At 73.0% G+C, this 52,570-nt stretch carries 46 protein-coding genes and 1 tRNA gene (1 of these 47 cut by a window edge); 9 read left to right on the top strand and 38 right to left on the bottom strand.

Annotated elements, in window-relative coordinates; genetic code table 11:
• Window positions 1–171: 171 nt before the first annotated feature.
• The gene (locus ACIBBF_RS21375) at window positions 172–1,824 is read right to left on the bottom strand and encodes an ABC transporter substrate-binding protein (RefSeq protein ID WP_397417328.1); all 1,653 of its coding nucleotides are present in this window, start codon (window positions 1,822–1,824) and stop codon (window positions 172–174) included.
• 217 nt (window positions 1,825–2,041) lie between these two features.
• On the opposite strand from ACIBBF_RS21375, the gene ACIBBF_RS21370 reads away from it, so the two are divergent.
• A complete protein-coding gene (locus ACIBBF_RS21370) occupies window positions 2,042–2,845 on the top strand; it encodes a class I SAM-dependent methyltransferase (RefSeq protein ID WP_397417326.1) in 804 nt (267 codons plus the stop codon).
• Window positions 2,846–2,923: 78 nt separating this feature from the next.
• On the opposite strand, the gene polA is transcribed toward ACIBBF_RS21370, so the two are convergent.
• The gene (gene polA, locus ACIBBF_RS21365; RefSeq protein ID WP_397417324.1) at window positions 2,924–5,662 is read right to left on the bottom strand and encodes a DNA polymerase I; all 2,739 of its coding nucleotides are present in this window, start codon (window positions 5,660–5,662) and stop codon (window positions 2,924–2,926) included.
• 67 nt (window positions 5,663–5,729) lie between these two features.
• Between polA and ACIBBF_RS21360 the strand changes: the two genes are divergently transcribed.
• Complete coding sequence (locus ACIBBF_RS21360) at window positions 5,730–6,110, top strand: PaaI family thioesterase (RefSeq protein ID WP_397417336.1); 381 nt, start codon at window positions 5,730–5,732, stop codon at window positions 6,108–6,110.
• Window positions 6,111–6,144: 34 nt separating this feature from the next.
• On the opposite strand, the gene ACIBBF_RS21355 is transcribed toward ACIBBF_RS21360, so the two are convergent.
• Window positions 6,145–6,795 carry a GNAT family N-acetyltransferase gene (locus tag ACIBBF_RS21355; RefSeq protein WP_397417322.1) on the bottom strand — a complete coding sequence of 217 codons (651 nt, stop codon included), beginning with the start codon at window positions 6,793–6,795 and terminating at the stop codon, window positions 6,145–6,147.
• Between the two features lie 147 nt (window positions 6,796–6,942).
• Complete coding sequence (locus ACIBBF_RS21350; RefSeq protein ID WP_253838962.1) at window positions 6,943–7,596, bottom strand: ANTAR domain-containing response regulator; 654 nt, start codon at window positions 7,594–7,596, stop codon at window positions 6,943–6,945.
• 68 nt (window positions 7,597–7,664) lie between these two features.
• On the opposite strand from ACIBBF_RS21350, the gene ACIBBF_RS21345 reads away from it, so the two are divergent.
• Window positions 7,665–7,748 (top strand) — tRNA-Leu (locus ACIBBF_RS21345).
• Between the two features lie 70 nt (window positions 7,749–7,818).
• Here the strand turns inward: ACIBBF_RS21345 and ACIBBF_RS21340 are convergent.
• From ACIBBF_RS21340 to ACIBBF_RS21215, 26 genes are all read right to left on the bottom strand, one after another.
• Complete coding sequence (locus ACIBBF_RS21340; RefSeq protein ID WP_397417319.1) at window positions 7,819–9,495, bottom strand: RyR domain-containing protein; 1,677 nt, start codon at window positions 9,493–9,495, stop codon at window positions 7,819–7,821.
• A 113-nt stretch (window positions 9,496–9,608) separates the two neighbouring features.
• Complete coding sequence (gene pyk / locus ACIBBF_RS21335) at window positions 9,609–11,045, bottom strand: pyruvate kinase (RefSeq protein ID WP_397417317.1); 1,437 nt, start codon at window positions 11,043–11,045, stop codon at window positions 9,609–9,611.
• A 71-nt stretch (window positions 11,046–11,116) separates the two neighbouring features.
• Window positions 11,117–12,595, bottom strand: coding sequence for a glutamate synthase subunit beta (locus ACIBBF_RS21330; protein ID WP_397417315.1), 1,479 nt, complete (start codon window positions 12,593–12,595; stop codon window positions 11,117–11,119).
• Entirely contained in the window at window positions 12,588–17,171 is a 4,584-nt protein-coding gene (gltB, locus tag ACIBBF_RS21325; RefSeq protein WP_397417313.1) for a glutamate synthase large subunit, read from the bottom strand. Before gltB ends, ACIBBF_RS21330 begins: the two co-directional genes overlap by 8 nt.
• Before the next feature lie 111 nt (window positions 17,172–17,282).
• On the bottom strand, window positions 17,283–18,368 hold the full coding sequence (lgt, locus tag ACIBBF_RS21320) for a prolipoprotein diacylglyceryl transferase (protein WP_397417311.1): 1,086 nt from the start codon (window positions 18,366–18,368) through the stop codon (window positions 17,283–17,285).
• On the bottom strand, window positions 18,365–19,273 hold the full coding sequence (gene trpA / locus ACIBBF_RS21315) for a tryptophan synthase subunit alpha (RefSeq protein WP_397417309.1): 909 nt from the start codon (window positions 19,271–19,273) through the stop codon (window positions 18,365–18,367). The genes lgt and trpA overlap by 4 nt, the downstream gene beginning before the upstream one ends.
• Window positions 19,270–20,544 carry a tryptophan synthase subunit beta gene (trpB, locus tag ACIBBF_RS21310; RefSeq protein ID WP_397417307.1) on the bottom strand — a complete coding sequence of 425 codons (1,275 nt, stop codon included), beginning with the start codon at window positions 20,542–20,544 and terminating at the stop codon, window positions 19,270–19,272. The genes trpA and trpB overlap by 4 nt, the downstream gene beginning before the upstream one ends.
• Before the next feature lie 23 nt (window positions 20,545–20,567).
• The gene (trpC, locus tag ACIBBF_RS21305) at window positions 20,568–21,383 is read right to left on the bottom strand and encodes an indole-3-glycerol phosphate synthase TrpC (protein ID WP_397417305.1); all 816 of its coding nucleotides are present in this window, start codon (window positions 21,381–21,383) and stop codon (window positions 20,568–20,570) included.
• A 251-nt stretch (window positions 21,384–21,634) separates the two neighbouring features.
• Window positions 21,635–22,108, bottom strand: coding sequence for a DUF2752 domain-containing protein (locus ACIBBF_RS21300; RefSeq protein ID WP_397417303.1), 474 nt, complete (start codon window positions 22,106–22,108; stop codon window positions 21,635–21,637).
• Window positions 22,092–22,382, bottom strand: coding sequence for a DUF4190 domain-containing protein (locus ACIBBF_RS21295; protein WP_397417301.1), 291 nt, complete (start codon window positions 22,380–22,382; stop codon window positions 22,092–22,094). Before ACIBBF_RS21295 ends, ACIBBF_RS21300 begins: the two co-directional genes overlap by 17 nt.
• Window positions 22,383–22,389: 7 nt before the next feature.
• Window positions 22,390–22,650, bottom strand: coding sequence for an HGxxPAAW family protein (locus ACIBBF_RS21290; RefSeq protein WP_397417299.1), 261 nt, complete (start codon window positions 22,648–22,650; stop codon window positions 22,390–22,392).
• 75 nt (window positions 22,651–22,725) lie between these two features.
• On the bottom strand, window positions 22,726–23,379 hold the full coding sequence (locus ACIBBF_RS21285; RefSeq protein ID WP_397417297.1) for a Trp biosynthesis-associated membrane protein: 654 nt from the start codon (window positions 23,377–23,379) through the stop codon (window positions 22,726–22,728).
• On the bottom strand, window positions 23,376–24,977 hold the full coding sequence (locus tag ACIBBF_RS21280; protein WP_397417295.1) for an anthranilate synthase component I: 1,602 nt from the start codon (window positions 24,975–24,977) through the stop codon (window positions 23,376–23,378). The genes ACIBBF_RS21285 and ACIBBF_RS21280 overlap by 4 nt, the downstream gene beginning before the upstream one ends.
• Window positions 24,974–25,360: a phosphoribosyl-AMP cyclohydrolase gene (hisI, locus tag ACIBBF_RS21275; RefSeq protein WP_397417293.1), complete on the bottom strand. Its 387-nt coding sequence runs from the start codon at window positions 25,358–25,360 to the stop codon at window positions 24,974–24,976. Before hisI ends, ACIBBF_RS21280 begins: the two co-directional genes overlap by 4 nt.
• A 53-nt stretch (window positions 25,361–25,413) precedes the next feature.
• On the bottom strand, window positions 25,414–27,264 hold the full coding sequence (locus ACIBBF_RS21270) for an ABC transporter ATP-binding protein (protein WP_397417291.1): 1,851 nt from the start codon (window positions 27,262–27,264) through the stop codon (window positions 25,414–25,416).
• Window positions 27,261–29,189, bottom strand: coding sequence for an ABC transporter ATP-binding protein (locus ACIBBF_RS21265; protein ID WP_397417334.1), 1,929 nt, complete (start codon window positions 29,187–29,189; stop codon window positions 27,261–27,263). The genes ACIBBF_RS21270 and ACIBBF_RS21265 overlap by 4 nt, the downstream gene beginning before the upstream one ends.
• A gap of 175 nt (window positions 29,190–29,364) precedes the next feature.
• Window positions 29,365–30,135: an imidazole glycerol phosphate synthase subunit HisF gene (hisF, locus tag ACIBBF_RS21260; RefSeq protein WP_397417289.1), complete on the bottom strand. Its 771-nt coding sequence runs from the start codon at window positions 30,133–30,135 to the stop codon at window positions 29,365–29,367.
• Window positions 30,135–31,094 (bottom strand): FKBP-type peptidyl-prolyl cis-trans isomerase, encoded by a 960-nt coding sequence (locus tag ACIBBF_RS21255; RefSeq protein ID WP_397417287.1) that lies wholly within the window; start codon window positions 31,092–31,094, stop codon window positions 30,135–30,137. The genes hisF and ACIBBF_RS21255 overlap by 1 nt, the downstream gene beginning before the upstream one ends.
• Window positions 31,095–31,167: 73 nt before the next feature.
• Window positions 31,168–32,529 carry a Pup--protein ligase gene (pafA, locus tag ACIBBF_RS21250; RefSeq protein WP_397417285.1) on the bottom strand — a complete coding sequence of 454 codons (1,362 nt, stop codon included), beginning with the start codon at window positions 32,527–32,529 and terminating at the stop codon, window positions 31,168–31,170.
• 32 nt (window positions 32,530–32,561) lie between these two features.
• Window positions 32,562–33,497, bottom strand: a complete 936-nt coding sequence (gene prcA, locus ACIBBF_RS21245; RefSeq protein ID WP_397417283.1) for a proteasome subunit alpha — start codon at window positions 33,495–33,497, stop codon at window positions 32,562–32,564.
• Complete coding sequence (prcB, locus tag ACIBBF_RS21240) at window positions 33,494–34,333, bottom strand: proteasome subunit beta (RefSeq protein WP_397417281.1); 840 nt, start codon at window positions 34,331–34,333, stop codon at window positions 33,494–33,496. Before prcB ends, prcA begins: the two co-directional genes overlap by 4 nt.
• Window positions 34,330–34,527, bottom strand: a complete 198-nt coding sequence (locus ACIBBF_RS21235; protein WP_397417279.1) for a ubiquitin-like protein Pup — start codon at window positions 34,525–34,527, stop codon at window positions 34,330–34,332. Before ACIBBF_RS21235 ends, prcB begins: the two co-directional genes overlap by 4 nt.
• 109 nt (window positions 34,528–34,636) lie before the next feature.
• Window positions 34,637–36,298, bottom strand: coding sequence for a depupylase/deamidase Dop (gene dop, locus ACIBBF_RS21230; RefSeq protein ID WP_397417332.1), 1,662 nt, complete (start codon window positions 36,296–36,298; stop codon window positions 34,637–34,639).
• Between the two features lie 106 nt (window positions 36,299–36,404).
• A complete protein-coding gene (arc, locus tag ACIBBF_RS21225; protein WP_397417277.1) occupies window positions 36,405–38,066 on the bottom strand; it encodes a proteasome ATPase in 1,662 nt (553 codons plus the stop codon).
• 141 nt (window positions 38,067–38,207) lie between these two features.
• Complete coding sequence (locus ACIBBF_RS21220) at window positions 38,208–39,221, bottom strand: tRNA (adenine-N1)-methyltransferase (protein WP_397417275.1); 1,014 nt, start codon at window positions 39,219–39,221, stop codon at window positions 38,208–38,210.
• Window positions 39,222–39,312: 91 nt separating this feature from the next.
• Window positions 39,313–40,482: a site-2 protease family protein gene (locus ACIBBF_RS21215; protein WP_397417273.1), complete on the bottom strand. Its 1,170-nt coding sequence runs from the start codon at window positions 40,480–40,482 to the stop codon at window positions 39,313–39,315.
• Window positions 40,483–40,574: 92 nt separating this feature from the next.
• Here ACIBBF_RS21215 and ACIBBF_RS21210 point away from each other — a divergent pair, with 92 nt between their 5' ends.
• Entirely contained in the window at window positions 40,575–41,483 is a 909-nt protein-coding gene (locus ACIBBF_RS21210) for a RecB family exonuclease (protein WP_397417271.1), read from the top strand.
• A 41-nt stretch (window positions 41,484–41,524) separates the two neighbouring features.
• Here ACIBBF_RS21210 and ACIBBF_RS21205 read toward each other — a convergent pair whose 3' ends face one another.
• The 3 genes from ACIBBF_RS21205 to ACIBBF_RS21195 form a co-directional block, all read right to left on the bottom strand.
• Window positions 41,525–42,208, bottom strand: a complete 684-nt coding sequence (locus ACIBBF_RS21205; RefSeq protein WP_397417269.1) for an HAD family hydrolase — start codon at window positions 42,206–42,208, stop codon at window positions 41,525–41,527.
• A 162-nt stretch (window positions 42,209–42,370) separates the two neighbouring features.
• Complete coding sequence (locus tag ACIBBF_RS21200; RefSeq protein WP_397417267.1) at window positions 42,371–42,913, bottom strand: hypothetical protein; 543 nt, start codon at window positions 42,911–42,913, stop codon at window positions 42,371–42,373.
• Window positions 42,914–42,987: 74 nt separating this feature from the next.
• Complete coding sequence (locus tag ACIBBF_RS21195) at window positions 42,988–45,246, bottom strand: hypothetical protein (RefSeq protein WP_397417265.1); 2,259 nt, start codon at window positions 45,244–45,246, stop codon at window positions 42,988–42,990.
• A gap of 228 nt (window positions 45,247–45,474) precedes the next feature.
• Here ACIBBF_RS21195 and ACIBBF_RS21190 point away from each other — a divergent pair, with 228 nt between their 5' ends.
• Complete coding sequence (locus ACIBBF_RS21190) at window positions 45,475–45,879, top strand: hypothetical protein (protein WP_397417263.1); 405 nt, start codon at window positions 45,475–45,477, stop codon at window positions 45,877–45,879.
• Between the two features lie 43 nt (window positions 45,880–45,922).
• The gene (locus ACIBBF_RS21185; protein WP_397417261.1) at window positions 45,923–46,543 is read left to right on the top strand and encodes an HD domain-containing protein; all 621 of its coding nucleotides are present in this window, start codon (window positions 45,923–45,925) and stop codon (window positions 46,541–46,543) included.
• Between the two features lie 39 nt (window positions 46,544–46,582).
• Here ACIBBF_RS21185 and ACIBBF_RS21180 read toward each other — a convergent pair whose 3' ends face one another.
• Both ACIBBF_RS21180 and ACIBBF_RS21175 read right to left on the bottom strand, forming a co-directional pair.
• On the bottom strand, window positions 46,583–47,056 hold the full coding sequence (locus ACIBBF_RS21180; RefSeq protein ID WP_397417259.1) for an NUDIX domain-containing protein: 474 nt from the start codon (window positions 47,054–47,056) through the stop codon (window positions 46,583–46,585).
• Complete coding sequence (locus ACIBBF_RS21175) at window positions 47,056–47,817, bottom strand: helix-turn-helix domain-containing protein (RefSeq protein ID WP_397417257.1); 762 nt, start codon at window positions 47,815–47,817, stop codon at window positions 47,056–47,058. The genes ACIBBF_RS21180 and ACIBBF_RS21175 overlap by 1 nt, the downstream gene beginning before the upstream one ends.
• A gap of 139 nt (window positions 47,818–47,956) precedes the next feature.
• On the opposite strand from ACIBBF_RS21175, the gene ACIBBF_RS21170 reads away from it, so the two are divergent.
• Together ACIBBF_RS21170 and ACIBBF_RS21165 are read left to right on the top strand one after the other, a co-directional pair.
• Window positions 47,957–48,244 carry a hypothetical protein gene (locus ACIBBF_RS21170; RefSeq protein ID WP_397417255.1) on the top strand — a complete coding sequence of 96 codons (288 nt, stop codon included), beginning with the start codon at window positions 47,957–47,959 and terminating at the stop codon, window positions 48,242–48,244.
• Window positions 48,245–48,473: 229 nt separating this feature from the next.
• A complete protein-coding gene (locus ACIBBF_RS21165; RefSeq protein ID WP_397417253.1) occupies window positions 48,474–49,364 on the top strand; it encodes a PAC2 family protein in 891 nt (296 codons plus the stop codon).
• Window positions 49,365–49,430: 66 nt separating this feature from the next.
• Here ACIBBF_RS21165 and ACIBBF_RS21160 read toward each other — a convergent pair whose 3' ends face one another.
• The 3 genes from ACIBBF_RS21160 to ACIBBF_RS21150 all read right to left on the bottom strand — a co-directional run bounded on the left by ACIBBF_RS21160 (window position 49,431) and on the right by ACIBBF_RS21150 (window position 52,061).
• A complete protein-coding gene (locus ACIBBF_RS21160) occupies window positions 49,431–49,646 on the bottom strand; it encodes a hypothetical protein (RefSeq protein ID WP_119144627.1) in 216 nt (71 codons plus the stop codon).
• A 111-nt stretch (window positions 49,647–49,757) separates the two neighbouring features.
• Complete coding sequence (mshC, locus tag ACIBBF_RS21155) at window positions 49,758–51,077, bottom strand: cysteine--1-D-myo-inosityl 2-amino-2-deoxy-alpha-D-glucopyranoside ligase (RefSeq protein ID WP_397417251.1); 1,320 nt, start codon at window positions 51,075–51,077, stop codon at window positions 49,758–49,760.
• Window positions 51,078–51,140: 63 nt separating this feature from the next.
• The gene (locus tag ACIBBF_RS21150; RefSeq protein WP_397417249.1) at window positions 51,141–52,061 is read right to left on the bottom strand and encodes an undecaprenyl-diphosphate phosphatase; all 921 of its coding nucleotides are present in this window, start codon (window positions 52,059–52,061) and stop codon (window positions 51,141–51,143) included.
• Window positions 52,062–52,129: 68 nt separating this feature from the next.
• Here ACIBBF_RS21150 and ACIBBF_RS21145 point away from each other — a divergent pair, with 68 nt between their 5' ends.
• Window positions 52,130–52,570, top strand: the start of a protein-coding gene (locus ACIBBF_RS21145) for an aldo/keto reductase (protein WP_397417247.1). 531 nt of this gene lie beyond the right edge of the window; the window shows 441 of its 972 coding nt (coding positions 1–441); its start codon is at window positions 52,130–52,132; the stop codon falls past the right edge of the window.

The raw sequence follows: 52,570 nt of genomic DNA, 5'->3' as shown, positions 1-52,570 counted from the left end.
ACGGCTGTGGCGGCGGACGCCCGGCGGGGGCTCGGCCCCGCCCGCCGGCCGACGCCGGCCGGGGGTCGGGGCGCGGCACCAGCCGCGCCCCGACCTGAGGTGTTTCACCCTAAGGCGTGGGCGCCCCAGGTAGTTCGGGAGGGAACCTTACCCCCGCCGACCTGTCACCCCTTACTCGCCACCGCCGAGGCTGATGACGTTGTAGACCTCGTCCTGCACCGGGGAGATCGGGTAGCCCTCGACCCCGGGGGCCACGACGAGCGACGGCACCGGGCTGGCCAGCGGGACACCGGGCAGGGCGTCCATGATCACCTCGTTGGCGTTCTTGTAGGCGTCCTCCTGCTCCTCGAGCGGAGCGTTGCGGGCGTCCTTGATCGCGTCGAAGACGTCCTGGTCGTCGAAGCCCCACTCCAGCGACTTCGCCCCGAAGAACGTGCCGATGAAGTTGTAGGTGTCGTTGTAGTCACCCGTCCAGCCCAGCAGGTGCAGACCGTGGTTCTCGCCACCCTGGATGGTGTCGATGTACGTCGGGCTCCACGGCTCCGGCGTGGCCGTCACCGTGATGCCGACCTCCTCGAGGTCCGCGGAGACGGCCTCGTAGATCGCGGCGGGGTCCGGCATGTACGGACGCGAGACCTCGGTCGGGTAGTTGAACTCGAGCTCGAGGTTCTCCTGGCCGGCCTCGGCGAGCAGCTCCTTGGCCTTCTCCGGGTCGTAGTCGTAGGTCGTGACGTCGTCGCTGTAGCCCGTCACGATCTCCGGCACGAACTGCGTGGCGGGCGTGGTGCCCTCCGGCAGCGCGGCCTGGACCAGGGCGTCCTTGTCGATCGCGTGGGCGATCGCCTGACGCACGCGGATGTCGTCCAGCGGCTTGGCGGCCTGGTTCATGCCCAGGTACAGGATGTTGAACGCGTCGCGGTCGAGGATGGTGTAGCCGGCCTCCTTGAGCGCGTCGACGTCGGCGGGCGCGACCAGGTCGTAGCCGTCGATGTCACCGGCCTCGAGGGCCTGGCGCCGGGCGGTGCCGTCGGAGATCACCGTGAAGACGATGGTCTTGACGTCGCCGACCTCGCCCCAGTAGTTCTCGTTGGCGGCCAGCGTGACGCTCTCGCCGCTCTTCCACTCCTGGAACGTGTACGGGCCAGTGCCGGTCGGGTGCTCCCGGCCGTACTCGGTGAGCTGCGGCGCGTCGGCCGTGCCCTGGACGTCGTCGGCCCCGAACTCCTCCAGCGCCGTGGGCGACTGCATGGAGAACGACGGCAGCGACAGCGCCGGGATCAGCTCGGGGATCGGCGTGTTCAGCGTGACGACGGCGGTCGCGGCGTCGGACGCCTCGCACGAGTCGTACAGGCTGTCCTCGCCCGTGCCGCCGAAGACGGCCTTGTAGTAGTACGAGAGGTTCTCGTGGGCGGCCAGGCCGGTCCAGTCGTGCCAGCGGTCGAAGTTGGCGCACACGGCCTCGGCGTCGAAGTCCGTGTCGTCGTGGAACGTCACGCCCTCCTTGAGGTGGAACGTGTACGTCAGGCCGTCCTCGCTGATGTCCCAGCTCTCGGCGAGCAGCGGGGCGGGGTCGGCGGTACCCGGCTCGACGCCGACCAGACCCTCGAAGATCTGACGGGCGACCCGGAACGTCTCGCCGTCGCTGGCGAACGCGGGGTCGAGCGAGCTCGGCTCCGCCGATCCGGCGAAGACGAACGTGCCGTCACTGCCCCCGCCCTCGCCGCCGTCGGCGTCCCGCTCGCTCGCGACACAACCGCTCAGAGCCACTGCGAGCGCAGTCACCAGGGTGACGCCGCCCGCAAGGCGCGTAGCGCGTCGACGCATGGCACTCTCCTTCCTCGAGCGCACCGGCCGGACCCGGGTTCGGGCACGACGGCGCGCAGACGTTTGCGCCTGACCTTAGGAGCCCTTTCGTTGCTTCCGTATTTCTCCCCAGGACTCGCAATCCAATCGTGACCCTTTTGTTACCGCGGTGTATGTGCTAGTTGGCCGCCGGTTCAGGAAGGCGTGCGCGGCCGTCGCGGCCGGGGATGATGGTGCCGTGAGCGACGACGAACCCGTGTCCTTCGGCTACCGCGACGTGCCCGACGACGGCGGCGCGGCCCGGAGCTGGTGGGACGCCAACGCCGGCGAGTACCTGGACGAGCACCGCGACTTCCTCGGCGACGCCGGGTTCCGCTGGGGGCCGGAGGGCCTGACGGAGGCGGAGGCCGGCCTGCTCGGCGACGTGGCCGGGCGGGACGTGCTGGAGGTCGGGGCGGGTGCGGCGCACTGCTCGCGCTGGCTGGTCTCGCGGGGCGCCCGGGCGGTCGCCACCGACTACTCGGCAGGCATGCTGGCCGGTGCCGCGGCGCTGGACACCGCCACCGGCGTCACCGTCCCGCGGCTCCAGGCGGACGCGCGGGCGCTGCCGTTCGCGGACGGGTCGTTCGACGTGGTGTTCACGTCGTTCGGCGCCCTGCCCTTCGTGCCCGACGCGGAGCGCGTGCACCGCGAGGCCGCGCGCGTGCTCCGTCCGGGCGGCCGGTGGGTGTTCTCCGTGACCCACCCGCTGCGGTGGGCGTTCCCCGACGACCCGACTCGGCGCGGCCTCACGGCGACCCGCTCCTACTTCGACCGCCGCCCCTACGTCGAGACCGACGCCGCGGACCGCGTCGTGTACGCGGAGTACCACCGCACGATCGGTGACCACGTGCGCGACGTGGCCGCCGCGGGCCTGGTCCTGACCGGCCTGGTCGAGCCGGAGTGGCCCGACTGGAACACCCAGGTGTGGGGCGGCTGGGGCCCTGAACGCGGCCGCTACCTCCCGGGCACGGCGATCTTCAGCACCCGCACCCCGGCGTAGAACGCCGGCGACGTAGAACCCTGGCGAGATGGAACCGCTGTGGTTCCGTCTCGCCAGGGTTCTACGTCGCGGGTGCGGTCAGTGGCCGGCCTCGTGCCAGGTGGCGCCCGTGCCCACCGAGACGTCCAGGGGCACGGTGAGCTCGCACGCCGCGCCCATCTCGGTGCGCAGCAGGTCCTCGGCCGCGGCCCGCTCCCCCGGCGCCACCTCGAGCACGAGCTCGTCGTGCACCTGGAGCAGCAGCCGCGACGTCAGCCCGCGGGCGTCCAGCTCACGCTGCACGCGCAGCATGGCGAGCTTGATGATGTCGGCCGCGCTGCCCTGGATGGGGGCGTTCAGCGCCATGCGCTCGGCCATCTGGCGGCGCTGCCGGTTGTCGCTCGTCAGGTCGGGCAGGTACCGGCGCCGGCCCAGGATGGTGGCCGTGTACCCGGTGGCCCGCGCCTCCTCGACGACGCCCGCCAGGTAGTCGCGCACACCGCCGAACCGCTCGAAGTAGTCGTCCATCAAGGTCTGCGCCTCGCTCGTGGCGATGTTCAGCTGCTGCGACAGGCCGAACGCGCTCAGACCGTAGGCCAGGCCGTAGGACATGGCCTTGATCTTGGAGCGCATGTCCGCCGTGACGTCCGCGGGCGCCACCTCGAACACCCGCGAACCCACGTAGCGGTGCAGGTCCTCACCCGAGTTGAACGCCGCGATCAGGCCCTCGTCGCCCGACAGGTGCGCCATGATCCGCATCTCGATCTGGCTGTAGTCGGCGGTGAGCAGCGACTCGTACCCCTCGCCCACGCGGAACGCCCGCCGGATCTGCCGGCCCGCCTCCGTGCGGATGGGGATGTTCTGCAGGTTGGGGTCGGTCGAGCTCAGCCGGCCGGTCGCGGCGATGGTCTGCTGGAACGTGGTGTGGATGCGGCCGTCGGACGCCACCGACTTCAGCAGCCCCTCCACCGTGACCCGCAGGCGCGACACGTCACGGTGCGCGAGCAGGTGCGCCAGGAACGGGTGCTCGGTCTTGACGAACAGGTCCTGCAGGCTCGCGGCATCCGTGGTGTAGCCGGTCTTGATCTTCTTCGTCTTCGGCATGCCGAGCTGGTCGAACAGGACCTCCTGGAGCTGCTTGGGGCTGCCCAGGTTCACCTCCCGCCCGATCACGTCGTACGCCTGCGCCGCCGCGTCCGCCACACCCTGGGCGAACTGCTTCTCCAGGCCGGTCAGGTAGTCGGTGTCGGCGGCGATGCCGATGCGTTCCATCCGCGCCAGCACGCCCGACAGCGGCAGCTCCACGTCGGTCAGCAGGCCGGTCGCGTCCCGGTCGGCCAGCTCGCCCGACAGTGCCTCCGCCAGCTCGGCCACGCCGTGGGCGCGCACCGCCTCGGCCTGCCCCTCCGTGTCGCCCTCGAGCGAGAGGTCCAGCGCACCCTGCGCGCCCTCGGGCTCCGCGACCTTCAGCTCGCGCCCGATGTGCCGCACCGCGAGGTCGCCCAGGTCGTAGCCGCGCTGGTCCGGGTAGCAGAGGTATGCCGCGAGCTCGGTGTCGAACGTGACGCCCGCGAGCTCCATGCCCCGGGCCGCGAGCATGTGGGAGGCCGCCTTGGCCCCGTGCAGGATCTTGGCCGCCCCCGGGTCGGCGAACCAGGCCGCGAGCGCCTTCTCGTCCTCGGGTCCCACCTGGGTGAGGTCGACGTAGACCGCCTCGCCACCGGGCTCCGCGACGGCCACGGCCCAGGCGTCCCCGCCGCCGGGGACGGCCTTGCCCGCCACCTCCACGCCCACGGCGCCGCCGCGGGCGGCGAGCCAGTCGCCGAGCGCCCCGGGTGCGACGTCGGCCAGGTCGATCTCGACGGCGACGCCCGCGGGCGTCTCCTCGGCGGTGCCGCCCGCCGGGTCCACGGCGAGCAGCCGGTCGCGGAGCTGCCCGAACTGGAGCGTGTCCGACACGAGGTGCACGGCCTCGCGGTCGAAGCCCGCAAGGGCGAGGTCGCCGACGCCGAGCGGCAGCTCGACATCGGTCAGCAGCGCGTTCAGCTCACGGTTCACCCGCACCTGGTCCAGGTGCGCGCGCAGGCTCTCCCCTGCCTTGCCCTTGACCTCGTCGGCCGCGTCGAGCAGGGCGGCGAGACCGCCGTGCGCGGTGATCCACTTGGCCGCGGTCTTGGGCCCGACGCCGGGCACCCCCGGCAGGTTGTCGCTGGTCTCGCCGACGAGCGCGGCGAGGTCCGGGTAGCGCTCGGGCGGCACGCCGTACTTGGCCTCGACCGCCTCGGGGTCCATGCGGGCCAGCTCGGACACGCCCTTCTTCGGGTACAGGACCGTGACGTGGCCGTTGACGAGCTGCAGGGCGTCGCGGTCGCCCGAGCAGATCAGCACCTCCATGTCCGCCGCGCGGGCCTGGGTGGCCAGGGTCGCCAGGATGTCGTCCGCCTCGATGCCCTCGAGCTGCACGAAGGGGACGCGCAGCGCGTCGAGCACCTCCTTGATGAGCGGCACCTGGCCCTTGAACGCGTCCGGCGTGGCGTCGCGCGTGCCCTTGTACTCGGGGAACCGTTCCGTACGGAACGTCACGCGGCCCGCGTCGAACGCGACGGCCAGGTGCGTCGGCTGCTCGTCGCGCAGCAGGTTCGTCAGCATCGACGTGAACCCGTAGACGGCGTTGGTGATCTGTCCCGAGCTCGTCGCGAGCGTGTCCGGCAGTGCGTAGAACGCCCGGTAGGCCATGGAATGGCCGTCGATCAGCAGGAGGCGAGGGCGGCCCGGCGCGGGCGTTCCAGGAGTGCGGCTTGGCGCTGTGGAGGTCACGCCTGACAACATAGCCCGCATGACTGACACGAGCGCTTCCGCGACGCCGTCCGAGCCCGGCACCGGCACCGAGATCGACTGGAAGGCGATGTACGCCACCGGCACCGCGGGCACGCTGTTCGAGCGCATGGAGATGGAGCTGCTGGAGCTCGCGCCGGACCGGGCGGTGGGGCGCATCCCGGTGAAGGGCAACACGCAGCCCGCGGGCCTGCTGCACGGCGGCGCGTCGGTGGTGCTCGCGGAGACCCTCGGCTCGCTGGCGGCGCAGGCGCACGCGGGGCCGGGCCGGAACGCGGTGGGCATCGAGGTCAGCGCCACCCACCACCGGGGGGCGCGGGACGGCTACGTCACGGGTACGGCGACGGCGCTCCACCTGGGCCGCACGACGGCGTCCTACGAGATCGTGATCACCGACGACGCGGGCAAGCGGATCTGCACCTCGCGCCTGACGTGCATGATCCTCGGCTGAGCCGGGCCCGAGGGCTCAGCACGCGGCAGGGGCCTCAGCCCGCGCGCGCGGGACGGCGGCCCGACGGCGCACCGCCCCCGACCCGGCGCATGTCGATGGGGCCGGACTCCGTCACGGACCGGGTGCGGCGCCGGCGGGCGATGAGGTCCTCGATACCCCCGCGACCGAACCGCCGGGCGGCGTGCGCGGCGTCCCGGGGCGTGGCGTCGGCCGCGAGGCGGCGCTGCAGGGCGGCGACGGACGCGACGCGGTGGCCTGCCGCGGGGGCGAACCCGAGCCGGGCCAGGAAGCGCTGCACCGCCCGGTTGCCGGGGACGGGTGCCGAGTAGACGTCGACGCACTCGTGCTCGGCCGCGACGTCGGCGGCCGCCCGCAGGAGCGCGTGCCCGACGCCGTGCCGCCGCGCCCGCGGCGCGACGAACAGCATGTCGAGGTAGAGGCTCGGGCGACGCGCGAACAGGTAGGCACCCACGACCCGGCCGAGCACGACGCCGACGACCCGGCCGTCGAGGTCCGCCACCAGCACGTGCCCGCCCGCCGCGAGCAGCACGCTGAGGTGCTCCAGCAGGCGGTCGGTGTCCTGGGCCCCGAGCTGGGCGCCCTCGGGCGAGTCGTCCCGGGCGTCGGCGGCCAGCGCGGCGACGGCGCGCAGGTCGTCCTCGCGCGCGGAACGGATCTCGAGCACGTCTCTCTCCTCCCGGCGGTCTGCGGGGCCGGGCCTCACGGCCGGCCCCGCGCAGACACTAGTCCTCGGTCGGGTGGCGGAAAACATGCGAACCCCGATTTCACCCGCTCTAGGCGTCCGGGCCGACGGCGCACCCGCACGGACGACTCAGGCCCCGACCTGCTCGATGACGGCGTCGGCGACCTCGCGCATGGTGAGGCGGCGGTCCATCGAGGTCTTCTGGATCCAGCGGAACGACTCCGGCTCCGACAGGCCCATCTTGGTCATGAGCAGCCCCTTGGCCCGGTCCACGCGCTTGCGGGTCTCGAAACGCTCGGTCAGGTCCGCGACCTCGGCCTCGAGCGCACCGATCTGCGAGTAGCGCGAGATCGCGATCTCGACGGCGGGCAGCAGGTCGGCCGGGGTGAACGGCTTGACCACGTACGCCATGGCGCCGGCGTCACGGGCGCGCTCCACGAGCTCGGTCTGCGAGAACGCCGTGAGGAGCACCACAGGGGCGGCGTGGGCCTTGCCGATGCGCTCGGCGGCGGAGATGCCGTCCAGCTCGGGCATCTTGACGTCCATCACCACGACGTCGGGCTTGAGCTCGATGGCGAGGTTCACGGCGGTCTCGCCGTCGCCGGCCTCTCCCACCACGTCGAACCCGGCCTCGCGCAGGGTCTCCACCACGTCCATGCGGATGAGCGCCTCGTCCTCCGCCACGACGGCACGGCGCGAGGGGGTGGCAGGAGCAGCCTCCGGCTCGGCGTCGATCATCGGGGGCAGATCCAGGGGAAGCTTCTCGGTGTTCTCGTCGGTCACGGGGAACATCCTACTTCCCGCACCTGGGCTTGGGGCCCGGTCCTGGGGTGTGGTTCGATAAGCGCCGAGCCGGGTTGGCGGAACAGGCAGACGCGGCGCTCTCAAAAAGCGCTGCCCGCGAGGGCGTGTGGGTTCGAGTCCCACACCCGGCACTCCCGCAGTCACGGCGCCCGAGGCCGCCGGCGGCGGCCTCGGCCCCGGTGGCGGCACCGCCCGGACCGCTCAGACCTCCACCGCGAGCTCCGGCACCGGATTCCGCTCGTAGCGCACCACCTCCAGGCCGAACTCCGCGAGGATCTCCGGGAGCAGGCGCACCACGTCGCGGTCCTTCTCCTGGTTCTCCGGGGGCAGCTGCGACCACGGCACGCCGATCATCGGGTGCACCTTGGCGGCGTCGTCCCGCACGGGCCCGGTGCGCCAGCCCTGGGCGACCCGGACCGACTCCCACAGCTCGTGCTCGGCCTCGGCCAGGCGGTCCAGCTCCTCCCCCTCGAACACGACCTCGGGGGCCCCGTCGCGCGGGGCGATGGTCGCGCCCATCCGCGCCAGGCGCGCCGGCAGACCGACCACCCACCCCCGGTTGGAGGCCCGCAGGTCCTCCGGCAGGTCCTCCCAGCGCACCATGGCGGGCACCTCGCCCCAGCCGACGCCGCGCTCGCGCTGGTTGCGCAGGTACACGTGGTGCACGGACCGCGCGATCCGCTCGTACATGTCCGCGTGGGCGCGGGCCTCCTCGCGCTCGACGTCGGCGAGCAGGTCGCGCATCGTCACGGTGCGCAGCCGGCCGTCCAGGTCGTCGAGGACGCGCGAGGCCTCCGTGCCGAAGGCGCGCGTGAGGCCCGCGAGGCCGTCCAGCAGGAGCACGAGGGAGCCGGGTCCGCCGTGCCACAGGTTCGTCACGGTGAGGGCGACACGCAGCGACGTGCCCTCGTCGGCGTCGCACACGTAGACCAGGTCGGGCCGCCCGTGGCTGCCGCGGCCGAGCGCGGGCGCGGCGCGCAGCTCGATCTTCTCGGCCACGGGCGACCAGCGGGCCCGCAGCGACTCGACCACCGCCACGGCGTCGTCGGCCATGAGGTCGACCGCCAGGCGCACGCCGTCGCCCGCCAGCTCCCACTCGCGGGCCAGGCCCACGACCAGCGCCTTGGCGAACTCGCCCGAGCCGACCACCGCGACCCGGGTCAGCGGGCCGGGCCCGCCGGGCGCGTCCAGGAGGTGCCGTACCTCGCGCGCGGCGAGCGCCTGCGCCGCGATGACGTCGAGCGTGAAGAAGTCCACGCCCGGCTCGGCGCAGCTCAGGTGCCGCGCCTGGAGCGCGACGCCGAGATCCGGGTCGCTGACGTGGGCGTACAGCCGGGTGGGGCCGCTGCCGGCCCGGCGGACGGCCTCCTCCGCCTCGGCCACGGTGAGCACGTTGGCGGTCGCGTCGGTGCTGTCGTCACCGCACGCGTACAGGACGGTCGCGCCCGGCAGCCCGGCGTCGAGCAGGCCCGTCGCGTCGGCGGCGCGCAGCACGCGGTGCCCGGCCGCCTCGAGCGCGGCGGTCACGGTGTCCGCGGCATCGGTCTGCCCGACGACGACGGCATGTCCCCGCGCGCGCCGGTCCCGCATCCGGCGCAGCTCCCCGGTGAACAGGACGCGGGCCGCCTCGAACAGGGCGTACACCGCGGTGCCGGGGGCGAGGAAGCGGGCGACCTGGAGCTGCCAGGAGAGCTCGCCGCCACCGCTGGCGGGGTCGGCGCCCATGACGAAGAGCTGCAGACCCTGGTAGACGACGTCGTACCACGTGCGGCCGGGCTGGTGGTCGGTGTCGAGCGCGAGGCCCCACGAACCGAGTCCGAGGGAGACGAGCACCAGGGCGGCGAAGCCGACGCGGGTCCAGGGAAAGGTGCGCTTCACGTTCGGAACAATAGCGACATCTCACACCCGGTCGCCGAGGTGGGGCCGTGGCGAGACAGAACGGTGGCCGGACGCAGATGAGCGTCCGGCCACCGTTCGGCGGGTGGTGGCGGTCAGACCAGGGTGCGGCCTTCCGTGTGCGAGCCGATGCGGTGCACCAGGATCGAGTTGGTCGTGCCCGGGACGCCGACCGGAGCGCCCGAGACCACCACGACCGTGTCGCCCTTCTCGGCCAGGCCCTGCTCCTGCAGGGTCAGGTCCACCTGGGCCACCATGGCGTCCACCGTGTCGACCTTGGGCACCAGGTACTCGCTGGTGCCCCACGTCAGCGCGAGCGTGTTGGCCACGTGCTGCTCGGGCGTGAAGGCGAGCAGCGGGATGGACGAGCGCAGGCGGGACATGCGCCGGGCGGAGTCACCGGACTGCGTGAACGTCACGAGGTACTTCACCCCGAGCGTCTCGCCGATCTCGGCGGCGGCCCGCGTGATGGCGCCACCGCGGGTGTGCGGCGTCGAGCCGAGCGGCGCGATGCGCTCCCGGCCGGCCTCCTCCGTGGCCTCGATGATGCGGGCCATGGTCTGCACGGTGACGATCGGGTAGTCGCCGACCGACGTCTCGCCGGACAGCATGACCGCGTCGGCGCCGTCGAGCACCGCGTTGGCGCAGTCCGAGGCCTCGGCGCGGGTCGGCGTCGGCGACGTGGTCATCGACTCCAGCACCTGCGTGGCCACGATGACCGGCTTGGCGTTGCGGCGCGCCATCTCGACGATCCGCTTCTGCACCAGCGGCACCTGCTCCAGCGGCATCTCGACCGCCAGGTCACCGCGCGCCACCATGACGCCGTCGAACGCGGCGATGACCTCGGCGAGGTTCTCCACGGCCTGCGGCTTCTCGATCTTGGCGATGACGGGGACCGTGCGGCCCTCCTCCTCCATCACGCGGCGGACGTCCTCGTAGTCCTTGGCGGACCGCACGAACGACAGCGCGATGAAGTCGGCACCGAGCTGCAGGGCCCAGCGCAGGTCGGACTCGTCCTTGTCGGACAGGGCCGGCACCGACACCGCGACGCCGGGCAGGTTGATGCCCTTGTTGTTCGAGACGGGCCCGGGGACCTCGACCTCGGTGATGACGCGCGGGCCCTCGACGGCGGTGACGCGCACGCGCACCTTGCCGTCGTCGATCAGCAGCGGGTCGCCCACCTGGGCGTCCTGGGCCAGGCCCTTGTGGGTGGTCGAGACGATCTCACGGTTGCCGAGGATGTCCTCGGTCGTGATGGTGAACGTGTCGCCCTTGTTCAAGAAATGCTTTTCGTCTCCCGCGAACCGGCCGAGCCGGATCTTGGGTCCCTGCAGGTCGACCAGGACGGCGACCGACTTCCCTGCGGCCTTCGCGGCCTCTCGCACGTGTCGGTAGACCGCCGCGTGCGCCTCCTGCTCGCCGTGGCTGCGGTTGATCCGCGCCACGTTCATGCCGGCGTCTACGAGTTCCCGGAGCTTCTCCGGGCTCTCCGTGGCGGGTCCGATGGTGCACACGATCTTGGCTCTGCGCATGTCTCCAGCCTAGGCATGGTGGGCGCCGCAGCGCCCTGTGGTGGTGTACAACTCCCGGAACGGTTCTCGGGTCACGACCGCAGAGCGAGCGTGCGCGGGCGCACCGGGGCGGGCAGCTCGGTGCTGCCCTGCAGGTAGGTGTCGACGGCTGCGGCCGCGGCGCGGCCCTCCGCGATCGCCCACACGATGAGGGACTGTCCCCGGCCCGCGTCACCGGCCACGAACACACCCGGCAGGCTAGCGGCGTAGTCGTCGCCGCGCGCCACGAGGCCGCGATCCGTGATCTCCGCGCCGGTCTGCTCCTCCAGGACGCCGGTCTCGGGGCCGGTGAAGCCCATGGCCACGAGCACCAGGTCCGCCGGGATCTCGTGCTCCGTGCCGGGCGCCGGAACGCGGCGCCCGTCGGGGAGGTACTGCGTCTCGGCGACCTTGAGGGCGCGGACGTTGCCGTCGGCGTCCGGCAGGAACTCGACCGTCGAGGCCAGGTAGGTGCGCTCGCCGCCCTCCTCGTGCGAGGTCGAGACCTCGAACAGGATCGGGTCGGTCGGCCAGGGCTGGTGCGCGGGGCGCTCCAGCGGCGGCTTCTTGCCGATGGCCAGGGTGGTGACGCTCGCGGCGCCCTGACGGAGCGCGGTACCGAGGCAGTCGGAGCCGGTGTCGCCGCCGCCGATGATCACGACGTGCTTGCCGGCCGCCGACGGCGCGCCCTCGGGCAGCTCGTCGGGCGTCCCGGCGGCGACCGCGTGGTTCGCGGGCGTCAGGTAGTCCATGGCGAAGTGGATGCCGGCCAGGTCCCGCCCCGGCAGGGGCAGGTCGCGGGGCACGGTGGCACCCGTGGCGACCACGACGGCGTCGAACCGGCGGCGCAGCGCGTCCCAGCTGATGTCCTCGCCGATGGTGACGCCCGGGCGGAAGCGGGTGCCCTCGGCCTCCATCTGGGCGAGGCGACGGTCGATGTGCGACTTCTCCAGCTTGAAGTCCGGGATGCCGTAGCGCAGCAGGCCCCCGATGGCGGGGTCGCGCTCGTAGACGACCACGGTGTGGCCGGCGCGCGTGAGCTGCTGCGCCGCGGCCAGCCCGGCCGGGCCGGAGCCGACGACGGCGACCGTGGAGCCCGTGAGACGCTCCGGCACGTGCGGGGTGACCAGGCCGCGGGCGAACGCCTCGTCGATGATCGAGACCTCGACGTTCTTGATCGTCACCGCGGGCTGGTTGATGCTCAGCACGCAGGACGACTCGCACGGCGCCGGGCACACGCGGCCCGTGAACTCCGGGAAGTTGTTGGTCGCGTGCAGCCGGTCGATCGCGTCGGCCCACTGCCCGCGCCAGACCAGGTCGTTCCAGTCCGGGATGAGGTTGCCCAGCGGGCAGCCCTGGTGACAGAACGGCACGCCGCAGTCCATGCAACGGCCCGCCTGCTCCTTGAGGAAGGGCTGGCCCTCCGCCCGGTGGGCGTGCGTGTCCTTCCAGTCCCGCAGGCGCACCTCGACGGGCCGGTTCGGCGGGAGCTCCCGCTCCCGGACCTTCAGAAATCCTCGGGGGTCAGCCACGTGCCACCTCCATGATCTGGTTCCACACGGACGGGTCCCACTGGGACGTGCCCGAGATGTCGGTGCCGGCGGCCTCCGCCTCGGCGAGGGCGAGGCGCACGCGCGCCCAGCCCGGGGGCAGCAGGCGGCTGAACCGCCCGCGGGCCGTCTCGGGGTCAGCCAGGAGCTCGGCCGCGACGGCCGAGCCCGTCTCGGCGTGGTGCCGCTCCAGCAGGCCGCGCACGGTCTCCCAGTCGGCGTCGTCCAGGACGGCGACGGCGAGCTCGCCCGCCTCCAGCGCCGCCTGGTTGACCCGGGAGACCCGCAGGTCCAGGAAGTACGCGGTGCCGCCCGACATGCCGGCGCCGACGTTGCGGCCCGTGGGGCCGAGCACCAGCACGGTGCCGCCCGTCATGTACTCGCAGGCGTGGTCGCCCACACCCTCCGCGACCAGGGTGGCGCCGGAGTTGCGCACACCGAACCGCTCCCCCACGCGCCCGCGCAGGTAGACCTCGCCGGACGTGGCGCCGTAGCCGATCACGTTGCCCGCGATGACGTCGGCGCCACCGAGGACGGCCGCCTTGTCCGGGCGCACCGCGATGCGGCCGCCCGACAGGCCCTTGCCGACGTAGTCGTTGGCGTCACCGAACAGGCGCAGGGTGATGCCCCGGGGCAGGAACGCGCCCAGCGACTGGCCGGCCGACCCGGTCAGGACCACCTCGATCGTGTCGTCGGGCAGACCCTCGCCGCGGTACCGCTTGGTCACCTCGTGGCCGAGCATGGTGCCGACCGTCCGGTTCACGTTGCGCACGGGCAGGTCGATCCGCACGCGCTCCCCACGCTCCAGGGCCGGGGCCGCTGCCGCGACGAGCTGGTTGTCCAGCGCCCGCGCCAGGCCGTGGTCCTGCGCCGTGGTGTGGCGCAGGGACGAGCCCTCCTTGAGCTGCGGCCGCGCGAGCACGGGCGCCAGGTCCAGGCCCTGGGCCTTCCAGTGGTCCACGGCCTTGCGGGTGTCGAGCACCTGCACCTGGCCCACGGCCTCCTGGAGGCTGCGGAAGCCCAGCGCCGCCAGGTGCTCGCGCACCTCCTGGGCGATGAACTCGAAGAAGTTCACGACGAACTCCGGCTTGCCGGTGAACCGGCTGCGCAGCTCGGGGTTCTGCGTGGCCACGCCCACGGGACAGGTGTCCAGGTGACAGACGCGCATCATGACGCAGCCCGAGACCACCATGGGCGCGGTCGCGAAACCGAACTCCTCGGCGCCGAGCAGCGCCGCGACGATCACGTCGCGACCCGTCTTCATCTGGCCGTCGACCTGCACCACGATGCGGTCGCGCAGGTCGTTGAGCACCAGCGTCTGCTGGGTCTCGGCCAGCCCGATCTCCCAGGGCGTGCCGGCGTGCTTGAGCGACGTGAGCGGCGAGGCGCCCGTACCGCCGTCGTGCCCCGAGATGAGCACGACGTCGGCGTGCGCCTTGGACACGCCCGTGGCCACGGTGCCCACGCCGAACTCGCTGACCAGCTTCACGTGCACGCGCGCGTCCGGGTTCGCGTTCTTCGCATCGTGGATGAGCTGGGCCAGGTCCTCGATCGAGTAGATGTCGTGGTGCGGCGGCGGCGAGATGAGGCCGACGCCCGGCGTCGAGTGGCGGGTCCTGGCCACCCACGGGTACACCTTGGGCCCGGGCAGCTGACCGCCCTCGCCGGGCTTGGCGCCCTGGGCGAGCTTGATCTGGATGTCCGTGGCCTGGGTCAGGTACTCCGCGGTCACCCCGAACCGGCCCGACGCGATCTGCTTGACGCGCGAGCGGCGCTCGTCGTCGTACAGGCGCTCCGGGTCCTCGCCGCCCTCGCCCGTGTTGGACCGGCCGCCCAGGCGGTTCATCGCGATGGCGAGCGTCTCGTGCGCCTCGGCCGAGATGGAGCCGTAGGACATGGCGCCCGTGTTGAACAGCTTGACGATCTCGCTGACCGGCTGCACCTCGTCGATCGGCACGGGCTCGCGGTCCGGGCTGAAGCGCAGCAGGCCGCGCAGCGTCATCAGGCGGTTCGACTGCTCGTCCACGCGCCGCGTGTACTGCCGGAAGATGTCCATCCGGCCCGAGCGCGTCGCGTGCTGCAGGCGGAACACCGTCTCCGGGTCGAACAGGTGGTCCTCGCCGTCGCGCCGCCACTGGTACTCGCCGCCCGTGGTCAGGCGCTCGCCCGGCTTCTTGTTGCCGGACGGCGGGTACGCCTCGGCGTGCCGCGCCGCGACCTCGGCCGCGATGACGTCCAGGCCGATGCCGCCCAGGCGCGAGGTGGTGCCGGTGAAGTAGTCGTCGACCAGGTCCTGCGAGAGGCCGATCGCCTCGAAGATCTGCGCGCCCCGGTAGGACATGATCGTGGAGATGCCCATCTTGGACATCACCTTGAGCACGCCCTTGCCGAGCGCCTTGATGAGGTTGGCCACGGCCTTCTCGGGCGTGACGTCCAGGTAGCCGCGGCGGGCCAGGTCCTCGACGGTCTCCATCGCGAGGTACGGGTTGACGGCGGCCGCCCCGTAGCCGATGAGCAGCGCGACGTGGTGCACCTCGCGCACGTCACCGGCCTCCACCACCAGCGAGACCCGGTTACGGGTGTGCTTGCGCACCAGGTGGTGGTGCACGGCGCTGGTCAGGAGCAGCGACGGGATCGGCGCCAGCTCGGAGGTGGCGTCACGGTCCGAGAGCACGAGGAAGCTCGCGCCCTCCTCCACGTACCGGTCGACGTCGGCGAAGATCTGCTCCAGCCGGGACAGCAGCGCGGCGCCGCCGCCCGACACGTCGTACAGGCCCGGGATGGTCTCGGCGTGGAACAGGCCCTCCAGCTCCCGGTCGCGCTCGACGTGCACCACCTTGGCGAGCTGGTCGTTGTCCAGCACCGGGAAGCCGAGCACGAGCTTGCGGGCGTGCTCCGGCAGGTCGGCCAGCAGGTTCGGCTCCGGGCCGATGGCGCTGCCGATGGCCGTGACCAGCTCCTCGCGGATCGCGTCCAGCGGCGGGTTGGTCACCTGCGCGAACATCTGCGTGAAGTAGTCGAACAGCAGGCGCGGGCGCTGCGACAGCACCGCGACCGGGGTGTCGGAGCCCATGGCACCGAGCGGTTCGCCGCCGGTGGTCGCCATCGGCGACAGGATGACCTTCAGCTCCTCCTCGGTGTACCCGAAGGCCCGCTGACGGCGGCGCACCGACGCCGGGCTGTGCGCCACGTGCTCACGCTCGGGCAGCTCGTCGAGATGGACGGAGTGCTCGCGGATCCAGTCCCCGTAGGGGTGGCGGGCGGCGAGGCCGGACTTGACCTCCTCGTCCTCGACGATGCGGCCGGAGCCGGTGTCGACGAGGAACATCTTGCCGGGCTCCAGGCGGCCCTTGCGGACCACCGTGGCGGGGTCGATGTCGAGCACGCCGGCCTCGGAGGCCAGCACGACCAGACCGTCCTCGGTGACCCACCAGCGCCCGGGGCGCAGGCCGTTGCGGTCCAGCACGGCGCCGATCAGGGTGCCGTCGGTGAACGTGAGGGAGGCGGGGCCGTCCCACGGTTCGATGAGGTTCGCGTTGTACTGGTAGAAGGCCCGCAGCGCGGGGTCCATCCCCGTGTTGTTCTCCCAGGCCTCCGGCACCATCATCAGCACCGAGTGCGGCAGGGAGCGGCCCGACAGGTGCAGCAGCTCCAGCACCTCGTCGAAGCTGGCGGAGTCGCTCGCACCCGGCGAGCACACCGGCTGCAGCGGCTTCAGGTCGCCCAGCAGGTCGGACTCCATGGTGCCCTCGCGCGCCGCGACCCAGTTGCGGTTGCCGCGCACGGTGTTGATCTCGCCGTTGTGGGCCAGCAGCCGGAACGGCTGGGCCAGCGGCCACGACGGGAACGTGTTGGTGGAGAACCGCGAGTGGACCAGCGCGAGCTCGGTGGCGTACCGCGGGTCCGACAGGTCGGGGAAGAACGGCTCGAGCTGCGCCGTCGTCAGCATGCCCTTGTACGTCAGGGTGCGGGCGCTGAGGGACGCGAAGTACAGGCCCACCTCGTTCTCGGCGCGCTTGCGCAGGCGGTAGCAGCGGCGGTCCAGGTCGATGCCGGACAGGCTCCGCGAGGGGTCGGCGACCACGATCTGGCGGAACACGGGCATGGACGCGCGCGCCGTCGGGCCGACGATCCCGGCGTCCACCGGCACGTCGCGCCAGGCCAGCACGTCGAGCTTCTCCTCGGCGGCCAGCGCCTCCACGCGGCGCACCACGGTGTCACGCTCGGCGTCGTCGGTCGGCAGGAACGCCGTGCCGATGGCGTACATGCCGGCGGGCGGCAGGTCGACGCCCACCACGTCACGGACGAACGCGTCCGGGATCTGGGTCAGGATCCCGGCGCCGTCGCCGCTGTCCTCCTCGGCGCCCACCGCACCGCGGTGGTCGAGGTTCAGCAGGGCGGTCAGCCCGGCGTCGACGATGTCACGCCCGGGCGTGCCACGCAGGGTCGCCACGAAGGCGACGCCGCACGCGTCGTGCTCGGCCGCCGGGTCGTACAGGCCGCCGTCCGTCCTCTGCGCGGGCAGCCCAACCTTCTGTGCAAGCAACGGCTTGGTCATGGGTCCTCACAGGCGCCCGGCACGCCGGGCGCAGTCTTGCGGTGGTCCGGGACGACGGCGGCCCGGTCGGTCAGGGGGCTCGTCGTCCGGTGGTCCCGGCGGCCGCGCCCCTCAGGTGCGCGCGGAGGCGTCCGCGTCGGACTCCTCCACTGCTGCTGTCTTGCCTTCCTCCGGCTCGGCCTCGGCCTCACCGGTCCCTGCAACTGCTGGGTCAGGTGCCGGCTCGGCACGCGGGCCGAGCGGCGGTTCGTCGTCCTGCGGCCGCAGCCGTACCGACTCTTCCCTGGTGGGGAACCTCCGAGCCAGCACGATCGAGACCACCAGGGCTGCCAGGCCCAGCAGGATCGAGGTCCAGACGTTGAGGCGGAGCCCCAGCACCACCTCCGCATCGTCGATGCGGAGCATCTCGATCCAGACCCGTCCGAGAGTGTAGAGCAGGACGTACGCCCAGAATACCCGCCCATGACCCAACTTGAACCGACGGTCGAGAAACAGCAGGGCTCCGGCCATCACGAGATTCCACAGGAGCTCGTACAGGAACGTCGGGTGGAACAGGGTGCCCTCCGGGTACGGCACGCCCGTGGCCGGGTTGGTCACGAGGTACCCGGTGTCGATGTGCAGACCCCAGGGCAGCTCGGTGGGCCGCCCGTACAGCTCCTGGTTGAACCAGTTGCCGAGCCGGCCGACGGCCTGCGCCACGAGCAGGCCGGGCGCCACGGCGTCGGCGAACGACGAGAACCGCACCCCCTGCCTGCGGCAGCCGAGCCACGCGCCGACGGCGCCGAGCGCGACGGCGCCCCAGATGCCCAGGCCGCCCTCCCAGACGTAGAGCGCCGCGACGGGGTCGCCCCCGCCGGAGAAGTTCTCGCCGAAGTACCGGTCGGGCGAGGAGAGCACGTGGTAGAGACGCCCGCCGACGATGCCGAACGGCACCGCCCAGAACGCGATCTCCAGCACGTCCTCGGGGTTGCCGCCGCGGGCCCTCCACCGCCGGGCCGTCAGCCACACCGCGAGCACGATGCCGGCGAGGATCGCCAGCGCGTAGGCCCGCAGCGGGAAGATGCCCAGGTACCACGTGTGCTCGGCGGGACTGGGAATCCCGGCGGCCACCTGCTCGGTCGCTGCGGGCAGCACTGCGGACGCCTCGGCGGCCAGGTCGGCCACCAGGGCGGCCGGCAGTGCGGTCAGCAGCGTCACGGTACCTCTCCGGGGACGGCGGTCGCGCCGGCGGGTGCGGTGGCGCGAGCCGACCGTACCCCGGCGGCGAGGTCCTCCGTCACCTCGGCCAGATTCGTGAGACGGGCCGCCCATGCGGCGTCGTCCAGCGGGCCCTCGGCCAGCAGCGGCCGCACCAGGGCCGAGCCGACGATGACGCCGTCCGCGAAGCGGCCCACCTCGGCGGCCTGCGCCCCGTTGGAGACGCCCAGGCCGACGCAGACGTTCGCCGCGCCCGCGGCCCGCGTGTCCGCGACGAGCTGCTCCGCACGCGAGCCCACCTGGGCACGCTCGCCGGTCACCCCCATGAGCGAGGCGGCGTAGACGAAGCCGCGCGACGCGTCGACCGTCAGCCGCAGCCGCTCCGCCGTGGTGCTCGGGGCCACCAGGAACACGCGGTCGAGCCCGTGCGCCGCGCTGGCCGCCAGCCAGTCGGCGCCCTCGTCCGGGATCAGGTCGGGCGTGATCAGCCCGGCGCCACCCGCGGCCGCGAGATCGCGCGCGAACGCGTCCGCCCCGTACTTGAGCACCGGGTTCCAGTAGGTCATGACGAGCACGGGGACGTGCGGCGCGTAGTCGGTCAGCGCCCGCACCACCCGGAAGACGTCGCGGACCCGCGCACCGGCGTCGAGCGCGCCCTGCGCCGCGGCCTGGATCACCGGGCCGTCCAGGACGGGGTCGGTGTACGGGATGCCGAGCTCGATGACGTCCACGCCGTGGTCGATGATCGTCCTGAGGGCCTCGATCGACCGGTCCACGGTCGGGTAGCCCACGGGGAGGTAGCCCACCAGCGCGGGCCGGTCCTCCTGCGTGCGCAGGCGGTCGATCAGCTCGGCCGTCGGCGACGTCGTGCGCGGCGTACCCGCCGCCTCGGTCACGGTGCTCATCCCCGGCCCTCCTGTCGTTCCAGCTCCTCGGCCGCCGCGCCGCCCTCCAGCAGCCCGAACCACCTGGCCGCCGTGGCCACGTCCTTGTCGCCGCGCCCGGAGAGGTTCACCAGGACCAGCAGCGGCTCGCCGTCCGGCCCCGTGCGCCCCTCGTCCGCCGCGGCCCGGCCCACCCGCAGGGCGCCCGCCAGGGCGTGCGCCGACTCGATGGCCGGGATGATGCCCTCGGTGCGGCACAGCAGGCGGAACGCCTCCATGGCCTCGTCGTCGGTCACGGGCTCGTACGTGGCGCGACCCAGGTCGTGCAGCCAGGCGTGCGCCGGGCCGACGCTCGGGTAGTCCAGGCCGGCGGACACCGAGTGGCTGGGCAGGGTCTGCCCGTCGTCGTCCTGGAGCAGGTAGGAGCGGGCGCCGTGCAGCACGCCCGGCGCGCCGCCGCTGAACCGGGCGGCGTGCAGGCCGGAGCCGATGCCCTCGCCGCCGGCCTCGAACCCGTACAGGTCCACGCCCTCGTCGTCGAGGAACGCGTTGAAGATGCCCAGCGCGTTGGACCCGCCGCCCACGCACGCCGCCACCACGTCGGGCAGGCGCCCGGCGCGCTCGAGGATCTGCTCGCGCGCCTCCTCGCCGATGATCCGGTGGAACTGGCGCACCATCTCCGGGAACGGGTGCGGGCCCGTGACGGTGCCCAGCAGGTAGTGCGTCGTCTCGACGTTGGCGACCCAGTCGCGCAGGGCCTCGTTGATCGCGTCCTTGAGCGTGCGCGACCCGATCTTGACCGGCACCACCTCGGCGCCCAGCAGGCGCATGCGGGCCACGTTCAGGGCCTGGCGGCGCGTGTCCTCCTCGCCCATGTAGACCACGCACTCGAGGTCCATCAGGGCGGCCGCCGTGGCGGTGGCGACGCCGTGCTGGCCCGCCCCCGTCTCCGCGATGAGCCGCTTCTTGCCCATCCGCTTGACCAGCAGGGCCTGGCCCAGCACGTTGTTGATCTTGTGCGAGCCGGTGTGGTTGAGGTCCTCCCGCTTGAGGAACACCCGCGCGTTGCCCGCGTGCGCGGCGAACCGCGGCACCTCGGTCAGCGGGCTCGGCCGGCCCGTGTACTCACGGTGCAGGCGCTGCAGCTCGGCCGCGAACGCCGGGTCGTCGGCCGCCTTGCGGAACTCGGTGTCCAGCTCGTCGAGCGCGGCGATGAGCGCCTCGGGCACGAACCGTCCGCCGTACCGCCCGAAGTACGGGCCGGAGACGTCAGCAAGCTTCACGTCGGTCACCTGGGTTCCTTTCGCAGCGGGGATCAGGACGGGCGGACGGACTTCAGCGACGGGTGCGAGCCCGCCGCGACCAGGTCGGCCACCGAGGCACGCGGGGCGCCGTCGGTCACGAGCGCCTCGCCCACCAGGACGGCGTCCGCCCCGGCACGCGCCATGTCCATCACGTCGTGCGGGCCGCGGATGCCGGACTCCGCGATCTTGACCACGTCGTCCGGGATGTACTCGGCGAGGCTGCTGAACAGGCCCCGGTCGAGCTCGAGGGTCTTGAGGTTGCGGTGGTTGACGCCGATCACGCGGGCCCCGGCGTCGACCGCCCGGCGGACCTCCTCGAGGCTGTGCGTCTCCACCAGGGCGGTCATGCCGAGGGAGTGCACACGCTCGACGAGCGACTCCAGGACGGTCTGCTCCAGCGCCGCCACGATGAGCAGCACGAGGTCGGCGCCGTGCGCGCGCGCCTCCCACACCTGGTAGGGCGTGACCACGAAGTCCTTGCGCAGCACCGGGATGTCCACCCGGCCGCGCACCGCGTCCAGGTCGGCCAGCGAACCGTTGAACCGGCGCTGCTCCGTGAGCACCGAGATGACGGACGCGCCGCCGGTCTCGTACTCGACGGCGAGTGCCGCCGGGTCGGCGATCGGCGCCAGCGAGCCCTTGCTGGGGCTCGACCGCTTCACCTCGGCGATGACCGAGACGGCGTCCGCCTGCTTGAGCCGGCCGACGCACTCGAGGGCTCCGGGCACCGCGGCGGCGCGCTCCTTGAGCGCGTCGAGAGACACCCTCGCCTCACGCTCCGCGAGGTCCTCACGAACCCCCGCGACGATGTCCTCCAGGACCGACATGTGATGAGCCTCCCCGTGGCCTTGCTCTGTTCTCGTCATACGCCTCGAACGCTTGACTGATCTGCTTGCTCGGCTGCTCGCCGCCCGGCACGCCGGTGTGCGTGCCCGCCGCGGACGTCCGCCCCCACCGCCATCGTAGGCGGAGCCGGGGTGTGGTCCTGACCACTCCCGGACCGTGAGACGACGCCTCGTCAGATCCCGGTCGGATCCCGCTCGGATCCCGCTCTGGTCCCGCTCTGGTCCCGCCGGGATCAGAGCCAGGGGGTCAGGTACGGCTGCAGCACGGGGAGGTTGCGGGCCACGAAGAACGCGAGCGCGACGCCCAGGGTGACCCAGCCCGCGGTGCTCGACAGCCCCCGGACGGGCCGCCCGCGGGCCGCGGACACCAGCCAGGCCACCCAGAGGGCCACCACCACGGGGGCGGCGACGGTCCACAGGGCGTTGGCCGACCACGCGCCCGCGAGGTCGAGGTGCGCCAGGTCGTGGGTCGCCCGCAGGCCGCCGCACAGCGGGCAGGCCAGGCCGGTCAGCTCCAGCAGCGGGCAGAACCCGTAGGAACCGCGCACGTGCGGGTCGCGGACGGCCAGCAGGAGCGTGGCCGCCGCGACGGAGGCACCGGTCAGCAGCGGCGCCCGGAGCGCCCGCGGGAGGCCGCCGTTCCCGGCAGCCGCCGGGGCGGCGGGCTTCCCGGCCTGCTTCCCGGCCTGCTCAAGAATGGGTCCCACCCGCCAGGAAGCGGGCGACCACCAGCACGATGACGCCCGCCAGGATGGCCAGCGAGATCCAGCCGAGCACGACGCCGGTCAGCGCCATGCCCTCGTTGTCGGCCTCGCCGGCCCGCACCGCGCGCCGACCCTGGTTGCCGAGGATGATGGCGGGCACGCCCGTGAGGGCGCCGAGCGCCAGCACGACCGACGCGAGGCCCAGCACCAGCGACCACACCCCCAGGCTGTTGCGGGGGTGGGAGCGGGGCGCTGCGGCCATCGCGAGCTCGGTCATGGCGAACCTACCGCTGGACCTTCTTCTGACCGAGCCCCAGGTTGCGCAGCACCAGGCCGGCGATCAGCGAGACACCGATCACGACGAAGCCGAGCACGAACACGACGCCCCAGGAGGACGAGGTCTGCGCCACGATGACACCCCACGAGGAGATCAGCACGCCCAGCGTGATACCGACCATCGTCACCCACGCAGCGACCGTGTGGCCGTGGTTGTGCGGCGGGACCGCCGGCGGCAGGTAGGCGATCTCGGGCTTGTTCTCGGTCATCGCAGGTGGGTGCCTTTCGTGTCGTGCGGTACGCGCTCAGCCTAACCGCTCACCGGCAGGTGAGCGGCCCGGGGGTCAGCGCCCGGTCGGGTCGTCGCCGCGGGACAGGGCGTCCCAGGCGTCGTGGGGGTCGATCTCGCCGTCGGGCTCGTCGTCGGGCCCGGGGTGGGGCCCGGCGTCGGGCTCCGTCGTGCCGGCGCCGGCGGCGGGCTGGGTGCCCGGGGCGGCCTGGCCGCCCGCAGCGGGCGCGCCCGCGCGCTCGTGCCGCCCGGACGTCGCCGCCCAGCCGCGGGCCGCCACGGTGCCCCAGACGGCGACGACGACGGCCAGCACACCGGTGGCCACGGCAGCCCATGGCCACGCCGTCAGCACGACGGGCGACGTGAGATCCGTGACACCGCTGGAGGCGGACGCGGCAGCGGTGGCCGCCGGGGTCGGGTCGGCGACGACGGCGAGCGTGCTGACCACCACCAGGACGCCGGCCGCGGCCGCGACGACGAGGGCCACGTACCGGGCCACCCGCCCCGTGAGGGCGCACGCGATCCCGGCGGCGAGCAGCACGAGCGCCCCGGCGCCGACGCCGGGGGCCGCCGAGGTCCCTGCGGCGGCGACGGCCACCTCGGGCTCCAGCGCCGTGGCGACGGTGGTGGTCACCCAGGTGGGCGACCCCGTGCCGAAGGTGAGCGCGCCCAGGACGAGCAGCGCCAGGACGGTGCGGGTCCGGGTCACTCGGCGCCTCCGGAGGTCCGCAGCGGCGCCAGCCGGGAGGCGAGCTGCACGGCGCGCACCGCCGCGGCGGCCTTGTTCCGCGACTCGGCGTACTCCAGGGCGGGCACCGAGTCGGCCACGATGCCACCGCCCGCCTGGACGCTGGCGCGGCCGCCGGAGATGTACGCGGTGCGGATGGCGATGGCCATGTCCATGTTGCCGCCGAAGTCGAAGTAACCGCACACGCCGCCGTAGATGCCGCGGGAGGCGGGCTCCAGCTCGTCGATCAGGGCGATGGCCCGGGGCTTGGGCGCACCCGACAGGGTGCCGGCCGGGAACGTCGCCCGCAGCGCGTCCAGGGCGCTGCGGCCGGCGCGGAGCCGGCCCACGACGGTGGAGCAGATGTGCATGATGTGGCTGAACCGCCGCACCTTCATGAACTCGACCACCTCGACGCTGGTCGGCTCGCAGACCTTGACCAGGTCGTTGCGGGACAGGTCGACGAGCATGATGTGCTCGGCCCGCTCCTTGGGGTCGGCCAGGAGCTCCTCGCCGAGCTCGGCGTCCTCCTCCGGGTGCGCGCCGCGCGGCCGGGAACCGGCGATCGGGTAGGTGGTGACGTGGCCGTCGTCGACCTTGACCAGCGTCTCGGGGCTCGAGCCCACGACGGAGAACTCGGTGCCGTCCGGCTTCGCCAGGTGGAAGTAGTACATGTACGGGCTGGGGTTGATGGTCCGCAGCGCGCGGTACACGTCCAGCGGGTCGGCCGGGCAGGCCAGGTCGAGGCGCTGGGAGAGCACCACCTGGAACACCTCGCCGTCGCGGATCGCCTCCTTGCCGGCCAGCACCGCGTCCTCGAACTCCTGGCGGGTCGAGCGGAACTCCAGCTCCGGCTCCGGGACCTCGGCCACGACCGACGTGACGCGCGGTCCGGCGGCGGCGAGCCGGGCCTCCATGGCGTCCAGCCGCGCCACCGCGTCCGCGTGCGCCTCGTCGACACGGTCGTCGGTGGCGTCGGCGTTGATCGCGTTGGCGACGAGCCAGACCGTGCCCTCGCGGTGGTCGACCACGGCCAGGTCGGTCGCGAGGCACAGGGCGAGCTCCGGCGCGCCCACCTCGTCCGGCGCGGTGGCCGGCAGCGTGGGCTCCCAGTGCCGCACCACGTCCCAGCCGAGCACGCCCGCCAGACCGCCGGTGAGCGGCGGCAGGTTGGCCACGCCGGGCGTGCGCAGCGCGTCGAGGGCGGCCTCCAGCACGTCGACGACGTCGCCCTGCGTCGGGATGCCGACCGGCACGTCACCGGTCCAGACGGCCTGTCCCCGGTCGCTGGTCAGCGTCGCGCGAGATGCGACGCCGACGAACGACCACCGCGCCCACACCCCGGACTCGGCGGACTCCAGGATGAAGCTGCCGGGCCGGCTCCCCGCGAGCGTGCGGTAGAGGCCGACGGGCGTCGCGTCGTCGGCCAGCAGCGGGCGGACCACCGGGATCACCCGGCGGTCGGCGGCCATCGCACGGAACTCCGGCAGGCTCGGCCAGGTGCGACCCCACGGCAGGTCGGCCGGCGCGGTCGCCGGGCTCGCCTCGTGGGTGGCTGGCTGGCTGTCGAGCTGGGTCACCGGGTCTCCTCGTCCTGCTGGTCGCGTTCGCCCACCACCGCGCCCAGGTCACCGCCGGCGTCGAAGCACGTGCGGGTGCCCGTGTGGCAGGCGGCTCCTACCTGGTCCACGCGGACCAGCAGGGCGTCGCCGTCGCAGTCGATGCTCGCGGCCTTGACGTACTGGGCGTGCCCGGACGTGTCCCCCTTGCGCCAGTACTCCTGGCGGCTGCGCGACCAGAACGTCACCCGGCCCTCGGTGAGGGTGCGGCGCAACGCCTCGTCGTCCATCCAGCCGACCATGAGCACCTCGCCCGTGTCGTGCTGCTGGACGACGGCGGCCACCAGGCCGGCGTCGTCCCGCTTGAGCCGGGCTGCGATCGTGGGATCTAGAACTTCGGGCACCAGAGAATCCTGCCACGTCCGCGACCCCCGCCCCCACCGGGCCCGAGATCTGGTCAGCGGGTCTGGGAGACCCAGCTCGCGTGCATGCGGGCGTAGATGCCGTCCGCCGCCGCCAGCTCCTCGTGCGGGCCCACCTCGGCGACGTGCCCCTGGTCCACCACGACCACGAGGTCCGACGCCTCGGCGGTCGAGAGCCGGTGCGCGATCGTGATGGTGGAACGGCCCGCCGTCAGCGAGTCCAGGGCCCGCGCGATCCGCACCTCGGTCGCCGGGTCCACCGCGGAGGTCGCCTCGTCGAGCACGAGCAGGTCCGGCTGCGCGAGATAGGCGCGCGCGATCGCGACGAGCTGCCGCTCCCCCGCCGAGAGCGCCTCGCCGCGCTGGCCCACCGCGGTGTCCAGCCCGTCGGGCAGGTCGGCCACCCAGTCGAGGAGCCCGAGCTCGGCGAAGGCCCGCTCCACGGCGGCCCGCGGGTCGGCGTCCGGCGCGCGCAGCCCGTAGGCCGCGTTGTCGAGCACGGTGCCGTCGAACAGGAAGCCCTCCTGCGGCACCAGCACCACGCGCTCACGCAGGGAGGCGAACGAGAGGTCGCGCAGGTCGGTGCCGTCGAGCTCCACGGCACCCGAGGTCGGGTCCATGAGCCGCGTGACGAGCTTGGCGATGGTGGTCTTGCCGGAACCGGTCTGGCCCACCACGGCGACCTTGGTGCGCGGCGGCAGGTCCAGCGTCACGCCGTGCAGCACCTCGGGTCCGCCCGGGTAGGCGAACCGCACGTCCCGCAGCGTCACGTGGGCGGGCCCCCGCTCCTGCGCGACGGCGCCCGGCTTCTCGGCCACCTGCACCGGCGTCTCGATCACCGCGATCACGCGCCGCCAGCCGGCCACGGCGTTCTGCAGCTCGTTGAGGATCTCCGTGGCCATCTGCACCGGTCCCGTGAACAGCTGCACGAGGAACAGGAACGCGACGAGCTGGCCCGCCGTCAGCCCGCCGCCGACGCCGAGCAGCGTGCCCACGACCACCACGATCGCCAGCACCAGGTTGGAGATCAGCACACCCGAGGAGAACGTGGCCGCGACCAGCACCTGCGACCGTGCCTGGGCGCTGCGGGTGGCCTCGACGGCGTCGCCGATGCGGCGGCCCGTGCGCTCGGCGGCGCCGTAGGCGCGCACCGTCTCGGCCCCCACCACCGACTCCGAGACGGCGCCGAGCATCGCGCCGACGCGCTCGCGCACCAGCGTGTAGGCACGGTTGACGTACTTCTGCCCGTACCGGATCACGAGGAACATCGGCACGAAGGCGACCCACACCACCGCGGTCAGGATCGGCGAGTAGACCAGCATCAGGGCGGTCGCCACGATCACCTGCAGCACGTTGACGAGCAGCATGATGCCGCCCCACTGCACGAACAGCGACACCGTGTCCACGTCGTTGGTCACGCGCGAGACCAGCGCGCCGCGGCGCTCGGTGTTCTGCGTGAGGGTCGACAGGTCGTGCACGTGCCGGAACGCCGTGGTGCGCAGCGTCGCGAGCCCGGCCTCGGCCGAGCGGAACAGGCGCACGTTCACGAGCGCCGCGCACAGCCCGGCCAGCACGAGCGCACCCGTGGCGAGCAGCGCCAGGAGCGCCACCCGCCCCGCGTCGGGCCCGCCGTCGGCCAGGATGCCGACGTCGATGGTCTGCTGCACCGCGAGCGGCACCACCACGCGGCCGGCCGCCGCCAGAGCCGCCAGGCCGAGGGTGAGCCACAGCCCGCGGGTGATCTCGGGGCTGAGCTCGATGCCCCGCCGCAGCGTCGCCAGCACGCCGAGGCGGCTGGCGGACTCGATGCGGGCGCCGTCGGCGTCGAGCAGGTCCTCGGGGACGTCCGTGCCGTCCGCCTCGGGTGCGTCGGTCGTCGCGGTCATCGGGACACCTCTTCCAGCTCGTCGTCCAGCGCGTCGCCCAGGTCGCGGCCCACGCCGTCGCCCACGTCGCTGCCCGCCGCGGCGGCGTCGGCCCGTTCCTGCTCGCGGCGCTCCGTCTCCGCCTCGTAGGCGGTGGCGAGCTCGCGGTAGCCGGCGTCGCGCGCCATCAGCTCGGCGTGCGTGCCGGTGTCGACGACCCGCCCGCCGTCGACGTGGACCACACGGTCCGCGAGCGCCACCGACGACATCCGGTAGGCGACCATGATCACCGTCGTGCCGCGGCCGGGTCCGGCTTCCGCCGTGTCGTCGGCCAGGCCGCGCAGGATCTCCTGTTCCACCCGCGGGTCGACGGCGCTGGTCGCGTCGTCGAGCACGAGCAGGCGCGGCGCGCGCACCAGGGCGCGCGCGATGGCGAGCCGCTGACGCTGACCGCCGGAGAGGTTGGCGCCGCGCTCGCCGAGCGGGGCGTCGAGGCCGCCCGGCAGGTCGCGCACGGTGTCGGCGAGGCGGGCGAGCTCCAGGGCGTGCCACACCTCGTCGTCGGACGGCGAGCCGGGGGCGCCCGGGTCGGCGAGCGTGACGTTGCCGCGCACGGTGTCCTCGAAGACGAACGTGGTCTGCGTGACGAGGGCGACGTGGGCGGGGATCTCGCCGTCGGCGAGGGTCCGCGCGTCGACGTCGTCCAGGAGCACGCGGCCGCGCGTCGGGTCCGACAGCCGGGCCAGGAGGCTCACGAGCGTGGTCTTGCCGGCCCCGGTGCTGCCCACGACGGCCACGGTGGCACCTGGTTCGACGGCCACGTCCACGCCGTCGAGCAGCGTGATGGTCCGGCCGAGCGCGCCGCCGGTGGCAGGGACGTCGACGCCGACGCCCTCCAGCCGGACGGCCAGGCCGCCGCGACGGGCGGGCAGCCGGGCGTCGCCGTACGCGAGCGCGCCGGTGGAGTCGACGACCTGCGCGATGCGCTCGTAGCCGACCAGGGCGCGGGGCAGCTCACCGAGCACCCAGCCGAAGGCCTGGACCGGCACGGTCATCATCGTGAGCAGGTAGGCGGCGGTGACGACGTCGCCTGCCACGATGTCCCCGGTCGCGACGCGCCAGGTGCCGATGCCGAGCACGAGCAGGGTGCCGACCGCCGGGAGGGTCTGGATGACGGGGTCGAACAGCGAGCGGACGATGCCGACGCGGACGTTCGCGGCGCGCAGCTCCTGCGTGCGGGCGTCGAACCGGCTCTCCTCGCGCTCCTCGGTACCGAGGGCCTTGACCAGGAGGGCCGCCTCGAAGCTCTCGTGCGCGACGTCGGCGACGTCGCCGCGCAGCCGCTGTGCCCGGGTGACCGCGGGCGACATGTGCCGCTGGTAGACGGCGTTGACGGCGACGGTGATCGGGATGACAGCGAGCGCCGCGAGCGCGAGCCAGGGGTCGACGGCCAGGAGCATGCCCACGGCGACGCCGATCATGACCACGACGCCGAGCGCGAACGGCAGCGGGTTGAAGACGCCGGTGGCGGCCTCGGTGTCCGAGGTGGTGTGGTTCAGGAGCTGGCCGGCCGGGTGGGCGCGGTGCCAGGACCCGGGCAGGCGCAGGTACTGCCGGGTCAGGGCGCTGCGGTGGTCGGCCTGGATGGCGACCACGCCGTACCCGGCCCAGATGCGCCGCCCGGCCACGGCCAGGGCGAGCGACAGCGCGACGGCGGCGAGCACGAGCCCGGCGAGCCAGATCCGGTCGCGGGCGGACTCGTCACCGGCGATCGCGGGGACCACCACCGTGTCGGTGGCCCAGCCGACCGCCCGGCTGACGGCCACGGTCAGAGCGCCGAAGAGGCCCGACGCGCCCACGGCCAGGACGTAGAGGCCGGGGTGGGCGCGCATGCCGCGCCACATGAGGGCGAGCGAGCGCCGGACACGAGAGCCGGTGAGGGCCATCGGTGCGGTGCGCGGGGCGTCTGGGGGCACGGCAAGACCTCGCTTCTCGGGGGGTGCTCTGATTTTCTCACGGCCCGGGAATCGATTCGACGGTATTTCGCCCTGGGCGTCGACGACGCTACGACCTGAACCTATGTTGAGGTCAACCGCCCGTCCGGGCGCGGCCCGCCCGGTGTCAGCGAACCTCCAGGCCGGCGGCCCGCATCGCGTCCTTGACCTGCCCCACGGTGAGCGCGCCGAAGTGGAACACCGACGCGGCCAGCACGGCGTCCGCCCCTGCGCGTGCCGCCTCGACGAAGTGCTCCGGCGTCCCGGCCCCGCCCGACGCGACGAGCGGCACGTGCACCCGCTCGCGCACCGCGCGGAGCATCTCCAGGTCGAACCCGGCGGTGGTGCCGTCGGCGTCCATCGAGTTGAGCAGGATCTCCCCCGCGCCCAGCTTCGCCGCCCGCTCGGCCCACTCGACGGCGTCGATCCCCGTGCCCCGGCGCCCGCCGTGCGTGGTGACCTCGTAGCCCGACGGCGTGGTGACGTCGCCGGTGACGCGGCGCGCGTCGACGCTCAGGGTGAGCACCTGCGAGCCGAAGCGCTGCGCGATCTCGGCGATGAGCTCCGGCCGTGCGATGGCGGCGGTGTTCACACCGACCTTGTCGGCGCCGGCGCGCAGCAGCCGGTCCACGTCGTCGGTCGAGCGCACGCCGCCGCCCACGGTGAGCGGCACGAACACCTGCTCGGCGGTGCGCCGCACCACGTCGACCATGGTCGCGCGGTCGCCCGACGAAGCGGACACGTCGAGGAACGTCAGCTCGTCGGCGCCCTCGGCGTCGTACCGGCCGGCGAGCTCGACCGGGTCCCCGGCGTCACGCAGGTCCGCGAAGTTGACGCCCTTGACCACCCGGCCCGCGTCGACGTCCAGGCACGGGATCACACGGATCGCGACGGACATCAGCCCTCCTCTTCCTGGGTCTTCTCGTCCCCGGCCTGCCGGGGTTCGTCCTCGGCGACCGCCTGGTGCGTGTCGAGGATGTCGACGACGTACACCATCGTCTCGCCGGCGAGCCGGCTCGTGGTGTCGGCGTAGCCGCTGTCCGGCGGCACCACCAGCATGACCTGCGAGCCGACGGTCTGTTCCAGCAGCCCCTGGTCCCAGCCCTCGACCAGCCTGCCGATGCCGATCTCCGCGGACTGCGGCGGGGTGCCCTCGGTCCACGTCGTGTCGACCACGCTCCCGTCGCTCCAGCGCACGGCCGTGAACTCGACCGTCACGATCTGCCCCGCCCGGACCTGGGGCCCGGCCCCGCGGATCAGCGGGTGCACCACCAGGTCCGACGGCGGCTCGGCGTCCGGGACCCGCACCGTGGGCGCACCGAGATCGTCCAGCCGGACCTGCGGCAACCCCTTGCCGGGTGGCTCGCCCGCGGTGCCGGACGCCCGCGCGGGCAGCACGTCGACCACGACCAGCACCGGCACGCCGTCCTGCTCGTCCAGGAGCGACAGCCGGGCGCCGACCCGCTGACCCTCCAGCGCCTCGAAGAGGTCGTTGCCGAGCGACGACTCGGTCATCGTGTACGCCGCGGGCGCCGTGCGGAACGTGTTCTGCAGCTCCGTGCCGTCGCGACCGTCCTCGGCGTACAGGTTCAGCAGCACGGGGTCGTCCCGTTCGAGCATGTCACCGGTGCCCGGCCAGACCGTGCGCGAACCGGACCGGACCACGTCGAACGGCTTGTCGTACTCCAGCGTGGGCGGCGCGCCGTTCGCCCCGGTCACCTGCACCGGCTCCTGCGACGCCGACGACGACGGCGCCGGGCCCACCTCGACCGGCAGGGAGGCGGGGGCGCACGCAGCGGTCCCGGTCATGACCGCCGCGGCCAGCGCACCGGCGACGACACGGACCCAGGAGCTCACTCGCGCAAGTCTCCCACGGACACGGGCGTGCCCCGGGACCCGTCCACGACGAGCGCCCGGGGCACGCGTTCGGTCACATGCTCTCGATGAGGCGCTCCACCCGGTCGTCCACGCTCTTGAACGGGTCCTTGCACAGCACCGTGCGCTGGGCCTGGTCGTTCAGCTTGAGGTGCACCCAGTCCACCGTGTAGTCCCGGCGCGCCTCCTGGGCGGCCCGGACGAAGTCGCCGCGCAGCTTGGCCCGCGTGGTCTGCGGCGGCACCGCCGTGGACTCGAAGACCTCCAGGTCCGTGGTGACGCGCTCCACCATGCCCCGGGCCGCGAGCAGGTTGTACAGCCCCTCCGTGCGCGAGATGTCGTGGTAGGCCAGGTCGAGCCGGGCGATGCGCGGGTCGTCCAGGCCCATGCCGTGCTTCTCCTGGTAGCGGCGGATCAGCTTGAGCTTGATGGCCCAGTCCAGCTCCCGGTCCACGAGCGTCAGGTCCTCGGTCTGCAGCGCGCGCAGGCCACGCTCCCACAGGTCGAGCACCTGCTTGACCACCGGCGTGACCTCCAGGTTGGCCTCCACCAGCTCCCGCGCCCGCTCGTAGTACTCCGACTGGATCTCGACGGCCGTCATCGTGCGGCCGTTGGCCAGCGTCACGGCGTGCTTGCCGGTGCGGTCGTGGCTGATCTCCCGGATCGCCCGGATCGGGTTCTCCAGGGTGAGGTCCCGCATCGGCACACCGGCCTCGACCAGGCGCAGCACCAGGTCCGTGGTGCCCACCTTGAGCATGGTGGTGGGCTCGGCCATCGACGAGTCGCCGACGATCACGTGCAGGCGCCGGTACAGCTCGGCGTCCGCGTGCGGCTCGTCGCGGGTGTTGATGATGGGCCGCGAGCGCGTCGTGGCGCTGGAGACCGCCTCCCAGATGTGGTCGGCACGCTGCGACAGGCAGAACACCGCACCCCGCGGCGTCGAGAGCACCTTGCCCGCCCCCACCAGGATCTGCCGGGTGATGAGGAACGGCACCAGCACGTCGGACAGCCGCGAGAAGTCCCCCGACCGGCGCACCAGGTAGTTCTCGTGGCACCCGTACGAGTTGCCCGCCGAGTCGGTGTTGTTCTTGAACAGGTGGATCTTGCCCGGCAGGTCCTCGTGCTCCAGGCGCTGCTGGGCGTCCGCGACCAGGCCCTCCAGGATGCGCTCACCGCCGCGGTCGTACGCGACGAGCTGGCGCACGTCGTCGCACTCGGCCGTCGCATACTCCGGGTGCGAACCCACGTCGAGGTAGAGGCGGGAGCCGTTCCTCAGGAACACGTTCGAGGAACGGCCCCACGCCACCACCTTCCGGAACAGGTAGCGGGCCACCTCGTCGGCGGACAGACCACGCCCGTCGTCAGCGGCACACGTCACGCCGTACTCGGTCTCGAGACCGAAGATCCTACGGTCCATGGACTTCCCCTCCCCGTTCGCGGAACGCGCTGCTAGTGGTCGGTCCCGGACGAGGTGCCGGACGCCTCCGGCCCGTCGTCGGGCTTGTTCCCGGTCGGCTTCTTCTCGGTGGGCTCTTCCTCGGTGGGCTCTTCCTCGGTGGGCTCTTCCTCGGTCGACTGCTCCTCGGTCGACTGCTCCTCGGTCGGTTGCTCGCCGGTGGGCTGCTCCGGCGTGCCCGACTCAGGCGGGCCCCCCTCCGGGACCGGCTTCGCGTCGGTCGGCGGAGCGTCGTCGCCCTGCGCCAGCAGGTCCGCCAGGACCTGCCGGTTCAGCCGCCGGAACGCCCGGCGCGGGCGGTCGCGCTCCAGCACCGCCACCTCGAGCTGGGCCGCCTCGATGGTGCGCGGCGTCGAACCCTCGCCCGAGCCGAGAGCCGCCACGGCCAGCCGGAGCGCCTCCCCGAGCGACAGGTCCGCCCGCCACCCCTCCTTGACGCGCCGGCCGAGCTGCTCCGCCTGGCCGCCCATGACCACGAAGCCGTGCTCGTCGGCCACCGTGCCGTCGTAGGTGAGCCGGTAGATCTGGTCGTCCGCGGCCTGGGCGCCCACCTCGGCCACGACGATCTCGACCTCGAGCGGCTTGGACTCGGTGATGAACACCGTGCCCAGCGTCTGCGCGTACGCGTTGGCGAGGCCGCGCGCCGTCACGTCGGACCGGTCGTAGGAGTACCCGCGCATGTCGGCGTACCGGACGCCGGCCACACGCAGGTTCTCGAACTCGTTGTACTTGCCCACGGCCGCGAACGCGATGCGGTCGTAGATCTCCGAGATCTTGTGCAGGGCCCGCGACGGGTTCTCCGTCGCGAAGGCGATACCGCCCTCGTAGGCGAGCACCACCACGGACCGGCCCCGGGCGATGCCCTTGCGGGCGAAGTCCGCCCGGTCCTTCATCAGCTGCTCGGGCGAGACGTAGAACGGCATGTTCATGCGAGGTACCCCCTCTCTCGGCGCTGCGCCACGATCTGCTCCGCCACGCGGGAGACCTCCGCGTCCTCGACGCGCTCGTACCCGTCCGCGGACACGACCGCGACCACCGGGAAGATGCCGCGCACGGTGTCCGGTCCGCCCGTCGCCGAGTCGTCGTCCGCGGCGTCGTACAACGACTCCACCGCAACCCGGACCGCCTCGTCGGCATCCATCCCGCGCCGCCACAGCTTCTTCAGTGCACCCCGCGCGAAGAGCGATCCCGAGCCCACGCCGTGGTGCTCGTGCTCCTCGTACCGGCCGCCGGTGGCGTCGTAGCTGAAGATCCGGCCGATGCCCTTGTCCAGGTCGTAGCCCGCGAACAGCGGCACCACGGCCAGGCCCTGCATCGCCATCGCGAGGTTGCCGCGCAGCATGGTGGCCAGCCGGTTCGCCTTGCCCGTGAGGGACAGCAGCGAGCCCTCGATCTTCTCGTAGTGCTCCAGCTCGAGCTGGAACAGGCGCACCAGCTCCAGCCCGATGCCGGCCGAGCCGGCGATGCCGACCGCCGAGTACTCGTCGGCCGGGAACACCTTCTCGATGCTGCGGCTGGCGATCATGGGCCCTGCGGTGGCGCGACGGTCACCCGCCAGCAGGACGCCGCCGTCGAAGGTCAGGGCCACGATCGTGGTGGCGTGCGGGGACAGGGTCGCCGGGTCGGTCACGCCCGCGGGCATGACGCGGTTCCCGGGCAGCCGGTCGGGGGCGTGCTCGGCCAGGAAGTCCACGAAGGACGACGATCCCGGACGCAGGAAGGCGTCCGGGAGTCGGCCTGCGGTGCGGTCTGCGTTCAGGTTCACTGCCCACCCTTCTGGACGAATCCGCGCACGAACGACTCGGCGTTCGTCTCGAGCACCTCGTCGATCTCCTCGAGCAGGGCGTCGACCTCGTCGTCGTCCTTCTGCGGTGCCGCGGCGGCGGGCGCCGGGGTCTCGGCGTCGTCGTCCGGAGTGCGGTCCTCGTGTGACGGGTTGATTCTTTCCTGACCGGCCATGATCGCCTCCTGGTGATTCTCTGACGTAACGCTGGTCCTGAAGCCTAGGCCCTGACCCTGGAGCTTGACCCTAGTGGCCGACCCTAGGCGGTACCACTGACATCGAAGGTCACCTCCGCCCGGAGAGTCCGTCGAGCAACGCCCCCGCGTCCGGGCTCGCGTCGAGCAGCGCCCCGATGTGGTGCCGGGTCCCGCGGGTCGGGTCGAGCATCGGCACGCGCTGGAGCGCCTGGGACCCGTCCACGTCGAAGATCACCGAGTCCCAGCTCGCCGCCGAGACCTGGCCGCCGTAGCGAGCCATCACCTCGCCGCGGAAGTACGCACGGGTGTCGACCGGCGGGTGGAGCACCGCGCGCGCGACGCTCTCCTCGTCGACGATCCGGTCCACCGCGCCCTTGGCGAGCAGGCGGTGGTAGATGCCGCGCTCGGGCCGCACGTCGGACCACTGCAGGTCCATGGCGTGCAGCCGCGGGTGGTCCCACTCCAGGTTGTCGCGCGAGCGCAGCCGGTCCAGGAGCCGCAGCTTGGCGACCCACTCGACCTCGCGCGCGCAGGAGGCCGGGTCGGTGCCGAGACGCTCCACGACCGACGCCCAGCGGTCCAGCACGGCGTCCGACTCCGCGTCGGTGCCGAGCACCTTGAGCGAGCGCCGCACGACGTCCGCGACCTCGCCCTGGATCTCCAGCGCCGTCATCGTGCGCCCGTCGGCCAGGTCGAGCGGGACGGACAGGGTCAGGTCGCGCGAGACCTTCTGCACGTCGCTCACCGGGGCGGCCAGCCGCAGCGCACCGAGCTCACCGCGAGCGTCCACGCCCGCCTCGGCCAGCTCGTCGAGGTGCTCCAGCACCCACAGCACCAGCGACGTCGCACCCGCCTTGAGGTAGGTGGGCACCTCCATCAGGTTGGCGTCGCCGAGGATGAGGTGCAGGCGCCGCCAGCGCTGCCGGTCGGCGTGCGGTTCGTCGCGCGTGTTCACGATCGGCCGGCGCAGCGTGGTCTCCAGACCGATCTCGGCCTCGATGTAGTCGGCGCGCTGCGAGATCTGGTAGCCGGCGGTGCCGCTGGTCGCCCCCAGCCCCACACGGCCCGAACCCGTGAACACCTGCCGCGTGACGAGGAACGGCGTGATCAGCTCGGCGAGCGTCGTGAACGGCAGCGACCGGTTCACGAGGTAGTTCTCGTGCGTGCCGTAGCTGGCTCCCTTGCCGTCCACGTTATTCTTGTAGAGCACCACCTCGCTGCCCGGGAAGCCGGCCAGCTCCCGCAGCGCGGACAGCATCACGCGCTCGCCGGCGACGTCCCAGCGCACCAGGTCCTCGGGGGTCATGACCTCCGGCGAGGAGTACTCGGGGTGCGCATGGTCCACGTAGAGGCGCGCGCCGTTGGTGAGGATCACGTTGGCGGCACTGGGGTCGTCGTACTCCTCCGTGGCCGGCCGCTCGACCTCCTGCGTGGAGCCCGACCGGCGCCGCCCGCGGCCCGGCAGCCCGGGCTCCACGACGGGCACCTGCCCGGTCACCGGGCCTGACGGCGCCGGCCGCGCCGGGTCGTCGGTCAGCATCGACGGCTGCGCCGAAGCGCGGTCGAGGTGGAACCCGCGCGCGTCCTGCAGCGGGTCCTCGTCGTCGTAGTCCCAGCGGGCCCGGCCCCCCGTCCCCTCGGCCCGCGTGGAGATGGCCCGGTAGGTCGTCACCACCTGGCTGGACAGCAGCATGGGGTTGGCCAGGGGACGACCCGGCTGCAGCACTCCGTACTCGGTCTCGATGCCCATCACTCGACGCACGCTCACGTCCACCACCCTATGCCGGAGTAGTCCCGTTGGTGAGGCAGGGTCCGCGCCCGCCGGGCGGCGGACGCGGACCCTGTCCCGATGGCTGTCAGAGGTACTGGCCGGTGTTCTGGACGGTGTCGATGGTGCGGGGCGTGGCGCCCTCGCCCTTCTTCTGGACGATGGTGCGGATGAAGACGATGCGCTCACCCTTCTTGCCGCTGATGCGGGCCCAGTCGTCCGGGTTGGTCGTGTTCGGGAGGTCCTCGTTCTCCTTGAACTCGTCGACGCAGGCGGTGAGCAGGTGCTCGACGCGGATGCCCTTCTGCCCCGTGGCCAGGAAGTCCTTGATCGCGTTCTTCTTGGCCCGGTCCACGACGTTCTGGATCATGGCACCAGAGTTGAAGTCCTTGAAGAACAGGGTCTCCTTGTCACCGGAGGCGTACGTGACCTCCAGGAACTGGTTCTCCTCGTCCTCGGAGTACATGCGCTCCACGACCGAGGTGATCATGCCGTCCAGCGCCTCGGAGACGTTGTTGCCGTACTCCGCCAGGTCCTCCGCGTGGACGGGCAGCTCCTTGGTGAGGTACTTGCCGAAGATCTCCTTGGCGCCCTCGGCGTCCGGCCGCTCGATCTTGATCTTCACGTCGAGGCGTCCGGGGCGCAGGATCGCGGGGTCGATCATGTCCTCGCGGTTGGACGCACCGATCACGATGACGTTGTCGAGCCGCTCCACACCGTCGATCTCGGCGAGCAGCTGCGGGACGATGGTCGTCTCGACGTCGGAGGAGAGGCCGGTACCGCGGGTGCGGAACAGCGACTCCATCTCGTCGAAGAAGACGACGACGGGCATGCCCTGGCCGGCCTTCTCCCGTGCGCGGGCGAAGATCAGGCGGATGTGCCGCTCGGTCTCGCCGACGTACTTGTTCAGCAGCTCGGGGCCCTTGACGTTGAGGAAGTAGCTCTTCACCTCGGGGTTGCCCCCGTTGGCCCGGGCGACCATCCCGGCCAGGGAGTGCGCCACCGCCTTGGCGATGAGCGTCTTGCCGCAGCCGGGCGGGCCGTACAGCAGAACGCCCTTGGGCGGGCGCAGCCCGTGCTCCCGGAACAGGTCCGGGTGCGCGAACGGCAGCTCGACCGCGTCACGGATGGCCTCGATCTGCGGGCCGAGGCCACCGATGTCCTCGTACTCGATGTCCGGGACCTCTTCGAGCACGAGCTCCTCGACCTCGGACTTCGGCACGACCTCGAACACGAAACCGCTGCGCGTGTCGACGGTGAGCGAGTCACCCACCCGCAGGGGCACGTCCATCACGGAGCCGGCGAGGCGCACCACGCGCTCCTCGTCCGCGCGGCCGACCACGAGCACGCGGTCGCCGCCGAGCATCTCCTTCACGGTGACTAGCTCACCCGTGCGCTCGTAGTCGCCGGCGCCGACGACCGTCATCGCCTCGTTGAGCTTCACCTCCTGGCCCGGGCTCAGGCGGGTGACGTCCAGGCTGGGGCTCGCGGACACGTGCATCTTGCGGCCGGCCGAGGAGATGTCCACCGACCCGTCGGGGTGGGCCCCCAGGAAGACGGCGTACGTCCCCGGCGGCTTGGCAAGGTCGTCGAGCTGTTTCTTCAGCTCGACTATCTGGTCGCGCGCCGCGCGGAGGGCTTCCGCGAGGCGCTCGTTCTTGGCTGAGAGGAGGGCGATCTGGCGCTCGTAGTCGCGGCTCGGCAAAGACTCGTTCTCGGGATGGTTGTATCCTGACGTGTTCTCGGTCATGACATCCCCTCTCGTAGGGCCCGGGAGGCGACCATATGACGCAAACGCCTCCGAGAACAGCACTCTAAGCACAGTCACCGACACACCGGGAGTAAGAACACCCGTTTGAGACGTCCGAGGTACTCGATCGTTACAGGCCGTTCACGCGGACGGGATGCTTCCGTCCTGCGGCGCAACGCCCAGGTCACGGCGAACCTTGCGGACCTTCTTGTCGGACACGGCCCGCTCCCCCAGGTCCTCCGCCGTCCACTCCGCCTCGGGCGCCGTGGGGTACGCACCCTTGGCAGGACGCCGTTTCCGCTCGGGCGGCACCACCCCGTCGGCCAGCCGGCGGGCGGTGATCAGGAAGCCGGTGTGGCCGATCATCCGGTGCTCGGGTCGCACGGCCAGACCCTCCAGGTGCCACCCGCGGACCATCGTCTCGAAGGCCGCCGGCTCGGCGAACCGGCCGTCCGCACGGAGGTCTTCTGCTGTGCGCGAAAGCTGGGTGGTGGTGGCCACATAGCAGACCAGCACGCCCCCGGGGGCGAGCGCCGAGGCGACGGCGTCCACGTTCTCCCAGGGTGCGAGCATGTCCAGCACCACCCGGTCGACCGAGCCGGGCTCGGCGACCTCGGGCAACACATCGGCCAGGTCGCCGACCGAGAGCTGCCACGCCGGGTGCGGCCCGCCGAAGAACGTCTCGACGTTGCCCTGGGCGATGGCCGCGAAGTCCTCGCGCCGCTCGATGGAGTGCACGTGGCCCGCGTCGCCCACGGCACGCAGCAGCGACATGGTCAGCGCACCGGAGCCCACCCCGGCCTCGACCACGCGCGCGCCCGGGTAGATGTCGGCCATCGCGACGATCTGGGCGGCGTCCTTGGGGTAGACGACGGCGGCACCGCGCGGCATCGACAGGACGTAGTCGGCGAGCAGCGGGCGCAGCGCCAGGTACTCGATCTCCGCGGTGTTGACCACCACGGTGCCCTCGGGCTGCCCGATGATCTGCTCGTGCTTGAAGTAGCCCTTGTGCGTGTGGAACGTGCCGCCGGGCTGCAGCGTGATGGTGTGCAGGCGGCCCTTGGGGTCGGTGAGCTGGACCTTGTCGCCCACGCGGAACGGGCCGCGGCGCAGCTCGGCACCGGTGGCGGTCGGGATATCGGTGGGTGTGGTCACGACGGACAATCCTAGGCGCTGGGCCGGGCCCCCGCGTCCGCCGGCAGGCCGCCGCCGCGGAGCGCCGCGGGCGACGGTGCACCCCGCCGGCTCAGGTGCCGCGGATCGCGCGCGCCACGTCGGCGAGGTCGAGCACCCCGGTGACGCGGCCGGCCTCGACGACGGGGACCAGCCGCGCCCCGCCGGAGCTGCGCGCGAGGTGCTCCAGGAGGCGCGTGCCGGCCAGCTCGGGGTCCACCTGGGACCCGTGGACGAAAGGCACCGCCACGGCGTCGACCTGGGTCAGGTCCCGGGCCTGGGCGGGCACGGCGGCGACGGCGGCGTCGTCCACCACCGCGAGCGGGAGGTCGCCGTGGCCGACGACGACGATGCGGTGCGCTGCCGCACCGGCCCCCGCGGCCGCGCGCGCCGACAGCGCGTCCGTGACGGTCGAGCCGAGCGGCACCACGAGCGCGGGGGCGGCGAGGGACCGCGCGGACAGCGCGTCGACGGCCTCGCGCCGCCGGCCGTTGGTGATCGCCGCACCGGCCCCCGCCCAGAGGAAGGCACCGATCAGCGCCGACCAGAGCACGGTGGTGAGGTTGGGGCTGGTGCCCTGCACGAGCGGCAGGACCAGCGCCCACAGCAGCACGCCGACCGCGACGAGGCGGCCCACCCAGCCGGCGACGATCGTCCCCGTGGTGCGCCTGCCCGTGACCGCCCACACGAAGGACTCGAGGATCTGCCCGCCGTCCAGCGGCAGGCCCGGCAGCAGGTTGAACACGCCGACGAACGCGTTGGAGACGGCGCCCGCGTACAGCAGGAGCGCCGGCACGTTCAGCACCGGCGAGGCCTGGTACGCGAACCAGAAGCCGGCCGCGAGCGCCAGGTTCGTCAGCGGCCCGACCACGGCGACGAGGAAACCGTCGAGCGGCCGGCCCAGGCCACCGGTGTAGGCGGTGTGGCCGCCCCAGAGCGTGACGGCCAGCTCGGTCACGTTCTGGCCGCGCGCCCGGGCCACGAGCGCGTGCGCGGTCTCGTGCAGGAACACGGACGCGAACAGGAGCAGGACGAAGACGAACGCCACCAGGTAGGCGCCGGCGCCGAGACCGGGGGCGATCGCCTGGACGTTGGGCACGAACAGGACGGTCAGGATGAGCGCGGCGAGGAACCAGGACCGGGTGATGATCACGGGCGCGCCGGCGACGCGGCCGACGACGAACCCCTTCGAGCGCTGCGGGGCGGGCGGTGCGGGAGTGGAGGCGGGCTCCGAGGTGGTCACCGGTCCAACCTATCCGGCCGTCCGCCCGGGCGGAGACGGCACGCTGTGGACAGCTCCCGGAGGATGTCGGTGGCCGCCCCTAGGGTGGGGGCATGACGACGACGGAGGTAACCCCGGGGCCGGACGTGGCGACCGAGACGGGCGCGGCGGCGGTCGTGACGGCTCCCTCACGGCCGCCCGCTCTCTCGCCGTCGCGCGCCAACGACTTCATGCAGTGCCCGCTGCTGTTCCGGTTCCGCACCGTGGACCGGCTGCCGGAGCCACCGTCGGCCGCGGCCGCGCGGGGCACGCTGGTGCATGCCGTGCTGGAGCGGTTGTACGACGCGCCGCTCGGTGAGCGCACGCTGGCGGCCGCGCACGACCTGCTGCCGGGCGAGTGGGACCGGCTGCTGGAGGCGGACGAGCGGTACGCGTCGCTGTTCACGGACGGGGTGGGCCCGGACGGGCAGGACCGCGCGGGCTGGCTCGCGGGTGCGGGCTCCCTCCTGGGCACGTACTTCACGCTGGAGGACCCGAACCGGCTGGAGCCGGCCGAGCGCGAGCTGCTCGTCGAGTCCCAGCTCGACGGCGGGCCGCTGCTGCGCGGCATCGTGGACCGCCTGGACGTCGCGCCGGACGGCGCCGTGCGGGTCGTGGACTACAAGACGGGCCGGTCGCCGCGTCCGGGCTACGAGTCGTCGGCCGTGTTCCAGATGCGGTTCTACGGCCTGGTGCTGTGGCGCGAGCGAGGCGTGCTGCCCAAGATGCTCCAGCTCGTCTACCTGGGCGACGGCCAGGTGCTGCGGGGCGAGCCGACCACCGCCCACCTGGAGCACACGGAGCAGAAGATCCGCGCGGTCTGGTCGGCGATCGAGGAGTCGGCCCGCAGCGGCGAGTGGAAGCCCCGCCGGTCCAAGCTCTGCGGATGGTGCGCGCACCAGGCGCTGTGCCCGGAGTTCGGCGGCACGCCGCCGGAGGTCCCTGAGGGCGCGGTCGCGCTGCGCCTGGGGATCACGGGCTGAGCCCCGGCCCGCCACGGGCCGGGCCGGGGCCGGCCGGTGGCTCAGTCGCCGAGCAGGTCGATGACCTCGCCCGCGGCGATCCGGCCCAGCACCTCCAGGTCAACCTGCTTGAGCGACGCGGCGCGGCTGAGGCCCGGGCGCGCCGGCACGGGCACCTCGGCCGGCACGCCGAGCGTGCGGGCGCCCGACGCGAGCGCGGACGTGATGCCGGGCCCGGAGTCCTCGATGGCCACGCAGTCCTCGGGCCGCACGCCGAGCAGCCCGGCGGCCACGAGGTACGGCTCCGGGTGGGGCTTGCCGTGGGTCACCTCGTCGCCGGTGACGAGGTGGGTGAAGGTGCCCTCGGGGGCTCCGCCGGCCACGACCTCGGCCTGGCTGCGGTAGGACATGGTGACGATCGCGCACGGGACTCCCGCGGCACGCAGGTCGCCGAGCAGCTCCAGCACCCCGGGACGCCACGGCACGCGCTCGCGCAGCTGTTCGTTCACGCGGGCCACCAGCCACGCGACGATCACGTCCGGTTCGAGCGGCACGCCGGCGTCGCGCAGCATGGCACCGGTGGTCGTCAGGGCCTGCCCGACGGCGCCGAGCGCGTCCTCGTGGGTCCAGGTCGCGCCGTGCTCGGCGACGATCTCGCGCTCGGCACGCATCCAGTAGGGCTCGGAGTCGACGAGGGTGCCGTCCATGTCGAACAGGACGGCACGAGGGCCGGGACCTGCCGGCACGGGGACGTCGGACTCGGGCGGAAGGGCGGTACTCAGGATGCTCTCCTCTGGCTCGTCGTGCGCACGTACGCGGGCCGGCGCTGGCGCGTGACCGCCCGCAGGCACAGCGTCCCACGCGCGGGGACAGTTCCCGGCATTCCGGCGCCGACCAGAGGCGGCCGTTCAGTCCGCGAGGAGCGTCTCCATCCGGTCCTCCCGGGCGCCCTCCAGCCCGGTCCGCTCGAACGCAACGACCGCCTCGTCGAACGTCCGGTTCACCTCGGGCTCGATGTCGACGACGCCGGCCGGGGCGGTCATCGCCTCGTCGTACTCCGCGATCCAGGCGTCCATGTGCGCCACGTAGGCGTCCCGCGCGCGGTCGAGCTCGCCGCCGTCGGCCAGCGGCACGGCCTGGGCCTGCGACCGGGCGGCCAGGACGCCTTCCCGGGCGTCCTTCGCGAGGCCGGGCACGTCCGCCATGAGGGCGGTGGCCAGGCGCTCCTGCCGGGCGGCGTCGGACGCGGACTCGATCTGGTCGAACCGCTCGCTCACCTCGTCGATGTACTCGCGCATGGTCGACTCGCTGTGCTCCACGGCGTCGAGCAGCAGGTCCGCGGGCTCCCGGTGGCCGCCGGCCTCCGACCAGGCGATGCCGCTCCCGGTGCTGGCGACGAGGAACGCGCCGACGGTCGACAGCAGCGCTCGGTGATTTCGCAGGTTGAGCATTAGTTCATACTCGCCCGGATCCGGGGTGGTCCGCGCGTCGATCGGTGTGATCCGTGGCGGAGCAATCAGTCATTTCAGGGCATAGCAGGCATGGTCCGCGTGCGCTCCAGGTGTTCCAGCCGCTCGGCCGCGAGCGCGGCCCGGTTCATCCCCGCGCGGATGTAGGGCGCGTCCGTCCCGGCGCTCTTGGGGTAGAAGATGCCCAGGTTGATGAGGCTGACGAAGCACGCGTAGACCAGCTCGTCCTGCACGAGCCCCAGTGACAGCAGCGTGCCGATGGCGACGATGGGCACGAGGTACACCGCGACGGTGGGCTGCCACGCCGCGAGCCGGCCGAGCGTCGCGATCTCGCCCTTGGGCACCGACGAGAGCCCGGCGGCACGGGCGCGGGCGTTGGTGTCCCAGGCGAACCAGAGGCACGCCTGGACCACGACGGCGAAGGTGACGTGGCCGACGAGCGTGCCCTGCGGCCACCAGTCGCGCTGCACGAGCGTGGGCAGCACGACGTAGAGCGCCGGCAGGACCGCCAGCGAGCGCAGCCCGACCTCCGCGGCCACGGCCCGGGCGCGGGCCCGCCGGCCGCGGGGCAGCGCCCAGACGGTGCTGAGCTCGGCGAAGACGTTCAGGTACAGCCGCGCGGAGACCAGCGCGAACGTGAACGTCACCAGCCGTACCGGCAGGTTCCCCCACGGGTCCGGCACGGGGTAGTCGGGTGCCCGCACGTCGTCGAGGAACATCAGGCCCAGGCCCGAGCGGCCCGAGACCTCGTCCGCCATGTCGAACCACCGTGCCTGCCAGGACAACCCGAGGTCACGCGACCACCAGGTCACGACCAGCGCGGTGGCGCACCACAGCAGCGCCGCAGAGAGCCACGCCCACCGCTGGAGCCGCCGGGCCTGCCGCAGGTGCGCCGCTCCGGTGGCGTCCCGTACCTGGCGGGTGCGGGCCTGCACCTTGCGGCGCTCGCGCGCCACGGTGCCGGCGCCCGGCGAGAGGTCCCGGAGCCGTTGCAGCGTGCCGCGCGGGCGCTCGCGGCCGTCCTGCTCGAGGATCGCCACCTCGTCCGCGAAGACCCGGCCGATCTGCGCGAACCTGGGCGCCGACGGGTCGGTCGGCGTCACCAGGAGCCGGCGGTCGGGGTCGGCGTCGGTGAGGTCCTCCAGGAGCCGGGCCAGCCCCACCGACGTCACGTAGAACTGGTCGGGCACGGTGCCGTCCGGGGTCTGCGGGATCCCGGCGACGGTGATCAGCAGCGCGCCCAGCGAGTAGAGGTCGGCCAGCGGGTGCCCGGCGCCGTCGCGCCGCACCTCGGGCGCCGCGTACACGCTCTCGCCCTGCCCCTGGCCCGTGATGGTGCGGGCATGGAGGTGGTTGACCCCGAGGTCGACGAACCGCAGCCGGACCTGCCCCGGGCCGTCGTCCCGGACGATGATGTTGGACGGTGCGAGGTCGTCGTGGCGCCGGCCCTCCCGTTCCAGCTCCGCGAGCGCCGCGAGCAGGGCGCCGCCCAGGTCGCGCAGGGCCGGGGTGTCCAGCGGCCGCAGGATCTCCCGTGCGGGCGGGGCGGGCTGCTCGGCGGCGCGCCGCGCGAGGTGCTCGGCGAGCGTCGGGCCCCGCACCAGGTCCATGAGGATCCAGCTGTCGTGGCTGGCCCAGACCGGCACGGCCGGGGACTCCTCGGCGTCCGGCCGCCCGTGCAGGGCGTGGTAGCCGCGGGTGGCGTCCACGACGGCGGGGATGGTCAGGTAGGGGTGGAGCACGCACTTGAGGGCGAAGGTCGCGGTGCGCCCGCGGGACGGTGCCGTGACCCGCCCGGTGAGGATGATCGACGTCGTGCCGTGCCGGTAGAACTCGAGACTGGTGAGGTCCAGGGCCGCCCACTCCGCCCGCGCCTGCGTGGAACCGGCACCGGGTTCGTGGAGCGCGGCGAGGGCGCGTCGCACGTCGGGGTCCGCGACCAGGTCGACGCTGAGGTCCGCCGCCGCCCGGCCGGCGACCGTCACCTCCCAGGGGGCGTCGCCGTGGAAACGCATCCGGTCCGAGCTGTGCATCGCGACGAGGGTGAGCAGGTAGAACCCGAGGAATCCCGCGGTGCGCGGCCGCACCCGGGCTCCGGCGGGACCGGACCACCAGGCCCACAGCAGCTCGATCTCGTGCTGCCGGGAGGCCTGGAACCGGTCCGCGTAGGCACGCTCGTCGATCGGGACGTCCCGGAGCACGGCCTGCCAGTCCCCGACGCGCCAGCCGTCGAGGATCTCGGGCCGGACGCCGGGCGCGGCCCGCCCGGTGAGCTCACGCACCACGCCGGCGAGGTGCTCGAGCGTCGCCCTCATCCTGTCCCCCGTCCCCCACCGTCCCGGCGGCCACGAGGTGCGACGATAACGGAGCCTCGGCCCCGTACGCAGGGAGAACACGCCCAGCCGGGAGGCCGCCGGGCCACGGCGCCACCGCCCCGGCGTTCCACACCCCCGCCGCGCGCACCACGGCTTCGTGGGCGATGCTGACCCTCGATCGACGGCTCCGGCCGGCGAGTCCCGGTATCGACCGAAGGGAAGCACACCGTGTTCGGACCCGACTTCTTCGAGCGCCTCTCGCAGCGGACGTACTACGACCTCGACGGCAACCCGATCACGCAGGACCAGTGGTCGGTGCTGCGCCTGGGGGCGGGCAGCGGCCACGTCGCGCGCGACCAGGTCGGGTTCTACCACGTGTCCACGGTCTGGACCGGCGTCGACTCGGCGGCCTCGCCCGATCCCGGCGAGGGCGGTCACACGCCGTTGATCTACGAGACCATGGTCTTCGTCGAGCGGCTCGACCCCGACGGCGTGCTCGCCCCGGACGACAAGCTCGACTGCACCGAGCAGTACGCGGAGCTGCACGCGACACGCGAGGCAGCACTGGCGGGCCACCACCGCGCGACGGCGATGGTCCGCGACTGGATGGTGAACGGACGACCGGAGCTCTGACGGCGGGGGGCCAGCGATGCGGAGCGGCACGCGTACCAGGACCATGTCCCTCTTCACCCGGCGCGCCGTCGACGACGCGGCGCTCTACGGTGAACCGATGCAAGGAACCACCCCGCGGGAGATCGACCCCGCGGGAGCCCAGGCGCTCCTCTCGGAGCTCTTCGACCCCGGGGCCGACCGGCTCGCGCACTCGCTCGGCGTGGGTCGGCGCGCCGAGCAGGTAGCGCGGGTCCTGGGCCGGCCGTCGCTCCTGGTCACCGCCGCCTACCTGCACGACGTCGGGTACGCCGCGGCCGCACGGGACACGGGCCTGCACCAGCTCGACGGCGCGCGCTACCTGCGGTCCCTCGGCGCCTCGGCCGAGCTGACCGGCCTGGTGGCGCACCACACGTCCGCGACGGTCGAGGCCGCCGAGCGGGGGCTGGACGTGACGCTGCGGCGGGAGTTCCCCGCGCCGTCGGGCGAGCTGCTGGACCTGCTCACCTACTGCGACATCACCACGTCGGCCCGGGGCGAGACCGTGACGGTCGACGAGCGGTTCGAGCACATCTACGACCGCTACCCGCCCGGCCACCTGGTGTCGCGCAGCATGCAGCACGCCGAGCCCGGGCTGCGGCAGATGGTGTCCCGCATCGAGCGGCAGCTCGACCGGCCGACCCGGTAGGCGACGGACCCGGGCGGGCGAACGCCCGCCCGGGCCGGCTCAGGTCAGGTACGGCTCGGTCCGCGTCGGGTCCACCGCGTGCTCGATGCGCAGCCGCATCGAAGGGTGGATGTCGAGGTCGCCGAGGCGGTCGACCTGCTGCCAGACCACCTCGCTGGACTCCCCCGACGTCCGCGCGGCCCCGCCCGTGACCGAGCCGCGCATGCAGATCGAGAACTGGGCGCGGACCTCGCCGTCCGAGTACACGATGACGTGCCGCGGGTCGGTGTAGATGCCCACGAGCCCCGTGATCTGCACGCGGTAGCCCGTCTCCTCCTCCGTCTCGCGCACGCCCGCCTGACGCACGGTCTCACCGGGGTCGATGCCGCCGCCGGGCAGCGCCCAGAGACCGTTGTCGGTGCGGTGGATGAGCAGCAGCCGGCCGACGTCGTCCCGCACCGCCACCGTGACCGACGGGACCACCGAGTTGACGGGCGGCGCGGACGGGTCGTCGAAGTAGTCGAACCGCGCCATCACGCCACCCTGTCCGAGTCCTCCGTCCGGGGCCATGCTTCAAGTGGTTTCGCGGTGCTCCAGACCCGCTCGAAACCGGCCTGGTAGGCGGGCGCCATCGACGCCTCCGGGCCGTCCTTGAGGTGCAGCAGGGGGTTCGCGCCCGCGGGCGCGCCCCAGACGTGCGTGTTGACCAGCAGGTCGTCGTCGAACCGGAACGTGGTCGCGTACAGGGTGCTGTCGTGCAGCCGCACCTCCACCCCGGGCGTCCCGAGCGCGGGCGCCAGGTAGGCGAGCACCAGCGCGATCCGGCCTGCCAGGCCCGTACCGCCCTCCTCCTGCGTGCGGACCGCCACGGCCGCGCCGTCCGGGTCGCCCAGGAGCAGCCGTACCCGCACGCCGCGGGCCGCCATGGTGACGATCTCGGTGGTCAGGTCGAGCGTCTGGTCGGGCAGGAACGTCGCCGCGAAGGCGTGCAGCTCGAACCGCTGCTCGACGCCCGCGAGAAAGGCCTGCCACGTCCCGGAGGGCACGGCGCGGCGCGCCGGGTACACCCCGACGATCTCCTGCGCCGCGGCCTCGGCGCGGTCCACGTCGCCCCACAGCGCCGCGACGTCGCAGCCCAGCGCGTCGGACACCGCGACCCGGTGCCGCGGGTGCGGCGTGCGTCCCTGGGCCACCCAGCGCTCCACGGTCTTCGGGTCCACGCCCACCGCGGCGGCCAGCCGCACCTGGCTCAGGCCCGCCTGAGCCATCGCGGCGACCAGTCGTTGGTTCCTCATGCGCTCACCCCCAGGGACGTATCTATCACCGAAACGTCCCGCGCGCTGCCGATGGCACGTCCCGTGTGCCCGGCGCACAGTGGAGTCGCACCGTGGAAATGAGCCAGCCGCCCCTGTCCGCCCCGTCCCGGAGAGTCCCGTGAACCCCATTGCGTCGCAGTCGGTCACCGAACGTCTCGGCGATGTCATCGATCTGCTGCGGCACGTGCGTGCCGACTGGATCGAGGTGCTGACCGTCACGCCCGAGCGGGTGTGCCTGCAGCCCTGGCACCTGGACGACGGCGAGAGCATCGCCCGCGCGCTCGGCCTCGACCACGCCATCGACCAGCGCATGATGGACCCCGGGTACACGCTGTGGACCGGGACCTGGCGGGGCGTCGAGGTGCAGGTCCGCGGCGCGCTGCGCGCCGGCATGCCGGTTCTCTGAGCCGTCTCTGCGCCAGTCCCGGGCCAGTCCCGGGCCAGGTCAGGGCCGGTCCCGGGCCAGGTCCGCGCCAGTTCCACGCCAGGTCCGAGCCAGTTCCAGGCCAGTCCCGCGCAGTTCCAAGCCAGTTCCGGGTCGGGCGGCGCCACGGACACGACACGCCGATTCGCCCGTCCGCGAACGTGCACGCGCCCCCGGTCACGCCGAGCGTCCCACGCCCTAGGCTGGGGGGATGACCGACGCGCATCACGAGCAGCCGGAGCAGGCCTCGCCTCGCCAGACCGTGCTCCTGGCTGCCTTCGAAGGGTGGAACGACGCGGGGAGCGCCGCCACGACGGCCCTCACGCACCTGGCCGAGGTGTGGGGCGCCGAGAAGGTGACCGAGCTCGATCCCGAGGAGTTCCACGACTTCCAGGTCAACAGGCCCTACATCTCGCTGGACGACGACGGCAAGCGCTCCATCACCTGGCCGACGACGTCCGTCTCGGTGGCCCAGGTGGGGACACGCAAGGTCGTGCTGGTGCACGGCGTCGAACCGTCGATGCGCTGGCGCAAGTACTGCGAGGAGCTGCTGAAGGTCGCGGAGGAGCTGGACGTCCGCACCGTCATCACGCTCGGCGCGCTGCTGGCCGACGTGCCGCACACGCGCCCGATCCCGATGACCGCGACGTCCGACAGCGTGGGCCTGCAGTCCGTGCTCGACATCGAGGCCAACACCTACCAGGGCCCCACGGGCATCGTGGGGGTGCTGCAGCACGAGGCCGCGGAGCGGGGCCTGCAGTCCGTCAGCCTGTGGGCGGCCGTGCCGCACTACGTGGCCAACCCGCCGTCCCCCAAGGCGACGCTCGCGATCCTGACGCGCGTGGAGGAGATCCTCGGCGAGTCCGTGCCGATGGGCGAGCTGCCCGACGACGCCGCGGCCTGGCAGCACGGTGTGGACGAGCTGGCGTCCGAGGACTCCGAGATCTCCGAGTACGTCGCCCAGCTCGAGGAGGCCAAGGACACCGCGGAGCTGCCGGAGGCGTCGGGCGACGCCATCGCGCGGGAGTTCGAGCGCTACCTGCGCCGGCGCGACATCGGCGGCAAGGACGGCGGCAAGGACCCGGGACCGGAGAAGCTCTGAGCCGCGGACGGACGAAGGCCTGAGCCCCGCAGGGGGCTCAGGCCTTGACTCGTCCTTCGGCGTCGGTCACACGCTGCTCGAGATCGGCTCGATCCGTACTCCTGCGTCCGGACCGTGGTAACCGACCCAGGTCTCCAGACACCGTGCGGCGTCCTCGACGCGGTCGTAGACCGGTGCGAACCCCGGTCCGTTGCGTACGACGCGATACCGCGTGCTGCACCGGGGCGTCGTGGTGACGGTAACCCGGGTCTCACCCGTGAAGTCTTCCTCGTACTCCGTCATGCTCCCCATCCTGCACCGGGTTAAATGCAAACGGAAGCAGGGGTCAAAACTAACCTGGCAAGCGCATGCCGTGGCTCTGGCCTACCTGGCCCGGGCGCCCCCGCCGGAGCCTCAGATACGCACTCCGAGCAGGGCGTTCACCATCCGGGAGATGATCCCGGGCGCCCCTTCCTCGTCCGCCGAGGTGTCCCGGGCGGAGTCCAGCGCCACCTCGGCCCAGGCGTCGACGGCGGCCAGCGCGGCGGGTGCATCCAGGTCCTCGGCGAGGGCCGCACGGACCGCCACGAGGGTCTCGTCCGCCGACGGGCCGCCGTTGCCCGAGACCGCGTCTCGCCACCGGGCCAGCCGGGCCTCGGCGGCCGGCAGCGAGGTCTCGTCCCACTCCCACTCGGTGCGGTAGTGGTGCGCCAGGAGAGCCAGGCGGACCGCCATCGGGTCGTGGCCGTCCTCGCGCAGGCGGGAGACCAGCACGAGGTTGCCGAGCGACTTGCTCATCTTCTCGCCCTGGTAGGCGACCAGACCCGCGTGCACGTGGGTGCGCGCCGCGGCCGGCTCGCCCTCGCCCTCGGCCTCGGACGTCGGACACAGCAGCCGCAGGTGCGACGTCGACATCTCGTGGTGCGGGAACAGCAGGTCGCAGCCGCCGCCCTGCACGTCGAACCGTTCGCCGCCCGCCAGGCCGAGGCCGTCGCGCGCGATCACGGCGCACTCGATGTGCCAGCCCGGGCGGCCCGTGCCGAGCGGACCGCCGTCCCACGCGGGCTCTCCCGCGCGCTCCCGGCGCCACAGCAGCGGGTCCAGCGCGTCCTTCTTGCCCTCGCGGCCCGGGTCGCCGCCGCGCTCGGCGAACGTGGCCAGGGCCTGCTCGCGGTCGAGGTGGGCGACCGTCCCGAAGCGCGGGTCCGCGGTGAGGTCGGCGTAGACGTCACCCAGCTCCGGCGTCGTGCCACCGGCGCCCGGCTCCAGCGGCACGCGGTAGGCCGCGCCGGACTCCAGCAGGTCGGCCACGGCCCGCGCGACGTCGGGCACCGACTCCACGGCCCCCGTCCAGGTGCGCGGCGGGACGACGCCGAGCGCCGTCATGTCCTCGCGGAACAGCGCGATCTGGGACGCCGCCAGGTCCCGCCAGTCCACGCCGGTCGCCTCGGCACGCTCCAGCAGCGGGTCGTCCACGTCCGTGACGTTCGAGGTGTAGACGACGTCCTTGCCGGCGTCCAGCCATGCTCGCACCAGCAGGTCGAACGCGACGTAGGTGTTGGCGTGCCCGATGTGCGTGGCGTCGTACGGGGTGATGCCGCAGGCGTACAGCCGGGCCTGCGGCCCCGGCGCGGCCTCGACGAGCTCACCCGTGGACGAGTCGTGGACCCGCACCGGTCCGGGGGCGGGGAAGCCGGGAAGCTCGGGGACTTGGGGTGTGGGCCAGGCGTGCACGCGACAACGATAACCGCCGCCTGTGACACCTCCGGACCACGTCAGGGCCTACCGGGGTGTGGTCTACGCGACCCCGCCCTGCGCGCCGATCGTGCCCGACACCAGGAGCCACACCACGAGGCCCGCGAGCGCGAACCGGTAGAACACGAACGGCTTGTACGAGTAGTTCCCGATGATCTTGAGGAACCCGATGATCACGGCGTACCCGACGCCGAACGCGACGATCGTCGCGATGATCGTGGCACCCCACCCGGGCGCACCGGCGGGCAGCGGCTCGCCCAGGGTCTTGACGAGCTGGTAGAAGCCGGAGCCGAGCACCGCGGGCAGCGCGAGCAGGAAGGAGTAGTCCGCAGCCGCCTTGCGCGTGAAGCCCATGGTCAGGCCGGCGGTGATGGTGCCGCCCGAACGGGACACCCCGGGCACGAGCGCGAGCGCCTGCGCCAGCCCGAAGCCGATGGCGCTGCGTCCCGTGAGCGAGGTGAGCTCGCGCTCCTGGCGGCCGAAGACGTCGGCCAGGAGCAGCAGCAGCCCGAAGAACGCCAGCATGAAGACGGTGATCCACAGGTTGCGGAACGTGTTCTCGATGTAGTCCTCGAACAGCAGCCCCAGCACCACGATCGGGATCGAGCCGAGGATGATGTACCAGCCCATCGCGGCGTCGTGGTCGGCGACGACGCCCGGCCGGCCGTGCCGCACGTCGACGGAGCCGGGACGCGGGCCCAGGCCCGTGCGGGCGCGCCAGCCCGTGCCGTTGCGGCCGGAGAGCGCCCGGAACCAGGCGACGAGGATGGCCCCGATCTTCTGGCGGTAGTAGATGATCACGGCCGCCTCGGTACCGATCTGCGTGATCGCCGTGAAGGCCGCGCCGGGGTCGCCCGAGCCGAGCAGCTCACCGACGATCCGCAGGTGCGCCGACGACGAGATCGGGAGGAACTCGGTCAGACCCTGCACCAGGCCCAGAAGGATCGCTTCCCACGCAGTCACGGGCCGTGACACTACCCCACGGCGCGCCTCCGGACGCACCCGCGACGGCCGCGGGTAGCCTTCCATACATGGAACGACGGCGCGTGGGCACCTCCGGCCTACGGGTCTCCGAGCTGGGGCTCGGGACCATGACATGGGGCCGCGACACCGACGAGATCGACGCGGCGGAGCAGGTGCGGGACTTCCTCGACGCCGGCGGCACCCTGCTCGACACCGCGGCCAGCTACGCCGACGGCGACGCGGAGCGGGTCATCGGCACCCTGCTGTCGGGCAAGGTCGCGCGCAGCGAGCTCGTCCTGGCCACCAAGGCGGGCATCCGGTCCGAGGCCCGGCCCGACGGCCCCGGCCGCGTCGTGGACGCCTCCCGCGGCGGCCTGCTCGACAGCCTCGACGAGTCGCTGGCCCGCATGGGCACCGACCACGTGGACCTGTTCCTCGTGGCGTGCCCCGACCCGAACACGTCCCTGGAGGAGACGGCGGGTGCGCTGCGCATCGCCGTCACCAGCGGG

This window comes from Promicromonospora sp. NPDC050880, from assembly GCF_044456525.1.
Lineage (GTDB): Bacteria > Actinomycetota > Actinomycetes > Actinomycetales > Cellulomonadaceae > Promicromonospora.
This window is presented reverse-complemented; position numbering and strand designations above follow the sequence as displayed.

Excerpts from the sequence above, each read along its gene's own strand:
- ACIBBF_RS21375 (WP_397417328.1), bottom strand. The coding sequence starts at position 1,824 with ATGCGTCGACGCGCTACGCGCCTTGCGGGCGGCGTCACCCTGGTGACT.
- polA (WP_397417324.1), bottom strand. The coding sequence starts at position 5,662 with ATGCGGGCTATGTTGTCAGGCGTGACCTCCACAGCGCCAAGCCGCACT.
- ACIBBF_RS21360 (WP_397417336.1), top strand. The coding sequence starts at position 5,730 with ATGTACGCCACCGGCACCGCGGGCACGCTGTTCGAGCGCATGGAGATG.
- pyk (WP_397417317.1), bottom strand. The coding sequence starts at position 11,045 with ATGCGCAGAGCCAAGATCGTGTGCACCATCGGACCCGCCACGGAGAGC.
- gltB (WP_397417313.1), bottom strand. The coding sequence starts at position 17,171 with ATGACCAAGCCGTTGCTTGCACAGAAGGTTGGGCTGCCCGCGCAGAGG.
- trpA (WP_397417309.1), bottom strand. The coding sequence starts at position 19,273 with ATGAGCACCGTGACCGAGGCGGCGGGTACGCCGCGCACGACGTCGCCG.
- trpC (WP_397417305.1), bottom strand. The coding sequence starts at position 21,383 with ATGTCGGTCCTGGAGGACATCGTCGCGGGGGTTCGTGAGGACCTCGCG.
- ACIBBF_RS21295 (WP_397417301.1), bottom strand. The coding sequence starts at position 22,382 with ATGACCGAGCTCGCGATGGCCGCAGCGCCCCGCTCCCACCCCCGCAAC.
- ACIBBF_RS21290 (WP_397417299.1), bottom strand. The coding sequence starts at position 22,650 with ATGACCGAGAACAAGCCCGAGATCGCCTACCTGCCGCCGGCGGTCCCG.
- ACIBBF_RS21270 (WP_397417291.1), bottom strand. The coding sequence starts at position 27,264 with ATGACCGCGACGACCGACGCACCCGAGGCGGACGGCACGGACGTCCCC.
- ACIBBF_RS21265 (WP_397417334.1), bottom strand. The coding sequence starts at position 29,189 with ATGGCCCTCACCGGCTCTCGTGTCCGGCGCTCGCTCGCCCTCATGTGG.
- hisF (WP_397417289.1), bottom strand. The coding sequence starts at position 30,135 with ATGTCCGTCGCGATCCGTGTGATCCCGTGCCTGGACGTCGACGCGGGC.
- pafA (WP_397417285.1), bottom strand. The coding sequence starts at position 32,529 with ATGGACCGTAGGATCTTCGGTCTCGAGACCGAGTACGGCGTGACGTGT.
- prcA (WP_397417283.1), bottom strand. The coding sequence starts at position 33,497 with ATGAACATGCCGTTCTACGTCTCGCCCGAGCAGCTGATGAAGGACCGG.
- ACIBBF_RS21235 (WP_397417279.1), bottom strand. The coding sequence starts at position 34,527 with ATGGCCGGTCAGGAAAGAATCAACCCGTCACACGAGGACCGCACTCCG.
- dop (WP_397417332.1), bottom strand. The coding sequence starts at position 36,298 with ATGGGCATCGAGACCGAGTACGGAGTGCTGCAGCCGGGTCGTCCCCTG.
- arc (WP_397417277.1), bottom strand. The coding sequence starts at position 38,066 with ATGACCGAGAACACGTCAGGATACAACCATCCCGAGAACGAGTCTTTG.
- ACIBBF_RS21210 (WP_397417271.1), top strand. The coding sequence starts at position 40,575 with ATGACGACGACGGAGGTAACCCCGGGGCCGGACGTGGCGACCGAGACG.
- ACIBBF_RS21200 (WP_397417267.1), bottom strand. The coding sequence starts at position 42,913 with ATGCTCAACCTGCGAAATCACCGAGCGCTGCTGTCGACCGTCGGCGCG.
- ACIBBF_RS21195 (WP_397417265.1), bottom strand. The coding sequence starts at position 45,246 with ATGAGGGCGACGCTCGAGCACCTCGCCGGCGTGGTGCGTGAGCTCACC.
- ACIBBF_RS21185 (WP_397417261.1), top strand. The coding sequence starts at position 45,923 with ATGTCCCTCTTCACCCGGCGCGCCGTCGACGACGCGGCGCTCTACGGT.
- ACIBBF_RS21180 (WP_397417259.1), bottom strand. The coding sequence starts at position 47,056 with ATGGCGCGGTTCGACTACTTCGACGACCCGTCCGCGCCGCCCGTCAAC.
- ACIBBF_RS21175 (WP_397417257.1), bottom strand. The coding sequence starts at position 47,817 with ATGAGGAACCAACGACTGGTCGCCGCGATGGCTCAGGCGGGCCTGAGC.
- ACIBBF_RS21165 (WP_397417253.1), top strand. The coding sequence starts at position 48,474 with ATGACCGACGCGCATCACGAGCAGCCGGAGCAGGCCTCGCCTCGCCAG.
- ACIBBF_RS21160 (WP_119144627.1), bottom strand. The coding sequence starts at position 49,646 with ATGACGGAGTACGAGGAAGACTTCACGGGTGAGACCCGGGTTACCGTC.